Source organism: Corynebacterium sp. KPL4015, from assembly GCF_040225725.1.
Classification (GTDB): domain Bacteria; phylum Actinomycetota; class Actinomycetes; order Mycobacteriales; family Mycobacteriaceae; genus Corynebacterium; species Corynebacterium rhinophilum.
Map to the genome: position 1 here is coordinate 1 of NZ_JBEHGF010000010.1, position 55,992 is coordinate 55,992.

Here is a 55,992-nt window from a genome sequence, read left to right on the forward strand (position 1 = left end):
GACATGGTGGTAGATTACCTTTCTTCCCAGCTCGACTGGGCTGGATATCAGGTGTCCACCACATGGGGGTCAGGTCCGAGAGCGGCAAGCTTCTCAATGTTCCCCGCGACCAAATCGGGCGAGGTCATGCGCATCTTTTCCACGGTAAGCTGGCCTTTCAATAGGAGACAAAATATGCCCTCTACCTTAGTTTTTGGCGATCTAAAAAAAGTCTTAGACGCGCTCAATGAGCGACTTCAATTCACTTTTCTTAGAGTCAAGCTGACCGCGAAGCGTAAACTTCTTCTTGAATTGCGCTTCCGATCTTATCCGTCGAGTCAAGGATGCGATATCAGCCTTAAGGGCATCAATCTTGGCTAACCGCGCTGCTGATTGCTGTGGTGCCTCACCGGGAGCGATGGGAACCTCACTGAGCTGGGAAAGAACCTGCGTATAAAGAGCGTCAAGGCTGACGGCGACAGGCAACTGCCGTCGCGGAGTATCCGCTGCCGTCCACGCGGAACAAAAGTAAGAACGCGGCTTAGCAATGCCGGTCCCAGAAACCTTGAATGCGGCTTGCAACTGTGTCTGAGTGCTACCCCCTGACGAACGGACAATCTCGAAGAGGACGGGTTGTGAAACGACGGCATCAATAGCTGCGAGAACCTTGAAATCCAGCGCATCATCCTTGAGCTGAACAGTGAACACCTGAAATTCTGGAATGGTTTTACTCGCCTGAAGATTCGTGGATTTGGGAGCCAACTTGTAGCTCCACTCAATGCGCTCAACCTGCTCTACAAACAATGTTTGTATCGCGGTCGATACCTTTGCCTGCTGGTAGATCTTCTCTTTCGGGACTCGCAGCGACACGCGTGCCGCCGCGGGCCATTCATACAGGGCATCCAGCATTGCTAGTACTCGCCCGTTTCCACTACTGCGACGAATGCGATGAGCTCAAAGTCGTCAATTCCGGAGATCGTCTGCTCCAAGGCCGTAGTGGGCCCAGCGCTAAACAGGCTGTCAATATCTTTTTCCTCATCAAGTTCAATCATCGATCGGATGGCTTCGGTAAGCAATCCGGAATACTTCTCCATGACTAATCCGTCACGTGTGGCTGCGTTGAAGGTCCCCACCGCACTGGAAATGGGCTCGCTGTAATCTCGGCACGCCACGCGCATGAGATCGAGAAGGTGCTTAGCTTCAGTGTGATCCGCAACCACGGATCCGGCCTCATCCACGTAAACCAAGTAATAGGGATGTAAGCGGTTACCGTAATTGATTTTTTCATCGGCTTCTATGTTGCGCAGCACAAAAATGACACCTGGAACCAACCCCAGTTCTTCGTCTGCAGGAACGACAGCGTGGAGTCCCTTGAGCATGCGCGGTAAATCATCATGCCCCTTGAGGTAACTCAGAAGATCCATGCGAAAGTCGTTAAGCCCCAAGTCCGTAATGGAGACTCCGGTGCGCACGTCCTCTAGCTCAATTACTTCATTTTGAAGGCGCTTGAGTTGCTCACGCCGAAACTGGGCATCCGGGTTCTCGCGTCGCAGGACGTTGTCGTCTGCGGTACCTGCAATGTCCGCGATAACCATACGGTTCTCAACACGTTCTTTTAGGTTGATGTACTCGTCAAGCGTCAGGTTCGGCCAAAAGTTCACTAACTGAATGGTTGCGTTCTTAGAACCAATTCGATCAATGCGGCCGAAACGCTGGATAATGCGCACTGGATTCCAGTGGATGTCATAGTTGACCAAGTAGTCACAATCTTGAAGGTTCTGGCCTTCGCTGATGACGTCTGTACCGATAAGTACATCGAGCTCGCGTTCGTCGCCAGGCATTGCCTCATCGCGCTTCTTCGACACCGGTGAAAACAGTGTCATGACCTCGTTAAAGTGCAGCCCCTTCGCGAAGGAACTTTCCACGCCATGATTCCCACCTGTAATGACCGCCGATTCCAATCCGGCGGCGGATAACTCTGGGCCGAGCTCGCGGTACAAGTAATTTGCAGTATCTGCAAAGGCGGAGAAGACCAAGGACTTCTTGTTACCAGGATTGAAGGGGGACTTGGCCTTCTCCAGTAACATCTTCTTGAGTTTTTGCAGCTTAAGATCGTGCTCAGGGGTAATCTTGCGAACCTCTTCCAGCAGTTCCTTAAGCGTCTCGCGGTCGTTCCAAAGGTCAATCTGCCAGCGCTCGATATCGAGATCCTCTAAGTCAATCGAGATTTTTTCGCCGAATTGGAGCGATTCCAGGCTAGCGGACTCAGAATCACTCAAGTCTAAGTCGGTCTCATCGATCTTGTCCGTGGAGAATTCATCGAGCAAACCGTTGAGCGTCGACCCACTGTCGGACAACGTGCGTAGCAGCTCTTCCACCGAGTCGAGCAGCTTCGTCAGCGTTTTTGTGAAGGCATAGATGGAGCTCTCCAAGCGCTTAAGCAGGTTAACAGTCATGAGCTTTTGCAGGCCCTGCTCACGGCCTGCCTGGCCAATCTGGGAGTTACCCTCCGCAGACGTGAGGTTGTAAAGATCCTCGTATTTGGCCTTGCGACTCTCAAACACATAGTTCAGCGGTGTATAAACAGCCAGTTTAAGGACCTGAAGCTGTTCAAAGATCTCGTTGAAAGTTAATGCCCCAGGAAGGTCCGTCAAATCCTCCCGGATTGAGATCGGCAGCCTACGTTCCGGAAATGCACCAATGGCGGAGGTGTCATAATACTTCTGAATGTGTCGCCGGGAGCGAGCAATGGTCACCGAATCCAGCAACTCAAAGAAGTCGAAGTCTAGCATCGACAAAATGCGTTGCGTCGTACGCTCCTCAACGGGCAGCTTCGACCACTCATTGAAGACTCGCTGGGCATCGCGGAACACATCTTCCACGGAGCCACTGATTTTGAGGCTCTCCGAAAGGGCTTCGGAATCACCTTCGTAGGCTAGCTGCAGCTGATTACGCAAATCGTTGAAGCGATTGTTCACCGGCGTAGCCGACAACATTAGGACCTTCGTTTTAACGCCGTCTCTAATGACCCGATTGAGCAGCTTTTGGTAGCGAGATTCTTTTTCTTCCGTGTAATCCGCATTGCGGAAGTTGTGGGACTCATCGATGACAACAAGGTCGAAGTTGCCCCATTCCAGCAACGACAGATCGATACCACCAATGGTGGTTCCTTTATCACGGGAAAGGTCAGTATGAGCCAAGACGTCGTAGTTGAAACGGTCCTCTTTGAACTCGTTGGTGCGGTAGCGAGAGTTGTAGTTTGTCCAGTTCTCAGCCAGCTTCTTTGGGCACAGCACCAGCACTGATTTGTTACGCAGTTCGTAATACTTGATGACAGCTAGGGCCGTAAAGGTCTTGCCCAAGCCCACGCTGTCCGCGAGGATGCAGCCGTTGAATGTCTCCAGCTTGTTGATAATGCCTGTCGCCGCGTCACGCTGGAAGTTGTATAGGGATTTCCAAATCTTGGTTTCCTGGTAACCCGTCCTATCGTTCGGCAGGACATCCTCACTGATGTCCTCCAGGTAGTCAGCAAAGAGGTTGTACAAGGTGAAAAAGTAGATCCTAGCCGGGGAATTCTCGGCATAAACAGTGGCGATTTGCTCCAAGATCTCATCGGTGACGTCCTTGAGCAACTCCGGATTTTTCCAAGTCTGTTCGAAGACACTCAGAAATGCTTGCGTTGTGCTGGGTTCATCCTGCTTCATGACGATGTTTGACACAGCAGATCCTTGTTCATATCCCAAATCTGTGGTGGTGAATCCACTAATCGGAACGTAATTAAGTCGATCATCAATAGCCGCAAAACTTTGCATTTCGCTTTGCGTTGCCCGCGCTCGAAAAGTTACCTTCCTGCGGATCCATTCCGCGCATTCCCGAGCAATAGCCTTCTGCGTAAGTTTATTACGCAGCTTGATCTCAAACTCGGTGCCGGCGATCTTGGATTGCGAGCCTGGCTCTGGAATGAAGAATTGACGGCGCTGCTTTCCCTTACCGTGAGATGTCTGCTTCAAAAAAGAGTCCGAGGTGAATATGAACTCCAAAGCTTCAATGCCCTGCAGCTCTTCCTGAAGTGCCTCGAATGCGTAAATGGAAAACGTGGCCGCGGCAATCCTGAGCTTTGAACCGGCTGTAAGCTCCTTCTTGAGATCATCGCCCCACAGCCGAGTCGTATTGTCTATAAGTTCCATCTACGCCTCATTGCATAAACTATGTCGTTAACTTCTTGGTTCTTCCAGAATACAGTTCAAGATCACTACAGAATTTTCTCATGCAGGAACACTATTGCTGGTAGGTTATTTCCTTCGTCATTGTCCCACTACATCCTCGTCTTCTTTGAGATTTTGGTAAACACTACCGCCCTGCCTTCGACGAAACTCTCTCATCATGATCGCGGGTCTCGACTCTTCGGCCGCTGTCAGCGCCGCTGGCGAGCACAAGCTACTATCCGAGGAAGACACGCTCCACATCAACGATGGACTCAAGGAGTAAAAGACTCTTCACCGGCTAGTTTTCACCGCGCGCTTCCCTTTATGGGGCGCGCGGTGTCGTCGTTTTCGCTCCTTCAATTTCACACAACTGAAAAAATTTTTTCACCTTCCGGGAACCAGGGTTGCCTAAGTTCCGACTATTAGTGCAGTTGATATCAGCACCCATGCAACTGACCACTAAGCACGAAAGAGAACTATTTTATGAGTCGGACGACTCTGCGTTCCTTCATCCAACGCATACACTTCTACGGCGGCATGTTCGTCGGTCCCTTCATCCTGATCGCGGCATTGACCGGCTGCCTCTACGCCCTAGCGCCGACCCTGGAAAAATTTGCTTACCGCGACGTCATGACCGTCGAGGAAGTTAATAACCCGGTAAGCCTGGAGGACCAAATCAGCGCCGCCCAAAAGGAACACCCGGATATGCCGGTCTCCCAGGTATGGCCGGCGGAATCGGCGACGGACTCCACGCGCGTGCTGGTGGCGGATCCGGGCATCGACGAGAGCCTGCAGCGCACCGTGTTTATTAATCCGGCCGATGGCGAGGTCATCGGTGACTACCCCACCTACTCCGGCTTGGGCGAGATGCCGCTGCGCCGCTGGATCTCCTCGCTGCATGAAAGCTTCCACCTGGGCCAGCCGGGCGAGCTCTATTCCGAGCTAGCCGCCTCCTGGCTGTGGGTCCTGGCCTGCGGCGGGCTCTACATGTGGTGGATTCGCCGCCGGCCCAAGAAGGCGGCCGCGCCGCTGAAGAAGCAGCCACAGCGATCCAAGCGTTGGAAGGCCACCCGCCTGCACTCCACGATGGGCGCATGGATTTTCATCGGGCTCATTGGCCTGTCCGCTACCGGCATCACCTGGTCCCAGCTCGCCGGCGAGAACGTCAATTCCGTGGTGGAGAAGATGAACTGGAAGGCCACGCCGGTAGAAACCGCGCTCACCACCGATTCCTCCGCCGATGCCACACACGATGCCCACGCCGGGCACGAAGGCCACGGTGCCCACGGCGCTCACGGTGGGGATGCGGAAGCTCCGGGCGAGGCACCGGAGCCGGAGGTCATCGCCAAGCAGGCCGAGCGCGTCTATGCCACCGGCCGAGCGGAAGGACTAACGGGCCCGCTGCGCCTGTACGCCCCGGAGGACACCGACTCGGGGTGGAAGGTGAGCGAGCGCTGGGTCGAGTGGCGCTATACCTCCGATGAGGTATCCGTCGACGGTTCCACCGGCGAGGTCATCGACCGCCTGCCCTTCTCCGAGCTGCCGCTATTTAGCAAGCTCAACAGCTGGGGCATCTACCTGCACATGGGCATCATGTTTGGCCTGCCGCTGCAGATCGCCCTTTTTGCCCTTGGCCTCGCCATCGCCGCCATGGTGGTTCTGGGCTACTACATGTGGTGGAAGCGCCGGCCGCAATTTGCACCTGGCTCCAAGCGGCACTTCTCCTGGGCCACCACCGGCCTGGGCGCTCTCTTTGCCGCAACCGTCGGTGTATTTATGCCGCTTTTGGGCATTACCCTTGCCGCATTCCTCGTACTAGATATCATCTTGATGAATACCGGAAAGCGAAAGGCCACGCCGCCGCAGAAGGTGCAGGATGAAGACGCGGAGCTAGTAACGGTGGGCTAGCCTTCTTAGTGAAAGCCATCACAGAGGGTGGAGTTAATGGGTACATTGGTCATTTATGACTAATCCATTACTCCACCCTTCATCGTTGCCCTACCAACTCCCGCCGTTTGCGGAGATTAAAGTCGAGCACTACCGCCCCGCTTTCGACGAAGCGCTCGCGCGCCACGATGCCGAGCTCTCCGCCATTACTGAAAATCCCGCCGCGCCCACGTGGGAAAATACCGTGGAAGCCCTCGAGCGTTCCGGCCAAGACCTCGACCGCGTCATGGCGGTCTTTGGCAACCTTTCTGGCACGGACGTCACCGATGAGATGGAAGAGATCGCCGCCGATATCTATCCGCGCCTGTCCGCCCACTACGACGCGATGTACCAGGACGAAAAGCTCTACCAGCGCATCAAGGACGCACCCCACCCGCCGGCGATGACGAGGGCGCGCGCCTGCACGAGCACCTGCTGCGCACGTTCGCACGCCAGGGCGCGGATCTCGATGCCGCCGGCAAGGCCCGCCTATCCGATATCAACCAGCGCCTGTCCGCCCTATCGGAGGAATTCGGCCGCAATCTCATGGCCTCCACGCGCGAGCACGCCGTCGAGTTCACGGAGGAAGAGCTCGAGGGCCTGCCGCCGGAACGCATCGCCTCAGCCAAGGCGGATGCCAAGGCCCTAGGCCGCGAAGGCTACGTCATCCCGCTCGAGCTGCCCACCGTGCAATCGGAGCAGTCCCGCCTGGCTAGGGAGGGGGCGCGCAGAAAGCTCTATGCGGCATCGGCAAGCAGAGGCTCCGAAAACAACATTCCAGGGCTTATCGAGGCCGTCCAGCTGCGCGCCGAACGCGCCGAGCTGCTGGGCTATTCCTCCCACGCCGATTACGTCATCGCGGAAGAAACCGCTGGCAGCGCCGACGCCGCGCGCGACATGCTCGCAGATCTCGCCCCCGCGGCCGCGGCCAATGCCGCCGGCGAGCACAAGCTGCTAGCCGAGGAAGCCACGCTCAACGAGCAAGACTTCCACGCCGCGGACTGGCCCTACTGGGAATCCAAGGTCCGCGCCCGCGACTTCTCGCTCGACGAGGAGGAGTTGCGCCAGTACTTCCCCCTGGACAAGGTCCTCACCCAGGGCGTATTCGCCGCCGCCGAGCGCCTGTACGGCATTTCCGTTGTCCCGCGCGAGGACCTGGAGGGCTATGCCGAGGGCGTGCGCGTCTGGGAGGTGTTCGACAAGGATGTCGAGCACGCGGGAGATGACGAACACGGGGGCAAGGGAATTGGCCTGCTGCTCACAGACTATTTCGGCCGCCCCACCAAGCGCGGTGGCGCGTGGATGAGCCAGTTCGTGGGCCAATCAGGCCTGCTGGAGCGCAAGCCGGTCATCGTCAATGTGCTGGGCATTACCAAGCCCGCCGATGGTTCCCAGCCCCTGCTGAGCCTGGACGAGGTACACACCCTCTTCCACGAATTCGGCCACGCCTTGCACGGGCTGCTTTCCGATGTCCACTACCCCACCTTCGCCGGCACCAACGTCCCGCGCGACTGGGTGGAATTCCCCTCGCAGATCAATGAGAACTGGGCGCTGGATAAGTCGCTGGTCAAGCAGTATGCGCGCCACGTCGACACCGGCGAACCGATCCCCGATGAGCTGCTCGATGCCGTAACCGCCGCCTCTGAATTCGGCCAGGGCTTTGCCACCTCGGAGTACTTGGCGGCTTCCATTATCGATTTGGCGTGGCATTCGCTCAGCGCCAAGGACGCCGCTGCGCTGGAGGCCACCCCGGAGGCCGTGGACGCCTTCGAGGAGGAGGCCCTGCGCGCGGTGGGGCTGGATAACCCGCACATCGCCCCGCGTTACCGATCGACGTACTTCAACCACATCTTCGCTGGCGGCTACTCCGCGGGCTACTACTCCTACCTGTGGGCCGAGGCTCTCGATGCCGATGGCTTCGAGTGGTTCAAGGAGCAAAGCGATCTACGCGCCGCAGGACAAAAGTTCCGGGACCTCATCCTCTCCCGCGGCGCCTCCCGCGATTTCGGCGCGGCCTACCGCGACTTCCGCGGGCGCGATAAGGACGTCGCTCCGCTGCTCAAGCGCCGCGGCCTATCCGGCGCCTAACTGATACTAGCCAGCCAGGCGGCGTGCACGCGCGCCTCATCGTTTTCTTCCGGGTGGAAGCTCAAGGCGGTGACGGCGCCGTGGCGCACGCCCACGACCGCTTCCTCCGCGCCATCGCGCGGCACAGTCGCGATGACCTCCACGCCTTCGCCGACGCGTGTGACCAGCGGGGCGCGGATGAAGCTCGCCTCGATGGGCAGAGTTTCTTCCCCGACCACGACCGGCACGGTGCGCTCGGCGGAAAAGCGCTGGTTGCCAAAGGCATTGCGCCGCACGGTGATATCGAGCAGCCCCAGTGTCTGCTGGCCTGGCGAGGGGTTATCCAGCTCGCGGGCGCAATAAATCAACCCGGCGCAGGTAGCGAGCACGGGAAGGCCTGCGGCCGCGGCCTCGCGCAGCGGGTCGGCCACGCCGAAGGTGCGGGCGAGCTTGTCGATGACACTCGACTCCCCGCCCGGAATCACCAGCCCATCCAGGCCTTCAAGGTCGCGCGGCACGCGCACCCGGCGCGTCCCCGCCCCCAAGCCGTCAAGGACGCGCAGGTGCTCTTCCACGCCTCCCTGCAGCGCGAGCACCCCGATCGTAGCGCTTGCTTCTTCTGGGTGTGCCACGCGATTACCAGCCGCGCTCGGCCAGGCGGTGCGGTGCCGGCACATCGCCGACATTGATGCCGACCATGGCCTCGCCCAGGCCGCGGGAAAGCTTGGCGAGCTCGGCGGGGGCATCATAAAGCGTGGCGGCCTTCACGATGGCCTCCGCGCGCGCCGCCGGGTTACCGGATTTGAAGATGCCGGAGCCCACGAAGACGCCTTCGGCGCCCATCTGGCGGACGAGGGCGGCATCGGCAGGCGTGGCCACGCCGCCGGCAACGAAGAGGACGACCGGCAGCTTACCGGTCTCCGCAACCTCCGCTACCAGGTCATACGGCGCCTGGAGTTCCTTGGCGGCAACGTAGAGCTCATCGCGGTCGAGGTGCTGCAGTCGGGCGATTTCCGCGCGAATCGTGCGCAGGTGCTTGACGGCCTCGGAGACATCGCCGGTGCCGGCCTCGCCCTTGGAGCGAATCATGGCCGCACCCTCGGTGATGCGGCGCAGGGCCTCGCCCAGGTTGGTCGCACCGCACACGAATGGCACGTCGAAGTCCCACTTATTGATGTGGTTGACGTAATCGGCGGGGCTGAGCACCTCGGACTCATCGATGAAGTCCACGCCGAGCTCGCCCAGAATCTGCGCCTCGACGAAGTGGCCGATGCGCGCCTTCGCCATCACGGGGATGGATACGGCGTCGACGATGCCCTCGATAAGCTCCGGATCGGACATGCGGGCCACGCCGCCCTGGGCGCGGATATCGGCAGGCACGCGCTCAAGTGCCATGACGGCGCTCGCGCCCGCATCCTCGGCGATGCGCGCCTGTTCCGGGGTCACGACGTCCATGATGACGCCGCCCTTGAGCATGTCAGCTATTCCACGTTTCACGCGCGTGGTCGCAATGTTTTCGGTCATGCGCTCTATACTGCCCTGCCGAAGTGGTACAAGTAAAGAACCATTTCCCGCGTGTTGGGTTGTACCACTTATACTGTGTTTATGCCCCTGCGCCTCGACCCCGCCGATACGCGCGCCCTGCCGGTGCAAATCGCCGCCGCCGTGCGCGCCGATGTCACCTCCGGCGCCCTGCTGCCCGGCGAGCCCGTCCCCTCCACCCGCGCGCTGGCCACCCAGCTCGGCGTCTCCCGGGGCAGCGTCGTTACCGCGTATGAGCAGCTCACCGCCGAGGGCTACCTCAGCGCTGAGGTTGGTTCCGGCACCGTCATCAATCCCCGCCTGCCTCACAGCCCGCCGCCGCGCCCCGAGCCCGCGCCGCAGCCCGCTGCCGCGCCTGACCTTTTGGAACTGACGCCCGGCCTGCCCGATACCGCCGGCATCATCACCCCCGAATGGCGCGCAGCCTGGCGCGATGCCGCCGCCCAGCCGCTTTCCGATGCCCCTCCACTCCCCCACCACATCGCCAACCACCTGCGCTACATGCGCGGGCTGCGGGTAGATCCGCGCCGCATCGTCGTTACCGCCGGCGCCCGCGATGGCCTCGCTTTAGTGCTGCGTACGCTCGGTACCGCGCTGCGCGTCGGCGTCGAATCGCCCGGTTATCCCAGCCTGCGGCGCATCCCGCAGGCGCTTGGCCATGAGCTGGTGAACGTACCCACCGATGCCGATGGCGTTACCGTTCCCGATACCGACCTCGACGCGCTGATTGTCACCCCAAGCCACCAGTACCCGTATGGCGCCTCGCTGCCGGCCGAACGCCGCGCCGAACTCGTCGCCTGGGCCCGCCAGCATGGCGCTTTACTCATCGAGGATGACTTCGATTCCGAGCTGCGCTACGTGGGTCAGCCGCTGCCCGCGCTCGCTGCGCTCGCCCCAGAGCGCACCGTGTTGCTCGGTACGTTTTCCACCGTGATTTCGCCGTCCATCGCCTGCGGCTATGTGGTGATCCCGGATGGGCTGCGCGGGGGCATCGACAAGCAGCGCGATATCTTTGGCCAGCCGGTCGGCACCATCCCGCAGGCCGCGCTCGCCCATTACCTGGCCAGCGGGGCGCTGCGGCGCCACACCGGACGCATGCGCCGGACCTACAAGCGCCGCCGCGACCTCGTGGCCGATGCCCTGGGCTCTCTCCCCGGCGCGCGCCTGCTGCCCATCAATGGCGGTCTACATGCGGTTTTGCTGTGCAACCCGGCCATCGTCCCGCGGGCCGCCGCCCGCGGCATCAAGCTGACCCCGCTGCGCGAATACTGGGGCGGCGTGGACGCCGAAGACGGCGTGGTTTTAGGCTTTGGCCACCTAAGCGATGACGATCTGCGCCGCAGCCTGAGCGCGGTCGCCGCCGCGCAACGCGAATGTTAGCCTGAATTTAAATGCCCTCGCACAGAAAGACGTAAGAATGATGCTTGGCCCGCTCGAACTTCTGCTCATGCTCATCCCGCTAGCTATCTTCATCGGACTTATAGCCGGTGCCATTTATTTAATCGTGCAAGTCTCGCGCAATACCAAAGACATCCAGCAGAATTCGCAGGCCATCGCGCAACTTCGAGAGGCACAGAAAAACGGCCCCTCCGCTGGGCAGGGGCCGCATTCTTAAATGCCTAGTCCGCAGGCTTTTCCGTATTCACCGCGTGCGAGAAGTTCTCACTGAATTCCTTGAAGCCCTTATTAAAGGTGCCCAGGTTTTCCATGAACCCGCCCATGATGTCTATGGGCAGCGGGAAGACGATGGTGGAGTTTTGGTCCGCGCCGAGTTCCAGGACCGTTTGTAGGTAGCGCAGCTGCAGCGCCGCCGGGGCCTTGCCCAACTCCTCTGCAGCCTCGCGCAGCTCGCGGGAAGACTGCAGCTCACCGTGGGCCGAAATGACCTTGGCGCGGCGCTCGCGCTCCGCCTCCGCCTCGCGCGCCAGGGCGCGCTGCATCATCTCTGGGATTTCCACGTCCTTAATCTCCACGATGCGGGTCAACACTCCCCACCGTTCGGTTTGGCCGTTGATGATCGCCGCTAGGTCCTCGTTAAGCTCCTCGCGGTGGGCCAGCAGGTCATCGAGGCTCGCCCGACCCAAAAGCGAACGCAGGGTGGTCTGCGCAATCTGCGAGGTGGCCACGGCGTAGTTTTCTACCTCGAGGACCGCCTTGCTCGAATCGGTGACCTCGAACATGACCACCGCATTCACGCGCACGGACACGTTGTCCTTGGTGATGATTTCTTGCGGCGGAATCGTCAGCGTGACCACGCGCAAATCCACGCGCTCCAGCTTATCGATGCCCGGCAGCAAGAAATGCAGCCCCGGCTCCAGCATCGGTCGCAGGTGGCCAAAGCGGAAGGTCACGCCCCGCTCATACTGCTTAATCACCTTGAGCGAGTAGGACAAAAACACCCCGATGAGAGCGAGGATGATGCCGATGACGATCGGCCAGAATACGGGAGCGGACACTTAGATTTCCCCTTCCAGTTCTTGACGCACCGAGCGGTAGCGCGTGGATTTTCCGTACTTCGAACCATAGCGATCGACCTGCGCCGCCAACTCCGCCTCGCGGTTATCCATCTCCGGCACCACCAGCTGCGGCGCGTTCGAGGGCGTATTCCACAGGTGGCGGGCCAGCGGGTACACGCCGAAACCGGTGATGATAAGCACCGTAGCCAGCGTCAACGCCACTTCCGCGGGCGAATGGTAGCTAATCAGCGAGGCCAAGGGCAGCAAGTAGCCCATCGCCGCCACCGCCAGCGCGATGCCGCGGTGGAAGCGCCCCGAATCCGAGTGCGGCCACGGATCCAACTGGCGCGTGACCTCCCGGCCATGGTGCGAGACCGTGCACTGCTGCTTGACCGGGCAGGTATTGCACACGGTCGGGTTCGCGCGGTAGCGCATGACGCGGTTTTCCGGGTCGAAGCTGGAGGGCCAGAGCCAGTGATCTTCGGGGCATCGCCAAGCATCGTGGTCTTCCATGTACCGGAACGTGCCGGATTGGTTGGACATGGTGCGGTTGGCGGTTTGTTGCGCCAGCAGGTCGAATACCCAGGCCACTGCGAGCAGGAAGAGCCCGTAGCACGCGGATAGTACGGTAAATGCACCCGGCATTAGTCGTCCTTCTTATCCGAGCGGTAGGTACCGCCCCACTTCGTGCGCGATTCAAATTCCTGGCGCGGCGCGGTGGCGGAATCGCCGCGCTCAGCATCGGGATCTTCCTCCTCTACGAAGGCACCGCGCTCATCAACGTACCCGTAGCGCCGGCCCGTGGAGCTGCGCTTGTCGACTCGCCCCTTGCCTCCAGAAACCAGTCCCACCGAGGATCCCACGGGAACCTCGCCCGCGTGGTCGTCCTCGTCTGGGGTAATGATGCTAAACAGCGGGTTAGTCGGGTGCTCATCCACCGTGGGGATGTCCTTGTTGTAGAGCACCCCGCGCAGCGCCATCCAAAGGAAGGGCAGGATGCCGATGAGGAACATGACATCGCCAGGCAGGCGCAGCCACTCCATAACGAAGTTTCCAGGTTGGGTGATATAGCCCAACGAACGCGCCTCCACGTACCCGGAGCCGACGGACTCGTAAAGCTGCATGATGCCCAGTGGCAGCAGCGAAATTACCACCATCCACAACAGGCCCAGGTTTTGCAGCCAGAAAGCCCAGCCCATGGCCTTATCGGACCATTTGTCCTTGGGGATGAGATAGCGCAGTGCAAAGACCGACAGGCCTACAGCCAGGAAGCCATACACACCCATCATTGCGCCGTGGGCGTGGTTGGCCGTCAGCGCCGTACCGATTTCGTAGTAGGACACGATAGGCAGGTTGACTAGGAAGCCAAAGATGCCTGCGCCCAAGAAGTTCCAGAAACCAACGGCAACGAGGAACATCACGGCCCAACGGTGCGGGAAGGGTCGCTCCCCAGAAGCGCGCTGGCGGGAACCCAGCTGCATGAACGTCCACGCCTCCACCGTCAACAGCGTCAGCGGGACCACCTCGGCGGCCGAGAAGAACGCGCCCAGGGCCATGTGCTCGACCGGGGTGCCGGAGAAGTACAGGTGGTGCATCGTACCCAGCACGCCACCGGTGGAATAAAGGATGACGTCCAAGAAGATGATGCCCAGGGCGATCTTTTCACGGACCACGCCGAGCAGGACGAAGACGTAGGCCACCATGACGGTGGTAAATAGCTCCAGGAAGTCCTCCACCCACAGGTGGACCACCCAGAAGCGCCAGAATTCAGCGACGGAAATGTGGGTTTCCGAGCCAGCCAGGTTGCCCACCGCGTAAAACGCCGGGATGGCGAGGCCCGCAAAGAAGAACAACCACGGCATATTAGACTTGTGCTCATTTTTTAACCGCCCGCGCAGTTGGCGGTAGATGATGCCGATCCACACGAACATGCCAATGGTGAGCAGGACTTGGAAGAAGCGCGGCAGGTCCAGGTATTCCCATTGCTGGGAAAATAGCGTGCCCTCTTCGATGTAGCCCATGGTAGAAAGCCATTCAAAGGCCATCGACCCGAAGACCACTACGGCGATGGCTCCCAGGAGGAACCAGACGAGCCAGTGCTGCTTCTTCGGCTCTTTCTTGCCCACGAAGGAGGCGAGGAAGATACCCGCCGCCAACAGGCCGCCGGCGGTCCACAGCAGTGATAGCTGCAGGTGCCAGGTGCGCGAGACGTTATACGGCAAGATCTCTTGCAGCGGAATGCCGAAGAAACCGGTGAGCTCGGTGCGATAGTGCTGGCTGGCCGCACCCAGCAGCGCCTGGATTAAGAACAGCAACGCAATGACCAGGACGAACCAGGCCACCACCTTCTGCGACTTGGTCAGCCCGACCTCGCCCGGCTGCTTGAAGTCCAGGTTCGGTGCTTCTTCCGAATGCCAACCAATGGACTTGGACCACCGGCCGTAAATCGCAAAGATCAGGCCGGTACCGCCGATGAGCGCGATGAGCGAGAGCACCGACCACACCACGAGGTCCGCGGTCGGGCCGTTGTCCACGCGCGATTCCGCGGGCCAGTTATTGGTATAGGAATAGTCGTGGCCCGGACGCTCTGCCGCCGAAGCCCACGCGGTCCAACCGAAGAAACCTACGAGGTTATTGATGTCTTGCTCATCGGTAATAAAGTCCGACGGCAAGCCACTGTTGTGGGAATCGGGGCCAAAGTACTGAGCGTAGTAGTCCTTATTGGCCTCGAATGCCGAAATCTGGTTATCGGTCCACTCCAGCACGCCCGTTTCTTCGTCATAGCGGTTGGTGCGGAATTCTTCTACCACGGCCTCTTCGGGAGTGGCGGAAGAATCAACGAAATCGGGCATACCATTCGCGTCGTTTTCCTCGCGGGCGTGATCGAGAGCGCGGCGCAGGTACTCCGCCGTATAGTCCGGGCCCAGGTAGGCGCCGTGGCCCAGCACGGAGCCGTATTGCTGCAGGCCGCGGGCCTGGTACAGCGCCTGGCCGTTAGTGATCTCTTCCTTGGTTAAGACCGTTTCGCCCGTGGATTCGGAGACAATCTTTTCCGGCAACGGCATGGATGCGTCATAGGTGCGGTACGCCAAAAATCCCATGACCAAAAAGCCAAAGATCATGACGAGGGCAATGCCTTGCACCCACACGTTGCTCACCTTGAGGACCGGTTTCTTCCGGTCCTCAACCCCAGTCGTGGTGGCCATAAAGTGTCCTTTTCACAGTTGTAGAGAGTTCGACATACATCATTATGAACGGACAAAGCGGTGTTAAATAGTCGAACGGAAGGCCCCTACCCCCATTCGCCCACATCGGCCAGCCCGCACGCGAGCATTATTGGGAAAATCGGTGCACCATATAGCCGGGTTCCGCCCCCAGAATCCCCACCCAGCTTGTTTACCCCCGGTTTTTCCGTAACAATTAATGCATGACATTCGCAGAGCACACCAAGCGCAATTGGCTCATCACATTATTCGCCGCGATTTTCCTCGCCGCCATCGTCTGCATGATTTTCTTAAACGATCCACACCGCACAATGGTGGTCGCCATGGTCTTTATCGCCTCAGCAATCCTGCTCTTCGGCGCAATCCTCGGCATCTGGTACCTATTTCGCCGCAAGGACGAAAAAGACCCGCAGTAGATAGGCTAGGACGCATGGAATTTAGCTTGCTTGGCCACGCCTGCGTCGCAGTTGCGGCGCCGGGCGGGCGTATCCTCATCGATCCCGGAACCATGACGCCCGCCTTTCCCGACGCCGATGCGGTGCTCATTACCCATGCGCATGCAGATCACCTAGACCCGGACCGGCTTCCCGATGCCCCACTCTGGGCGCCCGCCGAAGCCTGCGAACAGCTGGGGCGCGGTACCGCGGTTGCACCGGGCGAGACCATCACCGTCGCCGGTCTCGACATCGAAGTACTCGGCGGCCAACACGCGCCGATCCACCCGAATATCCCGCGCCCGGCCAACGTGGGCTACTACTTGGGTGGCCTGCTCCACCCGGGCGATCAGTACATCGATCACCCGGCCAACGTGTTGCTCCTGCCCATCGCTGGGCCCTGGGTAAAGGCCGCGGAGGCCGCCGATTATGCCCAGCGCGTCGGCGCCGCGGTCACGATCCCCATCCATGACGCCGTGCTTTCCGATGTCGGCCGCACCGCCTTCGACACCATGCTCACCAAAGCCGGAGTACAGGGCTATAAGCGGCTAAATCCAGGCGAGAAATTTACCGCTTAGTCTATTTTTATTCTCTGACTACCCTGCGGTTTCGCAGCGGGGTGCTGTACGTTACATACCGCTTGGTCTAGTCTTGCGTGGCATGACGACGAAATACGATAACTCCAACGCAGACTGGTCCTTCGCCACCCGCTCCGTTCATGCAGGCCAAAACCTCGACGGCGCGCACAACTCCCGCAATGTGCCGATTTACCAAACCACCTCGTACGTCTTTGATGACGCCGAGCACGCGGCCAACCGCTTTAACCTCTCCGATGCAGGCCCCATCTACACCCGCCTGACCAACCCAACGCAGGATGCGCTGGAAGAGCGCTTGGCCTCCCTTGAAGGCGGCGTGGCCGCCGTGGCCTTTGCCTCGGGCCAGGCCGCAGAGACCGCGGCCATTTTCAACCTCGCCTCGGCAGGCGATCACATCGTTTCCTCCCCGCGCCTCTACGGCGGCACCTCCACCCTCTTTACCGTCACGCTCAAGCGCCTTGGCATCGACGTCACCCTCGTGGAAAACCCGGACGACCCCCAGTCCTGGCAGGACGCCGTACAGCCTAATACCAAGGCCTTTTACGGCGAGACCTTTGGCAACCCGGTAGCCGATGTCCTCGATATCCCCGCCATCGCCGAGGTCGCGCACACTAACCAGGTCCCGCTCATCGTGGATAACACCATCGCCACCGCAGCGCTGGCCCGCCCGCTCGACTTGGGCGCGGACATCGTCGTGGTTTCGACCACGAAGTTCTACACCGGCAACGGTTCTGCGGTGGGCGGCGCGATTATTGACGGCGGCTCCTTCGACTGGACCGTCGAGCGCGACGGCGAGCCGGTATTCCCCCACTTCGTCACCCCCGACGAGGCCTACCACGGCCTGAAGTACGCCGACCTCGGCGCCCCCGCCTTCGCGCTCAAGGCCCGCGCCGGCCTGCTGCGCGATACCGGCGCCGCCATTTCTCCGTTCAATGCATGGCTGACGCTTAATGGCATTGAGACGGTAGGGCTGCGCATCGACAAGCACAATGCCAACGCCCAAGCCGTGGCCGAGTACCTGGAAGGCCACGCCAAGGTGACGAAGGTCAACTACGCCGGCCTGGATTCCTCGCCGTATAAGAAGATCAAGGAGAAGCTGGGTTACTCCTATACCGGCTCCGTGCTGTCCTTCGATATCGACGGCGGGCGCGAGGAAGCATGGGCGTTTATCGATGCCCTGAAACTCCACTCCAACCTCGCCAATATCGGCGATACCCGCTCGCTCGCCGTTCACCCGGCGACCACCACGCACTCGCAGTCCGATGATGCTGCCCTTGCCGCGGCGGGCATTGCGCAGTCGACCATCCGATTGTCTGTGGGCATTGAAGATATCGACGACATCATTGCTGACCTCGAATTGGGATTTAACGCACTGGCATGAGCTGTATAAGTATCGGCGATTTTCGCACCGAAGCAGGCGCCACGCTTTCCGATGCCCACATCGCCTACCACCGCTTCGGCCATTTCCTCGGCGATCCGCACGGCGGAAATAACGTCATCTTGGTGGAACACGCGCTGACCGGCAACGCCGATGTGGCCGAGTGGTGGTGCGATCTCATTGGCCCAGGCAAGGCGCTGGATACGACGAAGTGGTGCGTTATCGCCATGAACGCACTCGGTGGCTGCAATGGATCCACCGGCCCCTCCTCCCCGCATCCAGATGGCCGCAGTTGGGGATCGCGTTTTCCGGCGCTATCCATTCGCGATTTGGTGGCCGCGGAGAAAAAGGCGCTGGAAGAACTCGGAATAACGCGCGTACATGCGATTATCGGCGGTTCTATGGGTGGTGCACGCGCCTTGGAATGGACGCTGATGTACCCGGAGGCGGTCGATGCTGCGTGCGTTATCGCCGTCTCCGCGCGCGCCTCCGCGTGGCAGATTGGTATCCAGTCGGCGCAGATTTCCGCGATTGAACGCGATCCCTTCTGGCACGGCGGCGACTATTATTCCTCCTCCCAGCGCCCTCGCGAGGGACTCGCGGCGGCGCGGCGCATCGCGCACCTGACGTATCGCGGCGAGCAGGAAATTGATGAGCGCTTTGGTGTTCAGGCCCAAACCGACGAAGAACCCCTCGGGCCCTATCGCCGGCACGACCAGCGCTTCGCCGTGAACTCCTACCTGGATTATCAGGGCTCGAAGCTGGCGGATCATTTTGATGCCGGCTCCTATGTCACACTTACCGAGGCCCTCAACCGCCACGACATCGGCCGTGGCCGCGGCGGCCTGAACCGCGCGCTGGGTTCTTCGCAGGTACCGACCATGGTCGTGGGCGTCGATACGGACATCCTTTATCCCTATCACCAGCAGGAACACCTCTCTCGGAACCTAGGCAACCTGCTGGCCATGGCGAAGGTAGTCTCTCCCGTCGGCCACGATGCGTTCCTCACGGAGTCGCGCCAGATGGACCGCATCCTGCGCAACTTCCTCACCCTGTCCCAACCGCACCCGCTGGACGCGGACAGCACAATCGACTACGCCATCTAGCCAACCCCGCCTACACGCCGGCGCGTGCGCAATTCCGCATCGCCTACGCCAGCGGTTTACGGTCACTGGTGGCTCGACGCACGAACGGGACGCGGCGCGAGGCAGATAGTGGCGGGGTCCGGAACGGGGGCACGGTAAGTGGCTAGCCCGGACTCCTTGCAGAAGGCATACAGAAGGATCGCCGGAGCGGCGCAGGTTTAACTGCGCTGGCTTCGGCAATGTTCTTTATCGGGCCCAGGGCGGGCGCCACACGATGCCTTCGTGCGGGTGGCGCTCTAGGCGCCCACGACGGGGCGGGGCATTTGGGTCATCGTCGTTGACGGCGTTGTGATACTTGCAGGCGATGGTCAAGTTCTCGGAGTTGGTCTCGCCGCCGAGCAGCCACGGTTGCAGGTGGTGAACCTGGCATTCATCGGCAGGGATATGACAATCAGGCCACGGGCACACCGGATTTTCGGCCATCGCCATCTGCCGCTGCTTCCAGGTGGCCAGCCGGCGCGTGTGGTACAGGTTCACGGGGCCGGTGACGGGGTGGATGAGGGTGATGAGGCCGGCATCGGCAAGCGCGCGCTCCGCTAGCTGCGCACCGGTGATGGTGGCACCGTTAGTCAGCTGCAGGGTGACGTCGTCCTCGCCGTGGGTAACCTTCACCATGTCATCTAGCGTGAGGACCACGTTAGTAGTGATGGTGGAGGCGGCCGCGCCCTCTGCAAATACCCGGCGCGCATCGTCCACGGTGGAGACGTGGTTATTAATCTCAGCCACCAGGCCCGATTCCGCGGTGATGGTCAGCGTCCACAGGTCATCGGTGCGGCGGGTAAGACGCACGCCCTCCGCGCGCTTCTGTGTGCGCTCCTCCTTGACGCGGCGGCGGGCGCGCTTTTCTATCTCGCTGGTAGAAACGTTGAGCCGGCACAGCTCCTCGCGCAGGGCCCACGCCGCGCGCTGGGTCTTCAGCTTCTGCGCGTGCACCTCGATGATTTTCAGCGCATCGAGCGGGAGCGCGGTCGTTCGGGCGGCGCGCTGCTTGGCGCTAAACGATGTCTTGCCAAAATACGTATCTGCCAAGCGCGCGAATTCCGCTGCCTCTTTATCGCTAAAACCGCGGTCTACCAATTCGGCTTCGGATAGCCCAGCGCACTCCCCGATGAGCGCCATCGGGGAGTTTATCGCTGCGAGGTAATCCGAAATCATGGCCCCGAGCCTAAACCGCGGGTAGCTGAGGGCGCGAGGCCAAGTGCGCGGCGGCTGTGGATAGCCGCGCGACACGCCGCAGATTGGTGATACTGAAACAATCACCTGTGGATAACTAGCTGCCCAGCGCGTCCACGGAGTAGGCGAGAAAGGCCATCAGCGCACCGATGACCCCGGTAAAGGTGGCATCGAAGCGGCGCGAGCGCACCGCCAGCACGCCGACGCGGCGCGAATCGCACGTCAGGCGCACCACCGTCAGCCACAGCAGCGCGAGCCCGAGCAAGAAGGTAGCTCGGCGCCAATACTCGAAGATGGCATAGCCGCCGGACAAGGCCACCCCGGCGATGAAGAGCCCGATGGCCACCCACTGCACGGAAGCGGGCAGCGGGGACGGTTTCAGGTGCGCGTCGTGGGGATTGTCTAAATTCACGCCAGCTTTTCCGCGCGCTCAACGATGTTGCGCACCAAGAAGGCCCGCGTGAGCGGTCCGACGCCGCCTGGGTTGGGCGAGACGAACCCAGCCTTATCCCAGCAATCGGGGGCGATATCGCCGGTGAGCTTGCCGTCGACGCGGGATACGCCGACATCGAGAAGCGCGGCGCCTTCCTTAATCATGTCCGCGGTAAGCATGTGCGGTTGGCCGGCGGCGGCGATGACGATATCGGCATTGCGGGTTTCGGCGGCAAGATCCTTCGTGCCGGTGTGGCAGAGGGTAACGGTGGAGTTCTCACTGCGGCGGGTCAACATCAGGCCAATGGGGCGGCCGACGGTCACGCCGCGGCCGATGACGACGGTCTTGGTGCCGCCCAGCTCCACGCCGAAGCGGCGCAGCAGGTGCAGGCAGCCATTCGGGGTGCACGGCAGCGGGGCTTCCTCATTGAGAACGAGCTTGCCCAGGTTGACCGGGTGGAGACCATCGGCGTCCTTTTCCGGATCGATGCGCTCGAGGATGGCGTTTTCATCCAAGTGCTTGGGCAGCGGGAGCTGGACGATGTAGCCGGTGCAGGCGTCATCGGCATTGAGCTCATCGATGACCGCCTCGAGTTCCTCCTGCGAAATATCCGCCGGCAGGTCCTTGCGAATGGAGTTGATGCCCAGCTTTTCGCAATCGCGGTGCTTCATCTTTACATAGGACTGGGAGCCTGGGTCCTCACCCACCAGAACGGTGGCCAGGCCAGGGGTTATCCCCTTGTCCTTCAGGGCGGCCACGCGCTCAGCGAGGTCCGCAAAAATCTCGTCACGGTACAAGGTGCCATCTAGTTTGGTAGCGCTCATAGCCCCCATCCTAGACTGAAGGCATGAGCCAGCTGCACATCGTCTTTGATAATCCCGTCATCCCGACCAATACCGGCAATGCCATTCGCACCGCGGCGGTGACAGGCGCGAGCCTGCACCTGATTGAGCCGCTGGGGTTTAATTTTGACGATAAGCACTTAAAGCGCGCCGGGCTGGATTATCACGACCTGGCAGATGTGCAGATCCACAAGGATTTCGACGCGTGCATGGAGGCACTGCCCGGCGCGCGCGTTTTCGCCTTTACCACGCATACGGATAAGTGGTTTACGGAGGTTGAGTACCAGGACGGCGACGTGCTGCTCTTTGGCACGGAGCCGACCGGCCTGCCAGATGAGCATGTCAACCATCCGCGCATCACCGATCAGGTGCGCATTCCGATGATCCCGGCCAGGCGCTCGATGAACCTCTCCAACTCCGCGTCTACCGCGGTCTTTGAGGCGTGGCGCCAGCTTGGTTTTAAGGGAGCGGTGTAAGTTCTGGCAGGTCGCGGGAGCGCAGGCAGTTAAGCAGCGCGTGGGCATCGGCAAGCGCGAGGTTGCGCGCCGCCATGGACACGGGCCCCTGCACGAGGTCGAGCTCCACCGTGGCTAGGCCGAGCAGCTGGGATATCGGGCCGCGGCGCAGGGTGAGTTCCTGGATGTGGCGCAGCTCGATGGCTTGGACGCGGCGGTTGAAGCGGCCGGCGCGCACGATGACATAGTCGCCGGTCAGCGCGACGGTTTGCTGCCGGTAATCGATGGGCGAGACCCATTTGGCGCGCGCGGGCGAGGCATAGGTCGGGGCGGCGTCGGCGGGCAGGAATTGCCGGGCTTGGCTGCGCTTGCCGACGGGCACGATGCGCGTCGATCCCGATCCCTCGCCGCTGGCCATGCCGCCGTAGCCGGCGACCGACACGCGCGTTTCGTACCAGTCGAAGGGCCGCCACAGGAAGGGCTGGGTGACTTGGACGGCGTGGATGCGCTCGAGGCGGATGTTTTGGCGGCGGCGATCGGCAAGGCCGTAGGTGATATTGAGCACGCCATCCTCAAGGCTGGCGGTATAGCGCCACGAGGAGTCAATCACGTTCCAGGCGCGCGGGACGGTGGCCAAAAGGATAGGCAGCGTGATGGTCAGGGACATCGGTGTGACCACGAGGAATACAAGGGCCGCAATGAGGACGATCGTGGACACGTGCAAAGCGGCCGCGGCCAGGGAACGCGCGATGGGGATTTCGGGGATAAGGACGTTGTCCTCTTCTTCGGCTGGCTGCTCCTCAGTCGGCCGCTCCCGCGGCTCGCCGTGGACGCGGGAGAGGATTTCGGCGCGCAGGGCCTCGGCATCGCGCTTTTTCAGGAAGGCGATTTCGATGGCGGACGACTGCCCGCCGGCCGTTTCCACGCGCACGGCTGCGAGCCGGAAAAGGCGGGCGATAACGGGCTCGACGACGTCGACCGCCTGCGTGCGGTCATAGCGCGCGGTGCGCTGCTGCTTCGAAATAACCCCGCGGCGCAAGGTGAGTTCCTCCTCGCCCAGCCGGTAGCCCATCTGGCGCCACCACACGCCGGATACGAGCCAAACCACCGCGCATACTGCAATGAATCCGGCTAGGGCGAGGCCGATATCGCGCAGGTCCGCGGCGCTGTGTTCGCCGGTAACGAAGGCAAAGATTCCGCGCAGCGCCTCCATATTGACGTTTAAGGCAAAAGCCGCGATGACGGCCAGGATGACCGACCACAGCCGCAGTAGCGGGGTCAAGCGGTGGACGCGGTGGTACCTCATAGCCCGCTCATCCGTTCGCGGGCGTGGTGGGTGAGGCGGGTGCGGAGGGCATCGGCAAGCGGGGCTTCCAAACCCTTCACCGTGGCGTCCGTGGTTGCGGAGGCGGTGTGCAACTGCAGCTCCTTGAGCCCGAAGGCGCGCTCGAGGGGGCCGGCAGTCACGTCCACGAACTGGATGCGGCCGTAGGGCACAACGGTGAAAGAATGCCACAGCTTGCCGCGCGTAATGAGCAGCTCATCGTCGGTTTCGCACCAGCCCATGCGGCGCACTTGGGCCGGAATGAGCCAGAGCAGCCAGAAAAAGAGGACGGTGAAGAGCCCCGCCGCCCAGTAGAACCACGGGGTCCACCAGTACCCTGCCGCTGCGGCCGCCGCGGCGGAAATAACCGTCCAGCCCAGGTGGCGGATGTAGCGCACCTTCACCAAACGCGGCGAGACGGGGTTCATTTCTTCGCTCATAGCTATTGACAGTAGCAATCGGGCTCGCACCCTTGCGCAACTTATCGTTAATCGATATTATCGAATTACGACAACATCGAAAGTCGATAAGGAATCGACGGAAAGGATTGTCATGACCACCCCGCAACCCACCTCCCAAACTGAGCGCCGCGAAATTACCGCGGCGGCCACCCTCTGCTTGTTCACCATTATCATCCTCGGCCCCACCTACCTGCGCGACCTTGCCACCGGACGCTTTTCCACCGCACTGAGTGCGGCCATCCCGGAAGGCCTAAGCAAGCACAACCTCGACGGCGGGCCATTCTGGATGCTCACTGCGGGGCTCGTCGTCAAGATTGCAGGAATCTTGATTATCGCGTTCTTTGCCTACCGTTTGGTCAAACCGATGCTTCGTGGGCAGGTTTTCAATACGAAAAACATCCGCTTTCTTAACGGCATGACCATCGGAATCCTTGTCTGGTTTATCGGACGCTTCCCACTCGAAGGTATGGGCAATAACTGGGCTTCCTCGCAGCTCGACATTGACTGGTGGGCCAACCAGAGCGGAACCCCATTAGGCGAGCTTGCGCTGCCCTACCTTTTTGTCTGCACTCTCCAGCTCTTCTCAGTTGCCATCAAGCGCGGCAGCAAGCTCGAAGAGGAGGTTGAAGGCCTTGTCTGAGGAGCAAGAACCCCAGGTGATCTGCCACCTCGACCGGATAATGGAAGAGCGCGGTATTACCGGAGCGGCGCTCGCCAAAGAGGTAGGTATCACCCCAGTTAACCTGTCCGTTCTGAAGAATAATCGCGCCAAGGCCGTACGCTTTAACACCCTTGCAGCACTGTGTGCGGCACTGGACTGCCAGCCGGGCGATATCTTCGAAGTGGAATAGAAAACCTTGTCATTATGTTGGGTTTATGCAGTACTTTGACCTACGTCCACGGAAATCTATAGGAAGAATTCCTAATGGCTAACTAACTCGCCGCCGGCGTCTAGTACCGGCCGGCGATGTTTTTCTCGGCCTGGCCACCGCTTTTGGGCTTCGATGCGGAGAAAACTAGCGGAAATCCCGGGAGCCGCGCGAGAGGAAATCACCAAAGTCCAGCGGCTCGAGCTTATCCGCGACCACGCTTACCGCGCCGGTGGCGTTTTGCACGATGCCGCGGATGATAAGCGCGCGGGCGGTACGGGCGAGCACCTTCTGGCGGGACCACAGCCCGGGCGAGACCATCACGTTCATCAGTCCGGTTTCATCCTCCACTCCCAAAAAGGTCAGGCCGGAGGCGGTGCGCGGGCGCTGGCGGTGCGTAATGATGCCGGCGATGCGCACGCGGGTGCCATCGGGGACGTGGGGAAGGCGGGAGGAAGGCAGGACATCGCCAAGCGCGGCCCTGACTAACTCCATAGGCTGCTTATCGTGGGTGACGCCGGTGGCGGCGACATCGGTAGCCATCAGCTCGAACACCGACATGCCGGGCAGGTGCGGTGAGGCGAGCGCGGAGGTGCCGGGCAGCATGCCCTCGCGCTCGGTGGCGGCGACGCCAGCCTGCCAAAGCGCTTGGCGGCGCTCCAACCCCAAGCACTCCAGCGCCCCCGCCGTGGCCAGCGCCTCCACCTGCTCCACGCTAAGATCCGCCCGGCGCGACAGATCGGAGACGCTGCTAAAAGGCGCTGTGGCCTCCAAGCGCTCGGCGGCCTCATCCCCCAGCCCCTTGATGAGGTTGAGGCCCAACCGGATCTCGCCGGTGGGCAGCGCCCTGGCCTGCGCGCCGGAATCATTGATGCTCACCGGCAGCACGCGCACGCCGTGGCGCCGGGCATCCTGAATGAGCGACTGCGGCGAATAAAAGCCCATGGGCTGCGCGCGCAGCAAGCCCACGCAGAACTCCGCCGGGTAGTGGTGCTTGAACCACGCGGAAAAATACACCAGCGAGGCGAAGGACTGCGAGTGCGATTCCGGGAAACCGTAGGCGGCAAAGGCGGCGATCTTGGCCCAGAGCTTCTCCGCGACTTCACCGTCGATGCCGTTGGTGGCGCGCAGGCCCTCGAAAAAGCGGCTGCGCAGCGCGGCCATCTTGGCCGGTGAGCGCTTCGAACCCATGGCGCGGCGCAGGTCATCGGCCTCGGCGCCGGTAAAACCGGCGGCATCCACCGCAATCTGCATCAATTGCTCTTGAAAAAGCGGGATGCCCAGGGTTTTACCCAGCGATTTCTCCAGCACCGGGTGGTCATAGGTCACGGGCTCGAGGCTATCGCGCCGGCGCAGGTAGGGGTGCACGGAACCGCCCTGGATGGGGCCGGGGCGAATGAGCGCGACCTCCACCACAAGGTCGAAGAAACAGCGCGGTTTGAGCCGCGGCAGCGTGGCCAGCTGCGCGCGGGACTCCACTTGGAAGACGCCGACGGCATCAGCGCGGCAGAGCATGTCATAGACAGCGGGCTCGGCTAGGTCGAGTTCCCACAGGCGCACCTCGCGGCCGGTGGTGGTGCGCACGGCATCGATCATGTGGTGCAGCGCCTCCAGCATGCCGAGGCCCAGCAGGTCGAATTTCACCAGCCCGGCGGCGGCGCAATCGTCCTTATCCCATTGCAGCACGGAGCGGCCTTCCATGCGGGCCCATTCCATCGGCACCACGTCCGCGATTGGCCGGTCACATAAGACCATGCCGCCAGAGTGGATGCCGAGGTGGCGCGGCTGGTCGAGGAATTGCTCGGCGAGTAAGGAGACATCGGCAGGCGGCTCGGCTATGCCCTTCGACCACGCATCGGCCGAGCCCTGTGGGTAGCCCAGCGCGCGGGCGGCGTCGCGGGTAGCACCCTTGCGGCGGTAGGTAATGACGTTAGCCACCTGTGCGGCGCGGTCGCGGCCGTGGGTGCGATAGACGTATTGGATGACCTCCTCGCGCCGGCCGGATTCGATGTCGATGTCGATATCGGGCGGGCCATCGCGATCCGGCGACAGGAAGCGCTCGAAGAGCAGCTGCGCCGAAATGGGCTCGGCGTTGGTAATGCCCAGCGCGAAACAGACGGCGGAATTAGCTGCCGAGCCGCGCCCCTGACAGAGGATATTTTCCTGGCGGCAGAAATCCACCAGGTCGCAGACGATGAGGAAATAGCCCGGAAAGCCCAGCTGCTTGATGATGCCCAGCTCGTGCCGCATCTGCTTTTTCGCCTTGGCCTGTATTTCGGGCGGGCGCGAGGCATAGCGCTTTTTACCGCGCCGCCAGACCTCGTGTTCGAGCCAGCTCATCTCGGTATGCCCCTCTGGCACGACAAAGTCCGGCAGGTTGGGCGCGAGGGCACCCCAGGTAAAGGAGCACTCGCGGGCAAGGCGGACGGTTTCGGCGATAAGCTCGGGCCGGCCTGGAAGCAACTGGGCCATCTGTTCGCCGGAGCGCATCCAGCCTGCGCCCATCGGGTGGGCATCCGGTGCGGCTTCCTCTAAGGATTGGCGGTGCGCCAGGGCGCGTTTGGCAGCGGCGAGCCGTACCTGGTCGCGCGTCGCTGCCGCAGGTCGAGCGGTTGCGATGGCGCGGAGATTATTGTACTTATCCAGGAAACGGTGGTGATCCGCATCTTCGGGAGACATTGTGCACGCATATTCGAGAACTATGCTGTCTATTTTTATTCTTTCGAGAACGTGATCGATTTTTTGTATAGCCTCCCACCCCAGCAGGAAAAAGCACTCCCCTTCTAGCTCGCGCGCCACGGCGCCTAGGGGCGGGTAGGCAACGCCACCCTTCTCACCGGCATCCATCCGCGCGCGGGCGATAAGGCGCGAGAGACGGCGGTAACCTTCCGGGGTGCGCGCCAGCACGGTCACCGGGGCCTCCGCGAGGGAAAGCTCCGCGCCGTATATGGCCGAAAGTCCGGCCTTAGCTGCGGCTTCCGCGAATTTCATCAGGCCGTAGAAGCCATCCCGATCCACAACCGCCAGCCCCTCGAGGCCAAGCTCTAGGGCGCGGGCAACCAGCTCTTCCGGCTCGGCGGCACCGTCGAGAAAACTATAGGAGCTTACCGCGTGCAGCTCCGCAAAGGGCACGGCGGAGCGCCCGCGCTGGACAGGCTCATCGCCGCCGCCGAGGTGATGCACGGCGACGGGCACGGCGGTGTCCTTGCCGGATAGTATCCTTTCTAAACGCGACCACAGCAGCGCCTTTCCACCATTAAATTTCACCCTTCACAGGGTAATGTCGAATTAATGTTCTATACAACCCGTCACAATGAGACGCGTTCAATAGACAAAGCGGTTCGCTTATTGCTAGATTGCTAAACGGTCAATTTATTTAAACTCCTACATGTAAGGGGACCTCATGCAGATTCGTCGCGCAGCGGCCGCTACCGCCGCCGTTACCGTCGCCGCCACCAGCCTTGTGGCCTGCTCCTCCGACGCAGATGATGACAAGACCATCACCGTTGGCACCACCGATGATGCAAAGCAGGCCTGGGTTGCCTTTGAGCAAGAAGCCAAGGACGCCGGCTACGACATCGACATCAAGTCTTTCTCGGATTACAACACCCCGAACCAGGCCCTAAACCAGGGCGAGCTGGACACCAATAACTTCCAGCACCTGAAGTTCCTGGCCGAGTACAACCACGGCAATGGCACCAACCTGGTCCCCATCGTCGCCACCGAAATCGTGCCGCTGGCGCTGTTCTGGAAGGGCCACGACTCCCTCGATGGCATTGAGGGCGAAGAAGTTGCCATCCCGAATGACTCCACCAACCAGGGCCGCGCCATCAACGTGCTGGTCCAGGCTGGCCTTATCACCTTGAAGAAGGACGGGCTTATCACCCCAACGCCGCTGGACATCGATGAGAAGAAGTCCAAGGTCAAGGTCGTGCCGGTCGATGCAGCCCAGACCCCATCCGCGCACGGCGAGGGCACCCCGGCGATTATCAATAACTCCTTCCTGGAGCGCGCCGGCATCGACCCGGCCACCGCCGTCTTCCAGGATGACCCGAACTCCGAAGAGGCTGAGCCTTATATCAACGTCTTTGCCGTTCGCGAGGAAGACGCCGATAACGAGGACATCAAGAAGCTCGCCGAGCTGTGGCACTCCGATGCGGTACAAAAGGGCGTCGACGAGGACTCCGCAGGTACCTCCGTCGAGGTCGAGCGCACCCCAGAAGAACTCCAGGAAATCCTGGACAAGCTCGAAGCAGATTTGGACTAATCACCCTTGCCTTCTACCCCGCCGGTTTTCACCCCGGCGGGGTTTGGCACTTCCTCACTAAGGACGCAACCCGTGGCAGATTCCACCCAGAACGGCACTCGCATTGAGTTCCGCAATATCACCAAGGTCTTCCAACAGAAAAAGGCCGAGGTCAAAGCTCTTGACGATGTCTCCTTGACCGTCGATTCCGGCGAGATCATCGGCATCATCGGCTACTCCGGCGCCGGTAAATCCACCTTGGTCCGCATGATCAACGGCCTGGATACGCCCACCTCCGGCGAGCTGCTGCTCGATGGCCAGAATATCGTCGGCATGTCCGAAAAGAAGCTGCGCGGCATCCGCCGCAATATCGGCATGATCTTCCAGCAGTTTAACCTCATGAACTCCCGCACTGCGGCGGGCAATATTGAGTACCCGCTGCAGTTGCAGGGCATCGGCAAGCGCGAGCGCCAACAGCGCGTGCAGGAGCTGCTGGATTTCGTTGGCCTGGGAGATAAGGGGAAAAGCTACCCGGAACAGCTCTCGGGCGGCCAAAAGCAGCGCGTGGGCATCGCGCGCGCCCTGGCCACGAATCCTTCGCTGCTGCTTGCCGATGAAGCCACGTCCGCCCTCGACCCCACCACCACGCAAGAGGTCCTCGACCTGCTACGCCGGGTGAATAAGGAGCTCGGCATCACCATCGTGGTCATCACCCACGAAATGGAGGTCGTGCGCTCCATCGCGGATAAGGTTGCGGTGATGGAAAATGGCCACGTCGTGGAACAAGGCAGCGTCTACCAGGTCTTTTCCAATCCCCAGACCGCCGTGGCCGCCAAGTTCGTCGCTACCTCGCTGCGCAATGAGCCCGACGTGGTGGAAACCGATGACCTGCTCGTTCATGAAGGCCGCCTGTTTACCATCAACCTGACCGAGGAATCCGGCTTCTTCGGCGCCGCCGCCAAGCTGAAGGATGCGGGCGTATCCATCGCCGTCGTCCACGGCGGTATTACCACCTTGCAACAGCACTCCTTTGGCAAGCTCACCGTGCGCTTGAGCGGTGACGATGCCGCCATCGAAGAGTTCTACCGCGCCCTATCTGCCACCACTCAAATTGAGGAGATTGAACGATGAACGTCAACTATCTCGCCGCCGCCGACTGGGACCGCTTGGGCGGATCGCTTGTCGATGCCATCGTCGACACCCTCATCATGGTCTCGACCACCCTCGTCGTCGCCGGCATTTTGGGCCTGGGGCTCGGCATCTTGCTCTACACCGCCCGCCCGGGCGGCATCCTGCAAAATAAGGCCGTCTACCTGGTGGTCAACCTGCTGGTGAACTTCGTTCGCCCCATCCCGTTTATTATTTTGCTGGCGTTTGCGCAGCCACTCACCGTCGCCGTGATGGGCGGATCCATCGGCCGCGAACCGGCCACCTTCGTGATGGTCATCGCCGCCACGTTCTCCGTAGCGCGCGTGGTGGAACAAAACCTCGTGGCCATCGACCCAGGCGTTATCGAGGCCGCCCGCGCCATGGGTGCTTCACCGTGGAAGATCATTACCTCCGTGATTATCCCGGAGGCCCTCGGCCCGCTGATTCTGGGCTATACCTTCCTGTTTATCGCCATCGTGGATATGTCCGCCATGGCCGGCTACGTCGGCGGCGGCGGACTGGGTGACTTCGCCATCGTCTACGGCTACCGCGCCTTCGAGTGGGAAGTCACCGTCGTGGCCACGCTTATCATCATCGTGCTGGTGCAGGCAGCGCAGTTCTTTGGCAACTGGCTATCCTCCAAGGTTATGCGCCGCTAATAAGCTCCACATCCGTGGCCACAAGCGCCTTGCCGGTCTTGGGTGCGTCGCCGCAGGAAGAAACCACTCCTTCCACGGCGCGCTGCTCGAGCGTCACGCTCCACCGCCGGCCATCGGCATGCGTGACCACGGGGCCCTGCTTTTCGTCTTCTGCGTAGAGCTGGCCGTAGTAGAGGTCCTCAGAGGCATCGATAAGCTCGCGCGCTACCGCCAACTCCGCCACTTGGCCGCGCGGGCCGAAAATGCCGCGCCCGCGATTGACCGGGTAGAAATATTTCCCTTCCGCCGCCGCCGCAATCATCTGCGCGGCGGCTTCCTTATTCATCCGGCCAAAGGAATAGGCCCACGGCATGAGCATGACCGAGGGCGCGAAGCGGTGCCCCTTCGTGTGCGAGGTCTCCCACACCATATCCGGGTAATCCTCCACCAGCTCCGCGGCGAGCGGGCGCCCCTTCACGGCGCAGCACTTATCGCGCTTAGCATGGGTGCACACCAAAACCAGGGGCGTATCGAGGGTTCCTCCCCCATTGCGGCCCGGCGCGGAGAGATCCAGATCCAGAATCTTTTCCGGGCCGGTCAAAAGGACCAATTCCATCACGCCCTGCTCAGCCCACACCAGGTAACACCGGTGCATGGTGCCGATTTGGCGGCCATCGCGGCCGGGGCGGCGAATCAATTGCAGCCCGGCCTGGCCCTTGAGTTTTTTCTTCAGTTGGGCCGTGAGTTCTGGGCCAAAAGTATCGCCATCAAGCACGTCGCGCGACCAGCCGCCGGGCCACTCAAAGAGGACAAACACGGACTCTTTTTTCGCTGTGCCGGGCAGCGGTTCCACCTGGTAATCTGAACAGAAATCGGTCATGTACCCTAGCCTAACCCGTCTGCAACTCAGCTCACATATTTGGCAACAATTCGGTCAAGATCTGCCCCCAACGCTAGGCAGTAATTAATGGAAATTATACTCTAGTGGTCATGTATAAAGCCCGCCTCTCACTCCTGCTTGCCGCCGCAGCCCTCCTCACCGGCTGCAGCACCGAATCAGCGGATGACACCACCATGGCGGCCTCTGTGGGAAACTCGCACATCAACCCGCTGGGTGAGGCGGATATGAGCATGAAAACGCTGCGCCCAGAAGCCCCTTCGGAGCTCGTGGTGACCAAGGTACGCGTGGGCCAGCACGATGGTTTCGAGCGCGCCGTCTTCGAGCTCGAGGGCGAGGGTTCCCCAGGCTGGTTCGTGGATTACGCCGATAACCCCAAGCAGCAAGGCTCCGGCCAACCCATTAACTATGCCGGTGATACCGCGCTCAATGTCAATATCGATGGCGTGGTCTATCCGTTTGAGGCCGGCATTGACGAGCCGCGCATCGGCATCGTCGATGCCCCCGCCGGCGGCGTTATTACCCAAGTGGTCAACGGCCGCACCTATGAGGGCCGCAGCCAGTTTGTCATCGGTATGAACCAGCGCAAGCCTTATTCCGTGCAGGTGCTAGAAAATCCCACGCGCCTCGTGGTAGATATTCGCTCCTAATACGTCGCTTCCACGCGCCAGCGCCCCTCTGACCACACCAAGAGCCAGGCGCGCTGGCGTTGCTCCCGTTCAGCCTGGCCCACAATTTGTAGCCGCGCCGCGTGCTGCGGCTGTTCGGTCCACCACTGCGTATCCACCGGCCACGGCCCAGCCCAGCCGATAACGCGGTAGCGGTGCGCGCCCCACCCGAGTGCCACGGGCACAGAGGATAGGAGGGCCTCGGCGGTGACGATGACGTCCCGCGCGGCGGCATCGATAAGCCGAATGCGCGCGGCCGGGTGGTTCGGCCCGCCGCCTAGGCGGGCGGGAAGCGGCGCGGGGATCCTGCCTGGCCAGCTGCCCTGCGGCGTGGCATCGCGCTGCTCCCCATAGGGCACGTGCTCGATGCGCTCGGCCACCCCACGGCCACCGGCGGCCCGCGGCTGCAAGACGCGGTCTATGCCCAGCTGCGATTGCACGCGCGAAATCACCCGCTTGACCTGTTCCTGTGAGGCATCCCCGCCCCAGAGGCCATCGGCCTGCGGCCTAGCCACCTCCACCGGCTCAAGCACCAGCCGCACGATCGCGGCACCGTCCTTGCCGCTCGACCGCGCCGCCGTAAGCCACCCATCCAGCTGCCAGCGCACCCGGTCCGCGGTCGCCTGCTCCGTGAGCGCCTCATGAGTGCGCCATACCCGAGCCACGGTTTCGCCAGTAGCCAACTCCGCCACCACGCGCAGGCGCACGCACACCACTTCCGCCTCCGCCAACCGCACGTGCAGCTGCGCGGCCAGTTGCCGGGCCACGAACGCCGCCGCATCCACGCGTTCGATGGATTGCTCGCTGCTAACGGACAGGTCAGGCCGCGCCATTTCCGGGGATACTCGCCGGTCCGCCCGCGCGTGTGCTACCTCGTGCGCGCGTTTTCCCTGCTGCCCAAACCGGGTAACCACCTGCTTAAACGGCAGCTCCGCCACATCACCTAGCCGGCGCACACCCAATTTCTGCAGCTGGACCACAAATTCCGCAGAAAACCCCAGCGCGGCCTCCGCGGCTAAAACGCTCACGGGCTGGGCGGCCAAGAAATCCCGCGACTCGCCCTCCGGCAACACCGCGCCTACCCCGTGGTGCCGGGCCGCGATGATGGCCGTGGCAATCTCGTCTGCCACGCCGAGGGTGGAATCAAAACCGGCGTGCGCGGTGGCATCGGCAAGCATCTCCAGTGCTTCTGGCCCGTGATAGCGCAGCGCCGCGCCCGCATCCACGATGGCCAGGCCGGGCCGCAGCACCTCCACGGACGAGGCCACGGCATCAAGGCCCGCCGCAATCTCCGCAAAGGCCGCTCCATCCCTATCCGGGTTCGCCTCCACCACCTTTACCTCAGGACAAATCGCTTGGGCCTGGCGCAGGCGCATCCCGCGCCGAATGCCCGCCCGGCGCGCCGCACTATCGCAGACCAACACCGCGTGATTGCGCGCGATCAACACCGGCCCTGCCTGCCCAACCGCCTGGATGGGCCAATCCGGAAACCACACCGCAGCCGCCCTCATACGGCCGCCAACCTGCGGGGCTCGCCCATGGTAAGGCTCCCGCGTGCGGTGCCCTTTTTCGAGTCCACCGCAAGATCAATATCCACGCCGCGGATGCGCCCGCTGCCCTTGCCGATGCCCCGATACGTACTCACCTCCGCCCCAATGCGCACCGCGGTGCCCGGCAGCCGCGCACCCACGGTCAGCACCGCGGCCTGCCCGCCGCGGATCTTCGCCCACACCGGCCGCGCCTTGGCCAGGCTCAGCTCGCCGGGCGGGCCGTGGTGGATGATAAGGTCCATGCCCTCTGCCAGCACGCTGGTTACCGCCCATGCCTCCAGGCCCGGATCGGGGACGGTGACCACGTTGTTGAGCTGCCCCATTTCGGCAACTTGTGCGAGAGAAAGATCCGGCCACCCCACTAGCCCCACATGACCCCCGTGGGCCGTAAGATGGCAGATAAGCTCCACCACGAGCGCGGGACACTCCGCGCACGAGACCACCTTCCGCCGGGCGAGCCCACCTGCGGGAAGTAGCCGCGCCAGCTGGGGAACGGTATCTACCAGCTCGTCTTCGTCTTCCTGCTCCATCGCCTGCATGCGGGCGCGCAGCACCGCAACGCGGTCGGACCTATCCAGCCCTGCCACCGCTTTTTCTAGGCGAACGTTCGTTTGACTCACCCACACAGTATGAACCCTCAACCGGACACATGCAACTGTATGTTCGAATGGTAGTCTTAAGCGCATGAACCTGAACGAGGCCTACGGTGCTATGCGCGAGAATCCAACCCCCATCCCCACCCCGCCGTGGGTGCGCCTCGGATCCTCCATCCTGATCGGCGCCACCGTCGCGCTACTGACCACCCGCACCCATTTCTTCGCCACCCTATCTGGGGCCGCGGTCTGCCTCGTGGCGGCATTCGTCTTGGTCTTTGCCCACCCCTACCGCCGCGAGATGCGCTCCTATGCTGACCGGCACGATGCCGATCTCATCCCCACCATCGCGCAGCTAGTACCGCTGATGATTCTATGGCTTCTCATCATGCTCGCGCCCATCCTGGGCCTGCCCGCGTGGGGCTCGGCGCTGGTGTGGGTTGCGGTCTCATGCATCAGTTTTATCGCCTTCCCCCACGTGGATGGCACGCGCCGGCTGGCCTTTGTCTAATCCATGCGACACTGCGGGGACTTCTCCACAGGATTTCCCCGGGTTTTCGCGCTGCGGATCCGGGTTATCCACAGTTTGTGCCCTTGCGGTTGCCCTAACGATTGAGCGCGGGCTAACACCGCCCTAGCGTAGGCGGCATGAACGCACTCGAGACCTACCTCACCGCCCTCGCGCCCGGTATGGACATCATCGCCGCGTGCCGCGGGCTCTCTGGGGCTGAGCTTATGGAGCGCGGCGCGCCCGATACCATCGCCGCCGACCTGCTCCTTCTGTGCGAAAGCTACTACGGCCACACCGCCTTTAGCCGGATGCAGCGCCGCGCCATTGCCGATGCCCGCACCAACGCCCACCCCATTTCCCTCCTGGCCGGCATCGAGCGCGTAGTTAATCGCGCGCCCAGCAAGAAACAGGCGTGGGAGCTGCGTGCGGAATGCTGTGCGATGTCTGCGGAGATGAGCGTTATCATCAAACACGCTCGGCGCCGGGTGCGCGAGATGAAAAAGTCCACGGTCAGCCCCGGCGTGCGCACGTACCGGCGGCCCAATGACTACTGGACGCTTGCCATTACGGGGACCTCTCGCTTCATCGCGGATCTGCAGGGCGCGATTACGGCCACTGATAAAAAGCCGCTGCAGGCGGTGGAAGATATCTTCTTCGGCGCCGGCAGCGCCGCGCGCTCCACGGTGGTAACCAACGCCGTCGTGCCGCTGGAGAAATTCATTCGCATCCGCGATGGCCACGGCGATGACGTGCAGCTCGATCTCACCAACGGTGCGACCATGTCCGGTACCGAGTACTTGCGCCGCGTGCTTAACGATGCCGGCTATTCCGCCCCCGGCCCCAGCCCCAACGGCAATGGCGACGGCGACGCCAACGGCAGCGGCAGCGGGGACGGCGAAACGGGTTATGTCACCCTCGTGCATCCGGTAGAAGGGCCGGTCAACCTCTACCGCACGGCGCGCGTGGCCACCGATAAACAAAGAATGATGGCGGCCGCGGAAAATCCACGCTGCGCCTGGCCCGGGTGCAACCAACCGACAGATCTATCCCAGGTCCACCACCTGACGGCCTGGAGTCGCGGCGGGGAGACCAATATGAAAAACCTCGTCGTGTGCTGTGCTTACCATAACGGCATCAACGACGACGACCCCAATGCCCCGCCCCGGCGCGGGCGGCTAGAAAGAGTGGGCGGTCGCATCGTCTGGCGGCCACCCGTAACACCCCGCAACTAGCCGCAGGTATGCGAAAAGGCGCTCAAGTACTGAGCGCCTTCTACGCATGCCGTTTTGTGGGTTTTACTCCCACTCGATGGTTCCCGGTGGCTTGGAGGTGCAATCCAAGACCACGCGGTTGACGTCCTTGACCTCGTTGGTGATACGGGTGGAGATCTTCTCTAGCACGTCATACGGCAAGCGGGTCCAGTCCGCGGTCATGGCGTCCTCGGAAGATACTGGGCGCAGCACGATGGGGTGGCCGTAGGTGCGGCCATCGCCTTGGACGCCGACGGAGCGGACATCGGCAAGCAGCACGACCGGGCACTGCCAAATCTGCTCATCCAAGCCGGCATTGGTCAGCTCGGTGCGGGCAATAAGATCCGCCTGGCGCAGAGTCTCGAGGCGCTCCTCGGTAACCTCGCCGATGATGCGGATGCCTAGGCCCGGGCCCGGGAAGGGTTGACGGCCGACGATCTCTTCCGGCAGGCCCAACTCGCGACCCACCGCGCGCACCTCGTCCTTAAAGAGCAAGCGCAGCGGCTCGACGAGCTCGAACTCGACGTCATCCGGGAGGCCGCCAACGTTGTGATGCGACTTAATATTGGCGGTGCCATCGCCGCCGCCGGATTCAACGACATCCGGGTACAAGGTGCCCTGGACGAGGTAATCGACGGTGGAGCCGGCGGGGGCATCGTCAAGCACACCGGCCACGGCGCGCTCAAAGGAGCGAATGAACTCCGCGCCGATAGCCTTGCGCTTTTCCTCGGGGTCGCTCACGCCAGCGAGCTTCTGCAGGAAGGCCGAACGCTCGTCGGCGGTAACCAGCTTGGCGCCGGTCGAGGCCACGAAGTCCGTTTCAACCTGCTCGCGCTCACCCGCGCGCAGCAGGCCATGATCGACGAATACACAGGTCAGGCGATCGCCAATGGCGCGCTGCACCAAAGCTGCAGCGACCGCAGAGTCCACGCCACCAGACAGGCCGCAAATAGCGCGGCCTTCCTCGCCTACTTGGGTGCGGATATCCGCGATGAGCTGCTCGGCGATATTATCGGCGGTCCAGTTTTGCTCCAGACCGGCGATCTCCGTGAGGAAGCGGGTGAGCACTTCTTGGCCGTGGGGCGAGTGCAACACCTCTGGGTGGTACTGCACGCCGGCCATCTGCTTGGCCGGGCACTCCATCGCGGCGACGGGGGCGCCGGCGGAGGTAGCGGTTACGTCGAAACCCTCGGGGGCGGCGGAGACGGCATCGCCGTGGGACATCCACACCTTGTGCGTGGGCTCGAGGCCCTCGTGCAGGATGCCACCCTTGACGTCGATATCGGTGCGGCCGTATTCACGCTCACCGGTAGACGATACGGTACCGCCGAGGATGTGGTTCATGGCCTGGAATCCGTAGCAAATGCCGAAGACCGGAACGCCAAGCTCCAGCAGCTCAGGCTTGAGCGCTGGGGCACCATCGGCATAGACGGACGACGGGCCGCCGGACAAAATAAGCGCGGCGGGGTCTTTAGCTTTGATTTCCTCGATAGAGGCGGAGTTGGAAACAACCTCGGAGTAGATTTTGGCCTCGCGCACGCGGCGGGCAATGAGCTGCGCGTACTGAGCGCCAAAGTCCACGACGAGGACTGGGCGCGGGGTAGTATTTGGCTTAGTCACGCCCCATAGTCTAGCCCATAGGCCCCGCGGCCTAGGAAGCGCTTGCCCATGTAGCGCATTGCGGCGGCTTTCGCGCCGTGGTGGCGCGGGGCGCGCAAGCGAATCGGGGTGCGCAAGGGCCCCTCTTGCGCAGCAGCGCGGCTGCGCGAGATGAAGCGATTCGGGGCGTGCGGCGCGGGCTTGCACGGTGCGAGGCGCGCCGCACGCTACTTAGTAGCGAACCGCGAGCTCGACCTTCTGGAAGGACTTCAGGTCGGTGTACCCGCACTTTGCGAGGGCACGCCGCAGCGCACCCACAAGGTTGGTGCGGCCGAATGGTTCGCTGGATGGGCCGTGCAGCACGGTTTCCAGGCTCGGCGCAGCTGCGGGCTCAGCGTCGCCTGCGGTAAGGAAATCCACATCGAGGTCGGTATCGACCCCGGCGAACTGCGCGTATCCGCGCGGGAACCGCGGGTGGCCTGCTGTAGCCGGCCAATACCATCCCCTACCGCCTGCCTCACGGGCCTGGGCAAGAAGGGGGCCGAGCGCAACACTATCGGCGCCGCAGGCGAAGGCCTTGGCGATGGTCCCGGAGTTATCGAATTCCGCATCCGCAATGATGTGCACGTAGCGGCCCTCAGTCTCGTCGAGGTAGTCGCGGCGGGCCGCGGCGGCATCGGCAATGGCGGTGGCCATGGCGGTATCGATGCCGACGGTTTCCGCGTTGGTCGTTACGCCCGCGCCCACGATGACGCCGGCCGCCCCGGTGCGCATTAGGTGCAGCGCCGTGGTGTAGTCCGCCACGCCACCGGCGATGACGGGTACTTCGAGCGAGCCGATAAATTCCTTCAGGTTCAGCGGCTCGCCGCCGGTGGCGACGTGCTCTGCTGACAGCAAAGTGCCCTGAATGAACAGTAGCTCGGCTCCGGCGGCAATGGCCTTCGGCGCCATCTCGCGGGCGTTTTGGGGCGAAACGCGCACGGCGACGGTCACACCGGACTCGCGCACTTGGGCAATGCGGGAGGCAAGGAGGGCATCGTCAAGCGGGGCGGCGTGCAACTCCTGAATGGTGGAGTTATCGCCCGGCTGGGAATAGATGCGCGCCAACGCACCCTCGAGGTCCTCGTGGCGGCCCCACAGGCCTTCGGCATTGATGACGCCGAGCCCGCCCTGCTTGCCCATCTCGATGATGAACTCGGGCGTGGCGAGCGCATCGGTGGGGTGCGAAACGAAGGGGGTATCGAAGGTATAGGCATCGATATTCCAGGTGGTATCCACGTCCTTGGACGAGCGCGTGCGGCGCTGGGGAACGATGGAGACCTGGTCTAAATCAAAGGTGCGGCGGGCCTCGCGGCCGATGCCGATTTCGGCGTATTCACGCATGTTTGTCCTAGCGGTAGTTCGGGGCTTCGGCGATTTGCTGCAGGTGGTGCGGGTGGGATTCCTTCAGGCCCGCGGCAGTAATCTGGACAAATCGCTTGGTCTTGAGCTCATCTAAGGTGGCCGAGCCGGTATAGCCCATGGCCGCGCGCAGGCCGCCGATGATTTGGTGCACGATGGCATCGATCTCACCGCGGAAGGGCACGCGACCCTCCACGCCTTCTGGCACCAGCTTGTCCTCGCTGCGTACGTCGGCCTGGAAGTAGCGGTCCTTGGAGTAGGAACGCTTTTCGCCGGAAAGCCCGCGACCCTGCATGGCGCCCATGGAACCCATGCCGCGGTAGCGCTTGTACTGCTTGCCCTGGTACACCACGATGTCACCGGGCGCCTCAGTGGTGCCGGCGAACATGGAGCCCAGCATGACGGTATCGGCACCGGCGGCCAGCGCCTTGGCGATGTCACCGGAGTACTGCATGCCGCCATCGCCGATGACCGGCACGCCCGCGGGGGCGGCGACGGCTGCGGCCTCCATCAGCGCGGTGATCTGCGGCGCGCCGACGCCGGCGACGACGCGGGTGGTGCAGATGGAGCCCGGGCCGATGCCGACCTTGATGGCGTCCGCGCCGGCGTCGATCATCGCCTGGGCGGCCTCGCGGGTGGCGAGGTTGCCGCCAATGACATCGACCTTGTCGCCAAAGTCCTTCTTCACGCGGGAGACCATTTCGAGCACGCGGTTATTGTGTGCGTGGGCGGAGTCGACGACGAGGGCGTCAACGCCGGCATCGACAAGCGCGGCGGCGCGCTGATAGGACTCCTCGCCGGTACCAATGCCCGCGGCAACCAACAGACGGCCGGAAGCATCCTTGGAGGCGTTGGGGTACTGCTCGGATTTGACGAAGTCCTTGACGGTGATAAGGCCAATGAGCTTGTTATTTGCATCAACAATCGGCAGCTTTTCTACCTTATTGGCCGACAGCAGCTCTAGGGCCTCGTCCTTGGACACGCCCTCGCGCGCGACGACGAGCGGCATCGCGGTCATGACATCGCTGACTTTGCGGTCAAAGTCCGGCTCAAAACGCATATCGCGGTTGGTGCAAATGCCCAGCAAGGTGCCGTCCTCATCCACGACCGGCAGGCCGGAAATGCGGAAGCGGGCGCACAGGGCGTCGACCTCGCCAATAGTCATCTCGGGGCGGGCGGTGACCGGGTCCGTGACCATGCCGGACTCGGAGCGTTTGACGATTTCTACCTGCTCGGCCTGCGCTTCCGCAGAAAGGTTGCGGTGCAGCACGCCGATGCCGCCCTGGCGCGCCATGGCGATGGCCATGCGGGCCTCGGTCACGGTATCCATCGCTGCGGATGCCAGCGGGACGCCCAGGCGAATATTGCGGGTAAATTGCGCGCCGGTATCGACCTCGGAGGGCACGATATTGGACTCGGCGGGCAAAAGAAGCACGTCATCAAAGGTCAAGCCGCGCAGGGCTACCTTGTTCGGGTCATCTCCACCAGTGTGAATAGGGTAATCGCTCATCGAGGTATCTCCTTAAACAGGTTCAGCGGCTACCCCAACTGTAGTGCGTGCCCGGCCAAGGACACCATTCAGGCTAGGGGTTAATTGCCTTAAGCGGGCAAGTTCAATAGGCTCGCAGGCGTGAACTTCTTCGCCAATATGCCCCGCGATCCTTTTGCAGACGATCCGAATGACCCTGCGTCCTTCCTGGAGGAGGACGAGCAGGTCATGCCGCTTTCCGATGAAGACCGCCTCGCCCTCATCCACGATCTCGCTCGGGTAGAGATATTCGCAAGTGTGCTCGGCCCACGCGGGATCGATGGCATCTTCTTCTTGTGTGAAGACTGCCAGGAAAACCACTTCTACGAGTGGGACATTATGGCCGCCAATATGCGCGCCACGCTGGCGGGCGAGCTCGCCCCAGTGCACGAACCGGGGGCAGAGCCCGACCCGCGCCGCTACGTGCCGTGGGACTACGCGCTGGGCTACGTCGACGGCCTAGAAAACCGCTAGGGCGTGTAAGTCACCGCCCTCGTTATTACTCGGCGCCCGCCCCCAACTGAATGGTTGTGGTGGGTGCTTCTTCGGGCTCGCGCGTCTCCGGCTGCGGATTCGCCGGCGCCTGCTCCGTTACCACCACGGTTGAGGTCTCGTACTGCGTTTCCGTTACGGTTTTTGGTGCTGGCTCGGGGTTATCCTGCGGCTTTTGGCCCGGCGCGGTCTCAGTAGCAGTTTCCGTCACGGTTTTCGTCTTCGGACGGGCAGGACGCTTCTTTTCGGCTTCCTCTTTGGCAGCGATGGCATTTTCTTCTTTGCCCTCAGCCTCTTCAAGCTTGGAGCGGGCTTCCTTCATAAGCTCGCGCGCGCCTTCGAAATCTCCCTCTGCCGCGCGGGATTCCATCTCATCTAAGGTGCCGGCCAGCTCCACGTTGCGGGTCTCATCCGGCCTATCAAACACGCCAGAATTAACCATGACCCCGCCCGCACCGGCGAGGATGACGGTGGCGGCGGCCGCGCCGATAAGTCCGTGCATCACGGGGCGATTGCGCCGACGAGACCGCGCCTTATCGAGACTAATGACTTCTGGTTCTTCCTCTGCCCCGTCCACGCGCGGGGCTGGCGGCATCTGCTTATCGATGTCCCCCTTCAGCCCTAGCAACAACCCAGCGAGCTCATCGCTGCCGTTGGAGGGGTCTTTGCCCTGCGACAGCTCGGTGAGGAATGCATCATCATCTACCAAGGGCTGGAGCTGCTCCGTCAGGTCATCGTTATTCTTTTTGGAGTGTTTGGAGGCCATGATGGTTTCTGTCCCTCCTTCCTTTCTGAAGGTTTACGCGTGTCTCTAGAGCGGGGTTGTGGCTTTAGCCCTCAGTGGCTAGTTGTTGCCCAAGGGCCTTTCGCAATTGTGCGAGAGCTCGGTGTTGTGCGACGCGAACCGCACCCGGGGTAGACCCCACGATATCGGCGGTTTCTTCTGCCGAAAGACCAACGAACACGCGCAAAATAACGATGTTTTTTGCCTTGTCACTTAAGGTATCGAGCAACGCGCGCATTCTGTTACTACCGTCATTTTCCAGCGCCCATTCCTCGGGAGTCGCCTCGTTCGCGGTGCTTTCTGGAAGCTCTTCGGTGGGTGTAGAGCGGTCGCGACCCATGGCGCGGTGGGCATCGGTGACCTTATTAAAAGCGATGCCGTAGACATAGGCCATAAACGGCCGGCCTTTATCTTCATAGGAATCGATAGAGGTAGCGACGGCGAGGCAGATTTCTTGGGTCACGTCTTCCGCAGTGGGCTGGCGCCCGCCACCGATGCGCGCGCGGCAATAACGCAGCACCTGCGGATGAATAATTTGCAGGATAGATTGCAGTGCGCGGCGGCTACCACCAGCGGCCAGCGGAACGAGATCCGCTAGCTCTTTATCCTTATCGCTCACGAGTGTACCCTCTGCAGACTATTAAATCGATATTCAACCATATTTCCTCTGGGGCAGGGAGCGCAAAGGGACAACTGCGTTGCACACCTCCGCCTCGGCACTGCCCTTGCTTGGCGATGCCCCAGCAAGGAAAAACACCACCAAGAAACCCGCGCCCAGCGGTTGTACCTGCTTTGAAGGCGGGTTTATGGCCCCTGCACAATAGAAAGAGGAAAATTCATAATTCGTTAACCTTAGTCATTATTGCAGGTAAATGGGCGCTAACGAGTCCCATAAATAGATACAATACCTAGAAGTTAAATACTAGTAACCCTTTGTTTACCAAGACGCGACACACTACAAATCGTTGCGGTTCGCGGATGACTCTCCACCGGCCGCCAGCGTAAGAATTCTCGTCCTGTTATAAGGAGATTAAGAAACGTGTCTCAGTCCAAGTCTCTTCTCGGACCTACTGCAGATGTATGGGATTGGCAGTTGCAAGGTGCGTGCCGCGGTGAAAACTCGGACGTTTTTTACCATCCAGACGGAGAGCGTGGCCGAGCCCGCGCCCAGCGCGAAAACCGCGCCAAGGCCATCTGCAATTCCTGCCCGGTTATCGAGCTGTGCCGCGAGCACGCCCTGCGTTCAGCCGAACCGTATGGCGTCTGGGGCGGCATGAGCGAGTCTGAGCGCGTGGTGGCGCTGCGCAAGCGTCGCCGCACAACGGTCAACGTTTAACCCAAAATTAAAGTTAGCGCGCAAAGTCCACACACCGCGTTCGCGGCGGGCGGGAGTCCGGGGTTCCGAATTAGCCCTGCGTAGCAAGCGCCTGCTGCAAATAACGCCCCGTGAGGGACGCCTTCGAGCCCGCTAAGCCCTGGGGTGTGCCGCTAAAGACGAGGCAGCCTCCGGCTGAGGAGGAACCCTAAGCTTGGCACCTTTTGTGAACTAGCCTCTCCCCTGCCGCCGCTGGCGGCTAAAAAGGTCTACCGTGGCATCGCACGGGTTATGTTCCCGCGTGCTTTACGTATAAGCCAGAAGCCCGCCGCAAGCCTCCCCAATAAGACGGGGAAGGTGCGGCGGGCTCTGAGCTAAATACAGCGCAGGAATTAGTGGTGGTGATGGCCGTGGCCGTGATCGGCCTCAGCGTTGTCTTCTTCCTGCGGCTTTTCCACAACGGATGCCTCGGTGGTAAGAACCATGCGGGCAACGGAGGTGGCATTGACCACTGCGGAGTGGGTGACCTTCACGGGATCGATGATCCCGTTATCGATAAGGTTGCCGTACTCCAGGGAGTTGGCGTTAAAGCCTTCACCGTTGGCCATCTCAGATACGCGGGAGACAATGACGGAGCCATCGAGGCCTGCGTTTTCTGCGATCCAGAATGCCGGGCGGGTCAGGGCGCGGGCGACGGCGAGAACGCCGACCTTAGCCTCGCCCTCGAAGTCCTGGGCAAAGGACTCGAGTTCCTTGGAGATCTGCACCAGCACGGAGCCGCCGCCGGCGATGACGCCTTCTTCCACGGCCGCGCGGGCGGCGTTGATGGCGTCCTCGACGCGCAGCTTGCGCTCGTTGACCTCGGTCTCGGTTGCGGCACCGACGCGGATAACGGCGACGCCGCCGGAGAGCTTGGCCAAGCGCTCCTCGAGCTTTTCCTTATCCCAGGTGGAATCGGTGCGGGCGATTTCGCCGCGGATCTGTTCACGGCGATCGTCGAGGGCTGCGGCGCTGCCGCCGCCATCGACAAGCACGGTGTCTTCCTTGGTGATGGTCACGCGGCGTGCGGAACCCAGCACCTCGAGGCCGACCTCGTTCAGGTTGACGCCCACCTCAGGGTCCACCACGGTGGCGCCGGTAACCACGGCCAGGTCATCCATGAAGCCCTTACGGCGCTCGCCAAAGTACGGTGCCTTTACGGCAGCAACCTTCAGGACCTTGCGGATGGAGTTGACCACGAGCGCCTGCAGCGGCTCGCCCTCGACGTCTTCCGCGATGATGAGGGTCGGGCGGTTGGTTTCTGCAATCTTTTCCAGCAGCGGCAAGAAGTCCGGCAGGGAAGAAATCTTGTTGCGGACGAGCAAAATGGCGGCATCGTCAAGCACGGCGTGGTTGGTCTCTTCCTCCGTAGCGAAGTACGGGGAAAGGTAGCCCTTGTCAAAGGAAATACCTTCGGTGACATCCACGGTGGAGTCCATGGTCTGGGACTCCTCGACGGTGACGACGCCGTCCTTGCCCACCTTTTCCATGGCGCCGGCCACCATCTCGCCGACCTCCGGATCGCGGGAGGACACGGTAGCTACCTGCGCGATTTCGGAGGCGGAGTTAACCGGGGTGGCGCGTGCCTTAAGCTCCTCGACGGCCTTTTCCGCCGCTGCGGAGATGCCGCGGTTGAGCTCAATCGGGTTAGCGCCGGCTGCAACGTTGCGCAGGCCCTCAAAGATGAGCGCCTGGGCCAGCAAGGTCGCGGTGGTGGTGCCGTCGCCGGCGATGTCGTTGGTCTTGACCGCTACGGACTTAACCAGCTGGGCGCCGAGGTTCTCGAAGGGCTCCTCGACATCGATATCGCGGGCGATGGTCACGCCGTCATTGGTAACGGTCGGGCCACCGAAGGCCTTGGACAAGACGACGTTGCGGCCGCGCGGGCCGAGGGTGACCTTGACGGCATCAGCCAGCGTATCGACGCCGCGCTGAATTCCCTCGCGGGCTTCTTGGTCGAATGCAATAAGCTTTGCCATAAGTAGTTCCTACTTCTCGATGATGGCGAGGATGTCGCGCTGGCTCAGCAGCAAGTACTCTTCGCCGTCGTACTTCAGCTCGGTGCCGCCGTAGCGGGAGAAGACAACGGTGTCGCCTTCCTTAACGTCCATGGGGATGCGGTCATCGTCATCTTCCCAGCGGCCCGGGCCGACGGCGATAACGGTTGCTTCCTGCGGCTTTTCCTTTGCGGAGTCCGGGATAACCAGGCCGGATGCGGTGGTGGATTCTGCTTCTACGATCTGTACGAGGACGCGGTCCTCAAGCGGCTTAATAGTTGCCATGATGTTTCCTCCGTATTGTTCGTTTGCGCACCTTAATGGCGCGCGCGTGCCGGTTGTGGATGTCCAGCACAGCCGTCGTCGCGGGTGAACAACTGTGGGTCAAACAACCTGATTAGCACTCTACCCTCGTGACTGCTAACCCTCAACAACGACGCGACCCCCGTTGCTGGGCCGCGCTACGGCGCCAAGTGCGTCAGGGACACCACGCGTACCCCGCTCGGATGCCGAAAGCTCAGGTTTCCTCCCGTCACGATCATCAAGACGGGCGGGACCTCCCATTCAAAGCGTTCTGCGAAGGCCTGCAAATTGCTTACCGCCTTCTCAATGATCTCTTGGCTTTGCCCCAATTTAATTTCTACGAAAACGGTCCTGCCCGCCAGCTCAAATACCGCATCCACTTCCAACCCAGAGGCATCACGGGCGTGAAAAATACGCTTCCCGCTTAGCACTGCCAGGTCATGGACAACTTGGGATTCAAAAAGCTGCCCGACAAAGGCAAGGTTGCGCAGCAACTTGTCTGGGGACGCGTCCACGGCAGCAGCCGCCAACGCCGGATCCGCCAGATGCCTCTTCGGTGCCGTTCGCAGGCTAGCCCGGGAGCGAAGATGGGAGGACCATGCCAATTGTTCTTCCACGATGAAGATGCGCTGCAACGCAGCAAGGTACTCGCTGACCGTAGCCCTTTGCGCGCCAATATCGGTAGCAATAGAAGAAATGGACTGTTCTGTGGCTACCCCACGGGCAAGCGAACGAATAAGTGTCGTTACTTTTACCGGATCCCTTCGCACACCATCGGCGGCATTGATATCCACGTGGGCCACAGTATCGATATAACTGCGCAGATTCTCCTGCGCCGCCTCAACGGAAAAATTCCGGTTTGCGGGCCAGCCTCCGTGCGCCATGCGCTCGATAATCCCTGCAACATCTACAACCGTCTCCCCATTCGACTGGGGGGATTCCTGAGCTACCAATTCGGCTAATGATACTGCGCCATTAGAATGCCCCGACTCATAAAAACTGAAGGTCTTCATCCGCAGCCTGGCTATGCGCCCCGCACCCGAGTGTCTGGATTGTTCCTCCATTGGCGCAGTCGACCCAGTAAGAATGAACTGCCCAGGCGCTTGCCGACGGTCAATCTCATGCCGCACCAAGTTCCACAACTGCGGTTTTTCTTGCCACTCATCAAAAACTCGCGGCGTATCCCCCTCCAACGCCAAATCCGGAACGGTGCTGAGCTGCATGTCGAGATTTAAATCCGTATCCACTTGGACGAGACTGCCCGCAATTTGCCGTGCGGTCGCGGATTTCCCACAGCCCTTTGGGCCTTCTATCAACACTCCACCGGATCGCTGCAGGACTCCATGAAGCCGCGAATCCTCTACTCGCGGGAGATAAACATAGCCTTCTTGACCAGTCATTTTAAACCCATCCATCAGTTTGAGCGCGTTTTACCCATCAGAATATCAGAGTTTTGCCCATCAGTTTGAGCGCGTTTTACCCATCAGAATATCGGCGATTCATCCATCAGTTTGTGCGGATCTGGGCGGTTGAGCGCAGAAATCCCGCGAGAATGAGCTTGACGGCGCACAGCGCGAGAAACATGGCGCCAAAAATTAGGCCGAACGGCGCCCACCACACCCCGGCGAGGCCCTCCCACAGCGCGCCCATCCCGGAATGAGAATCGGGATGCAGCAGCTGGTTGAGCAGCATCACTACCGTTGCGCTCAAGGCAATGACTATCGCCGCAGCGGTAACGGTCAGGCAAAAGGCCTCTCCCACCTGCACCCGTGCCCACGCCGCCGGTGAGGCGCCGGCCAACCGCAGGCCGCGTACATCGCTAGCGATGCGCGAGCGCATAATGAGTGAGGTCAACACCGCACCAACGATGCTCGGGGCAACGACTGGGCCGAGAAATGCCGCGAAGACTCGCCCCGATGACAAGGTATCGAGGCTTTCCGTACCTTTGAGCATCATCACCCCAGAGCCCACTGCAACGATCAGGCCACCGAGCAATACCCACGGCACGATATGAGGCACTGAGAAGCGGCGGCGCACCCGCACATTGGCCCCGGCGATGCCGCACAGGCGCGTCCATTGGTCCAGGGCGGGCATAAGCCACGGCGTCATGAGTGCCACCAGGATGACCAGCCCCATGGAAGCGGCGAGGCTATCGCCAGGATCTTCTATCTGCAGGCAGCCGTACACGGCACCGCCTACCAAGCCTGCGGCCACGAGGCAGCGCAGCACCACCCACACCGGGCGCGATTCCACCCGCGGGCGAAAGACCCGGCGCAGCGGTATGAGGGCACCGCAAACCGCCGATGCCACACACACGGACACGGCGATGCGGATGACCAGCGGGGTAATGGCCAATTCCGGCATGGGAATCCCGTCGCTGCGAAAGGCCGCGGCCATGGGCTCGACAAACAGGCGCGCCGGGAAGGTCCCGATGAGCGCCGCGATAGCGCTTACGGCACTGACCTGCCCCACGATGAAGCTATTGATCATCCACCCGGGCATGCCAATCATGCGCCACGAGCGGTAGACGGGTTCGCGTTCCTCAATGATCAGCCGCATCTGCGACAGCGTAATCAACACGACGGCGCAGACCGCCATGCCCAGCACGGTACCACCGAGAGGCCCCGTGGGATCATCGTCCGCGTCCGAGGTGGCTACCAGCATCGATACCGCCAGTGCACACGCGGCCGATGAGACCACCATGGTCAGCGCAACGGCAAGCCAGGATAGCCAATTGCTTTGTAAATCCTTAAGCCACACCAGCATGGTTGGCCTCCTGGAGCTCGATAATGCGGTCGGCGGCCTCCGCGGCAAGGTGCGAGTGGGTCACCATGACCACCGCGGCCCCACCCCGTGCGGCGGTGCGGAGATGGGTAAGGACGAGCTCGGCGGTGGCATCGTCAAGCGCGCCCGTGGGCTCATCAGCAAAGATATACGGCGCACCGGCCAGCAAGGCGCGGGCCACGGCAACGCGCTGCTGCTGGCCGCCGGAAAGCTGCGCGGGCAGTCGGCGCTCAAGCCCGTCAAGCCCCAGAGACGCAAAGGTCTTCTGCACCTCGTCGCGGGTGCAGCGCCGGCCAGAAAAGTGCGCGGTCAACGTGGCATTTTTGCGGGCGTTGAGCGATTCCAGCAGGTTATAGTCCTGGAATACGAAGGCGCGCTCCGTGCGGCCCGGCGCATTGACCGTGCCGGAGCTGGGCTTATCCAGCCCGGAGAGCAGGTTCAACAGCGTGGTCTTGCCGCTACCGGATGGCCCCATAATCGCGACAAATTCCCCCGGCTCGATGCTTAAGTTCACCTCGGCGAGTGCGGGATGGGTGCCGTAGCGCTTGCTCAGATTCTGTGCTTTTAACATGCCTCCCATTCCACCGGCCGCATCCCGCACGCGCGATGGGGATAGCTGCCCAGAAAATGGTGGAGCTAACTCTACTGCCACTACCCCGGCGCGGCGGCTAGGCTGAACGGATATGCGAACTGTCAAGGCCAATGGGTGGAGCCTCGTCCTCGGTGTGCTCGCGCTTCCGGGACTGGTGGTCTCCGTACTCATGCTGCCGTGGATTCCGCTGGTAGCCCGCGCTGCGGAGTTTATCGGCCGCTGTGGTGCGAGGTGGATGGGCGTTGATATTCCCCCGCGGCGGGCCAACCGTTGGTTTGATTGGCAGCAGTTTTATCACCTCCTACTGCAGCTTCTTATTTGCGTGGCCTGCTTTGCCAACTGGGTCTTTGTCGGTTTTGTCGCGGGCGTACTGGTTATCGCGCCGTTTATTCCGCAGGCCGAGTTCAACGTCGGCGAGTGGACCACCGATAATCGCCCATTGATTTTTGTCGTGTGCTGGCTCGCGGCCACCGTGCTCTTCGTCCTACTGGTGGTGCTCAACCGCCTGCTGGTCAAGGCCTCTATTTCCCTCACCCGCCTCGCGCTGAGCCCTTCTGCGCAGGAGTTGGCGGCCTCACGCGCCACGCTTATTGATGCCTTTTCGGGCGAGCGCCGCCGCATCGAGCGCGAGCTCCACGACGGTCCCCAGCAGTACCTGACCGCGCTCAAGCTCAACCTGGCAGCGGCCAAGCTGCAGGCCCCGCCCGAGGCTCAGCAGGCGCTTGCCGATGCCGAACACAACGCCACCCATGCCCTATCCGCCCTGCGTGCTACCGTGCGCGGCATTGCACCACAGGTGCTTTTCGATGACGGCCTCATCCCCGCCCTCGATGAGCTCTTGGCCCACAGCGGCCTCGACGCGGAATTGCACGTTGAAGGCGCAGAACGCTCCATTGGGGAAACGACGGCGCTACTGGCCTACCACGCGGTAGCAGAAGCACTAACCAACGCTTCCACCCACGGCGCAGCCACCGCCGCCACCGTGTCCATATCTTTTGGCGACGATCTCCGCGTGAGCGTCCGCGATAATGGCGTCGGTGGCCTCTCCGCAGGAGGAGGCCCTAGCGCGTCCGGCCCCGCGCATTCCCGTGCCGACGTTGGTACCAGCGCCGACACAGGTGACGAAGCGACTAGCGCAAAGACCACCGGGGCGACTGCGGGCACTGGGTTGGCAGGGCTGCACGAGCGGGCAGCGGCACTAGGCGGCAGCGTCGACTTCTTTCCCGCTCACACAGAGGGACAAGGAGCAACCTTAACCATGTCACTACCGCTAAAGGAGGCCCGATGAAACTCTTATTGGCAGAGGACTCTGCCCTTTTGCGCGCCGGGCTAGAACAGCTTTTAACGGCACTGGGCCATAGTGTGACCGCCGTCAACGATGCGGAGGAATTGCGTGCCTGCGCGGGCGCCGATGACTTCGATCTGATCATTAGCGATGTCCGCATGCCGCCCACCATGAGCGATGATGGGCTGCGCGCCGTGCACGATGTGCGGGCGGCAGACCCGTCGCAGCCGGTGGTCGTGCTCAGCCAGTACGTGGCGGCGAGCTACTTGGACCGGCTTTTAGAGCACGGCGGATTCGGCTACCTGCTCAAAGAGCGCGTATCCGATGTGGACGAATTCGTGCACACCCTCGAGGAAGTGGCGGGCGGCGGTACCGTCGTCGACCCAGAGGTGGTCACCGCCCTGCTATCCGCGCGGCGCACGGGGCTGAGCCAATTAACCGCCCGTGAACGCGAGGTTTTAGGGCTCATGGCACAAGGTTTGAGCAATCAAGAAATTGAAGACGCGCTGGTATTAACCGCAGGGGCGGTAAGCAAACATGTGTCCAATGTTTTTCTAAAACTCGGGTTTCGTCCCGAAGACGCCAATCGCCGAGTCAAGGCCGTGCTGATGTGGCTGCGCCACACCGAGCGTTAAAAAGGGTGCTTATGCGCTCTTCGTGGAGTTGATGACCGCAGCGCGCCAGAGCGTGTACTCGTCCGAGAAATCCTCGCGGTAGTTTTTCACCGCGCGGATGCCGTGCTCAACGGATGCGATGACCTCGTCGATGTAGTCTTCCTCGCCCTCTGCATCCACGAAGATAACTGGGCCGCTGATAGCGCGGATGGGATCCTGCAAAAAGGCGGAGTTTCCCGTGTCGGCAGCATTGCGGGCCAGGGAAGCAACCGGGTTGGGCTCGGCGCCTTCCTGTTTAGCTTCTGGGTTATACAGCGCGGCGTAGGTCGTGCCGTCATCTTGAAAGACGACGGAGACGCGATCCTCGGTGGTGCCGCCCAAGAACTGGTTGGCGTGTTCTAACTCAAACTCGATTTTTCTGCGAGTGAGATCGGGGTTGACGAGGAAACCAACGGTCATGAGAGAAAGATCCTTTAAAGCGGAGAAGGCGTGAACGCGTTAAACGTTACCGCCGCTTCCCCCCCACCCCGCAGTGCGAGGAAGAAGAACTTTAGGTTAACTGTGGCTCTTCCACATCCATTTGCGTATCGGTGCCAATACCCAGGCTCGACGGCGCAGCCCCCTCATGAATGAGCTGGGCGCCAAGGGCTGCAATCATCACGCCGTTATCGGTGCACAGGTTAAACCGCGGCACGCGCAGCTCCACACCGGCGGCATTGCAACGCTCGGCGGCTAGCTCCCGCAGCCGGGAATTGGCCACGACGCCGCCACCGAGCAACAGCACCTTCGCCCCGGTATCCTCGCAGGCGCGAATGGCCTTGGCGGTGAGTACGTCGGCCACCGCCTCTTGGAACGAGGCGCATACATCCTCCACGGAGATGGTCTCGCCGGCCTTTTCGGCGCGCTCCACATAGCGCGCAACGGAGGTTTTGAGCCCCGAGAAAGAGAAATCATGCCGGTGCTCGCCGCGCAGATCTTCGGCACGCGACATGCCACGGGGAAAATCGATGGTGGGTTTTCCGCGGGCGGCCAACTTATCAATGACCGGCCCGCCCGGATACCCCAGCCCTAGGAGGCGGGAGACTTTGTCGTAGGCTTCACCGGCGGCATCGTCAAGCGTGGAGCCCAATTCGCGCATGGGCTTTCCTACGGCCTCGACCTCGAGCAACTGCGTGTGCCCACCGGAGACCAGCAGGGCGATCGAGTGCGGCAGGCTCTCGCCCTCGAGGTTGGCCACGGCGACGTGCCCGCCAAGGTGGTTGACGCCATAAAAAGGCACGCCCCACGCGGCGGCATAAGCCTTGGCTGCAGAAGCACCCACGAGCAGGGCTCCGGCCAGGCCCGGGCCCACGGTGGCGGCAATGGCATCGGGCTTATCGATGCCCGCCTCCTCCAGCGCCGCCCGCATCACCTGCGGCATGGCCTCCAGGTGCGCACGGGAAGCGATTTCTGGCACGACGCCGCCAAAGCGCGCGTGCTGCTGCATTGACGAAGCAACGGCATTGGCGATGATCTCCATGTGGCCGTCTTGGTCCAGCTCGACAATGCCCACCCCGGTCTCATCGCAGGAGGACTCGATGCCCATGACCTTCATTACTGCTCCTTTGCTTCGCGCTGTCTTGCTTGTGGCGACTGGCCGGGGCGCACCATGACGTGCGCATCCGCGCCAGAAGGCTGATAATAATTGCGGCGAATCCCCTCGATGTTAAAGCCATAGCGCCGGTATAGCTCGATGGCGGGATCGTTTCCCACACGCACCTCTAAGAAGATGGGCGCGCTTTTTAAGTCCGCGATATAGCAAATATTGTCCATCATCATGCGCGCGATGCCGCGGCGCTGGGCCTTTGGATCGACGCCGATGGTGTGGATTTCAAACTCGGGGTCCGCGGCTGGGCCCATCATGCCGATGCCTGCATAGCCCAATAAGACCGGCTCCTGGCCGTCCTCCGGCGCTGCGGGATCGAGGGCGCCTTCCACCCCGAGGTAGAAGTTGAAGGGCTGAGCCATTTCTTGCTTAAATACCGCTTCCGTCCACGGGGTTTCACCGGGAAAAAGCACCTTTTCCAGCTCGGCGCAGCGCGGGGCATCGGCAGGGGTGAGCTCGCGCAGGTTCACAGGCGCACCTCTGGAATGGCCGCGGAAAGCTGCTGCTTTTTGGGAGGAACCGCATCGGGCCGGCGCAGGTACAACGGTACGAATGGCTCCGGATCCGCGTCGAGCCGCGCGACGGCCACCAGGCCCTCTGCGGTGGGCGCGGCTTCGCTGCGTGGCAGCGCAGCGAGTTCCTCCGGCAACCCCTCAGCAAGCTTCTCCGGGATGACCACCTGCGCGATGTCCTGCAGGTCAAGCTCCCCCGGCTTCGAAACGTCCGGACCCACAATGCGTTGTCCCGCGCGGTAGGTGGCCCAATAAATTTCCTTGCGGCGGGCATCGGTAGCAACCAGCGCTGCGTCTGCCGCGTCCCTTTCATCGGCTGCATCGGCCCCCGCTAGCGCGGCGTGCGCGATGGCATCATGGGTGCAGACGCCGTGGAGGGGGATGGAGAGGGCATCGGCAAGCGCCTGCGCCGTGGCCATGCCAACGCGCAAGCCGGTAAAGGGGCCAGGGCCCATGCCCGCAACGATGGCGTCGAGGGTGCCGAGCTCCAGCCCAGCCTCGCTCATCACCTCGAGGATGGTGGGCATGAGCCGTTCATTGTGCGCGCGCGTATCGGCCAGCACGCGCTGTGTTATCTGCCCAGACTCGGTGTCGACTACCCCGGTGACCAGGGCGGTCGTCGCCGTATCAATGGCCAGGACGTGCATTAGCCGACCAGCTTCCACACGCCGTCTTCGCTCTGGAAGGCCAGCGGCTGGGAGCCCTGAACCAGCGGAACCCCGCCGTCGAGCCCGTGACCCTGCTGCTCCATGGCCTTAACCTGGGCGTTGATCATCTCGCAGACCTCAACCTCGGAGGAATCCAATTCCTCTACATAGGGATCAACGTTGTGGCCCAGGGCCATGACGTAGCTCTTGCCCTCAGGGACGACGCCGTCCTCGAAGGTGATGTCATCAGGGTTCGGGGCTGCTTCCTTAACCTTGTCTTCCGCCATGCCGGAGCAGATGAAGCCGATGGCGCTGTAGTCGGCGCCGTAGACATCAGAAGGAATGAGCGACATTACCTCGAGGTTCCGCGGGGCGTGCTGCAAGGTATTGGTGAGGTTTCCCTCCAGGGAATCCTCATCACGCAGGGTAGCCCCGGCAACGAGCACCATCATCACAATGATAAATAGCGCGATAATGGTCGTGGTCAGGTTGCGAGCAAATTTAGTCATGGGGTGAGTAACGCTCCTCGGGTCAAGGGGGTCCTATATGTACATATGGTGAAGTGATTGTCAGTTCTATTACCGAGGCTACTCGGCGGCTAACAAGCACTCACCCACTGGGTAGTGCCTGCCAGTGTAGGCGGCATACCCAGTGGGTGAATAATTAGCGCGGGGCATACGGGGCTAAAGCAATAACAATAACAGCACCTGAGCGGCGATAATCTTGCCAATGATGGTGGTGGGATACACCGTTGCCCAGCCGCGCCCAGCGAGCTCCGTGCCGGTTTGGCCCCGGATATAGGCAAATACTGCCGGGTTCGTGGTCATGCCGGCCGCACAGCCCATGGCCTCGTCCCACTTCAAACGCAGCACTAGCATGCCGATGACGCCGATAAGGATGGCCGATACCAAGGTAATGATAAAGCCAACGCCGATGATGGTCAGCGAGGACGGATCCGTCAGGGCATCGCGGAACGATGCGCCTGCCGATGTCCCCACGCCCGCCAGGAAGAGCGTCAGCCCCAGGTTCGAAAGTGTTTCCCTGGTATGGAAGGGCATCTGCCAATTGATGGGGCCGGTGCGGTTCAGGTAACCGAGGATGAGGCCAACCACGACGGGACCGCCACCAAAGCCCAGCTGCAGGGTCGATCCGCCCGGCATAGGAATGGGGATAAGGCCCAACAACATTCCCAAGGTCAAACCGATGGACATGGACAATAGGTCAGCGTTACCGAGCGCCGATTCGGAATCGCCCAAGTACTTGCGCACCTCGCGCACGTGGTGCGAGCTACACACCACGCGCACGCGGTCGGAGTAATTCAGCACCATATCCGGGTGCGGGACCTCATCGCTATCGCCCTTGCGCACGCGGGCGATAATAAAGCCGTGCTCGAGCGCATCGATATCGCGGATGCGCTTTCCCGCCACCTTCGGGTTCGACACGGTCACACGCTTATATTGCAAGCCCGCCTCTGGGGTGAGCTCGACGGGATATTCCTCACCGAGCACCTCGATGGCACCGGCGACGTCTTTTTCGGAGCCATTAATAAGGAATGCTTCGCCCTTGCGCAGGGGCATATCCGGCTGTGCTAGGCGGTGATTTTCCATATCGGAGATCTCGCGGGTGGCCACCACACTATGTCCGGTTACTTGGTACAGGTGCCCGGCCGTATCCGGGAAGTCTTTGGTTAGCCGCACGCCTTTGGCTACCAGTGGAGCGGGAATCATCCCCTCTTTCTTGGCATCTTCCTCGTGGTCCACCTTGAGAATTTTCGAACCGATGGCGGCGACCAGAATCGCACCGATGACCGCACCCGGGTAAGCCAACGAATAGCCGACGACCGGGGTGGAATTGCCCAGCATATCCACCACCGCTGCCATACCTGGCGTGGACGACAGCGAACCAGCAAACATACCGGCGGCCACATCGGTTTCGAGGCCGAAGACGCGGATGAGCCCAAAACCTACGCCCACGAGCAGCACCAACATGCCGATCATAAAGACGGTCAGCTTCCAGCCGCGGGTAGCAAATTCGCGAACGAACGACGGTCCGAAGTTCAGGCCAATGGCATAAACAAAAATGGCCAAGCCGAATTGATACACCAGCGGAGGAATCTGGATATCCGGATTGGCGGTAGAAAGCCCGAGCGCCACGAACATCGCGGCCGCGGCGCCAAGAGAGATGCCAAAGAATTTGATTTTGCCGATGGCCAAACCAATGGCCATGATGGCAAAAAGGGCGAGCAGAGGACTAGAGGCTAGGAGATCTAACACCCTTCAAGGATCCCGCACCTTAAATACCTAAAGCAACTTGACGCCCTAAGATGTCCATCACTTATACCTTGAAATTAATGAGGCCTAGCTAATCATTGTGTCGCCACGACCAGCTAATGCGGCGCACGTCCTCATCTGCGCTGGCAAACTCCGCCGGTTCGCGGTCGATG

At 61.6% G+C, this 55,992-nt stretch carries 53 protein-coding genes and 1 pseudogene (1 of these 54 only partly in view); 21 read left to right on the forward strand and 33 right to left on the reverse strand.

Annotated elements, in window-relative coordinates:
- Nucleotides 1-213 precede the first annotated feature (213 nt).
- On the reverse strand, nucleotides 214-888 hold the full coding sequence (locus ABRP64_RS05250) for a DUF4391 domain-containing protein (RefSeq protein WP_349865706.1): 675 nt from the start codon (nucleotides 886-888) through the stop codon (nucleotides 214-216).
- 2 nt (nucleotides 889-890) lie between these two features.
- Nucleotides 891-4,166 (reverse strand): SNF2-related protein, encoded by a 3,276-nt coding sequence (locus ABRP64_RS05255; protein WP_349865708.1) that lies wholly within the window; start codon nucleotides 4,164-4,166, stop codon nucleotides 891-893.
- 501 nt (nucleotides 4,167-4,667) lie between these two features.
- Here ABRP64_RS05255 and ABRP64_RS05260 point away from each other — a divergent pair.
- Together ABRP64_RS05260 and ABRP64_RS05265 are read left to right on the forward strand one after the other, a co-directional pair.
- The gene (locus tag ABRP64_RS05260; RefSeq protein WP_349865710.1) at nucleotides 4,668-6,092 is read left to right on the forward strand and encodes a PepSY-associated TM helix domain-containing protein; all 1,425 of its coding nucleotides are present in this window, start codon (nucleotides 4,668-4,670) and stop codon (nucleotides 6,090-6,092) included.
- A 55-nt stretch (nucleotides 6,093-6,147) separates the two neighbouring features.
- Nucleotides 6,148-8,198 (forward strand): annotated as a pseudogene (locus tag ABRP64_RS05265) (M3 family metallopeptidase).
- Here the strand turns inward: ABRP64_RS05265 and pdxT are convergent.
- Both pdxT and pdxS read right to left on the reverse strand, forming a co-directional pair.
- Complete coding sequence (gene pdxT / locus ABRP64_RS05270; protein ID WP_349865712.1) at nucleotides 8,195-8,809, reverse strand: pyridoxal 5'-phosphate synthase glutaminase subunit PdxT; 615 nt, start codon at nucleotides 8,807-8,809, stop codon at nucleotides 8,195-8,197. The pseudogene ABRP64_RS05265 and the gene pdxT overlap by 4 nt on opposite strands.
- A 4-nt stretch (nucleotides 8,810-8,813) precedes the next feature.
- Complete coding sequence (gene pdxS / locus ABRP64_RS05275; protein ID WP_349865713.1) at nucleotides 8,814-9,701, reverse strand: pyridoxal 5'-phosphate synthase lyase subunit PdxS; 888 nt, start codon at nucleotides 9,699-9,701, stop codon at nucleotides 8,814-8,816.
- A gap of 81 nt (nucleotides 9,702-9,782) precedes the next feature.
- Here pdxS and pdxR point away from each other — a divergent pair, with 81 nt between their 5' ends.
- Together pdxR and ABRP64_RS05285 are read left to right on the forward strand one after the other, a co-directional pair.
- Nucleotides 9,783-11,099, forward strand: a complete 1,317-nt coding sequence (gene pdxR, locus ABRP64_RS05280) for a MocR-like pyridoxine biosynthesis transcription factor PdxR (RefSeq protein ID WP_284770129.1) — start codon at nucleotides 9,783-9,785, stop codon at nucleotides 11,097-11,099.
- A gap of 37 nt (nucleotides 11,100-11,136) precedes the next feature.
- On the forward strand, nucleotides 11,137-11,334 hold the full coding sequence (locus ABRP64_RS05285; protein WP_284770130.1) for a hypothetical protein: 198 nt from the start codon (nucleotides 11,137-11,139) through the stop codon (nucleotides 11,332-11,334).
- Between the two features lie 4 nt (nucleotides 11,335-11,338).
- On the opposite strand, the gene ABRP64_RS05290 is transcribed toward ABRP64_RS05285, so the two are convergent.
- From ABRP64_RS05290 to ABRP64_RS05300, 3 genes are read right to left on the reverse strand one after another with little or no spacing between them, the layout of a single operon-like run.
- Nucleotides 11,339-12,175, reverse strand: a complete 837-nt coding sequence (locus ABRP64_RS05290) for an SPFH domain-containing protein (RefSeq protein ID WP_023025338.1) — start codon at nucleotides 12,173-12,175, stop codon at nucleotides 11,339-11,341.
- The gene (locus ABRP64_RS05295) at nucleotides 12,176-12,820 is read right to left on the reverse strand and encodes a hypothetical protein (protein ID WP_284770131.1); all 645 of its coding nucleotides are present in this window, start codon (nucleotides 12,818-12,820) and stop codon (nucleotides 12,176-12,178) included. It lies immediately after the preceding gene.
- Nucleotides 12,820-15,381, reverse strand: a complete 2,562-nt coding sequence (locus tag ABRP64_RS05300) for a nitric-oxide reductase large subunit (RefSeq protein WP_284770132.1) — start codon at nucleotides 15,379-15,381, stop codon at nucleotides 12,820-12,822. The genes ABRP64_RS05295 and ABRP64_RS05300 overlap by 1 nt, the downstream gene beginning before the upstream one ends.
- 221 nt (nucleotides 15,382-15,602) lie before the next feature.
- Between ABRP64_RS05300 and ABRP64_RS05305 the strand changes: the two genes are divergently transcribed.
- The 4 genes from ABRP64_RS05305 to metX all read left to right on the forward strand — a co-directional run bounded on the left by ABRP64_RS05305 (nucleotide 15,603) and on the right by metX (nucleotide 18,913).
- Nucleotides 15,603-15,815, forward strand: a complete 213-nt coding sequence (locus tag ABRP64_RS05305) for a hypothetical protein (protein WP_284770133.1) — start codon at nucleotides 15,603-15,605, stop codon at nucleotides 15,813-15,815.
- 14 nt (nucleotides 15,816-15,829) lie between these two features.
- Entirely contained in the window at nucleotides 15,830-16,411 is a 582-nt protein-coding gene (locus ABRP64_RS05310; RefSeq protein WP_284781884.1) for an MBL fold metallo-hydrolase, read from the forward strand.
- Between the two features lie 82 nt (nucleotides 16,412-16,493).
- A complete protein-coding gene (locus ABRP64_RS05315) occupies nucleotides 16,494-17,810 on the forward strand; it encodes an O-acetylhomoserine/O-acetylserine sulfhydrylase (protein ID WP_284853400.1) in 1,317 nt (438 codons plus the stop codon).
- Nucleotides 17,807-18,913 carry a homoserine O-acetyltransferase MetX gene (gene metX, locus ABRP64_RS05320; protein ID WP_284770136.1) on the forward strand — a complete coding sequence of 369 codons (1,107 nt, stop codon included), beginning with the start codon at nucleotides 17,807-17,809 and terminating at the stop codon, nucleotides 18,911-18,913. Before ABRP64_RS05315 ends, metX begins: the two co-directional genes overlap by 4 nt.
- Before the next feature lie 225 nt (nucleotides 18,914-19,138).
- Here metX and ABRP64_RS05325 read toward each other — a convergent pair whose 3' ends face one another.
- From ABRP64_RS05325 to ABRP64_RS05335, 3 genes are all read right to left on the reverse strand, one after another.
- Nucleotides 19,139-20,107 (reverse strand): HNH endonuclease signature motif containing protein, encoded by a 969-nt coding sequence (locus ABRP64_RS05325; RefSeq protein WP_284770137.1) that lies wholly within the window; start codon nucleotides 20,105-20,107, stop codon nucleotides 19,139-19,141.
- Between the two features lie 115 nt (nucleotides 20,108-20,222).
- Entirely contained in the window at nucleotides 20,223-20,537 is a 315-nt protein-coding gene (locus ABRP64_RS05330; protein WP_284781887.1) for a DUF3017 domain-containing protein, read from the reverse strand.
- Nucleotides 20,534-21,382: a bifunctional methylenetetrahydrofolate dehydrogenase/methenyltetrahydrofolate cyclohydrolase gene (locus tag ABRP64_RS05335; protein ID WP_284781889.1), complete on the reverse strand. Its 849-nt coding sequence runs from the start codon at nucleotides 21,380-21,382 to the stop codon at nucleotides 20,534-20,536. The genes ABRP64_RS05330 and ABRP64_RS05335 overlap by 4 nt, the downstream gene beginning before the upstream one ends.
- A gap of 23 nt (nucleotides 21,383-21,405) precedes the next feature.
- Between ABRP64_RS05335 and ABRP64_RS05340 the strand changes: the two genes are divergently transcribed.
- A complete protein-coding gene (locus ABRP64_RS05340) occupies nucleotides 21,406-21,876 on the forward strand; it encodes a tRNA (cytidine(34)-2'-O)-methyltransferase (protein ID WP_284781890.1) in 471 nt (156 codons plus the stop codon).
- On the opposite strand, the gene ABRP64_RS05345 is transcribed toward ABRP64_RS05340, so the two are convergent.
- Together ABRP64_RS05345 and ABRP64_RS05350 are read right to left on the reverse strand one after the other, a co-directional pair.
- A complete protein-coding gene (locus tag ABRP64_RS05345; protein WP_349865715.1) occupies nucleotides 21,860-23,161 on the reverse strand; it encodes a PH domain-containing protein in 1,302 nt (433 codons plus the stop codon). The two genes, ABRP64_RS05340 and ABRP64_RS05345, sit on opposite strands and share 17 nt — an antisense overlap.
- A complete protein-coding gene (locus tag ABRP64_RS05350; RefSeq protein ID WP_284796218.1) occupies nucleotides 23,158-23,619 on the reverse strand; it encodes a PH domain-containing protein in 462 nt (153 codons plus the stop codon). The genes ABRP64_RS05345 and ABRP64_RS05350 overlap by 4 nt, the downstream gene beginning before the upstream one ends.
- A 112-nt stretch (nucleotides 23,620-23,731) precedes the next feature.
- On the opposite strand from ABRP64_RS05350, the gene ABRP64_RS05355 reads away from it, so the two are divergent.
- Nucleotides 23,732-24,280: a hypothetical protein gene (locus tag ABRP64_RS05355; protein WP_349865718.1), complete on the forward strand. Its 549-nt coding sequence runs from the start codon at nucleotides 23,732-23,734 to the stop codon at nucleotides 24,278-24,280.
- Complete coding sequence (locus tag ABRP64_RS05360; RefSeq protein ID WP_005277240.1) at nucleotides 24,264-24,491, forward strand: helix-turn-helix domain-containing protein; 228 nt, start codon at nucleotides 24,264-24,266, stop codon at nucleotides 24,489-24,491. The genes ABRP64_RS05355 and ABRP64_RS05360 overlap by 17 nt, the downstream gene beginning before the upstream one ends.
- Nucleotides 24,492-24,656: 165 nt before the next feature.
- On the opposite strand, the gene ABRP64_RS05365 is transcribed toward ABRP64_RS05360, so the two are convergent.
- Nucleotides 24,657-27,776 (reverse strand): error-prone DNA polymerase, encoded by a 3,120-nt coding sequence (locus tag ABRP64_RS05365; protein ID WP_349865720.1) that lies wholly within the window; start codon nucleotides 27,774-27,776, stop codon nucleotides 24,657-24,659.
- Between the two features lie 136 nt (nucleotides 27,777-27,912).
- On the opposite strand from ABRP64_RS05365, the gene ABRP64_RS05370 reads away from it, so the two are divergent.
- The 3 genes from ABRP64_RS05370 (at nucleotide 27,913) to ABRP64_RS05380 (ending at nucleotide 30,563) form a co-directional block, all read left to right on the forward strand.
- Nucleotides 27,913-28,776 (forward strand): MetQ/NlpA family ABC transporter substrate-binding protein, encoded by an 864-nt coding sequence (locus ABRP64_RS05370; RefSeq protein WP_023016795.1) that lies wholly within the window; start codon nucleotides 27,913-27,915, stop codon nucleotides 28,774-28,776.
- Between the two features lie 72 nt (nucleotides 28,777-28,848).
- On the forward strand, nucleotides 28,849-29,886 hold the full coding sequence (locus ABRP64_RS05375; RefSeq protein ID WP_349865722.1) for a methionine ABC transporter ATP-binding protein: 1,038 nt from the start codon (nucleotides 28,849-28,851) through the stop codon (nucleotides 29,884-29,886).
- Nucleotides 29,883-30,563: a methionine ABC transporter permease gene (locus ABRP64_RS05380; protein WP_005277229.1), complete on the forward strand. Its 681-nt coding sequence runs from the start codon at nucleotides 29,883-29,885 to the stop codon at nucleotides 30,561-30,563. The genes ABRP64_RS05375 and ABRP64_RS05380 overlap by 4 nt, the downstream gene beginning before the upstream one ends.
- Here the strand turns inward: ABRP64_RS05380 and ABRP64_RS05385 are convergent.
- A complete protein-coding gene (locus ABRP64_RS05385; RefSeq protein ID WP_284770145.1) occupies nucleotides 30,550-31,422 on the reverse strand; it encodes a ferredoxin family protein in 873 nt (290 codons plus the stop codon). The genes ABRP64_RS05380 and ABRP64_RS05385 overlap by 14 nt on opposite strands.
- A gap of 110 nt (nucleotides 31,423-31,532) precedes the next feature.
- Here ABRP64_RS05385 and ABRP64_RS05390 point away from each other — a divergent pair, with 110 nt between their 5' ends.
- Nucleotides 31,533-32,090, forward strand: a complete 558-nt coding sequence (locus ABRP64_RS05390; protein ID WP_284770146.1) for an AMIN-like domain-containing (lipo)protein — start codon at nucleotides 31,533-31,535, stop codon at nucleotides 32,088-32,090.
- Here ABRP64_RS05390 and ABRP64_RS05395 read toward each other — a convergent pair.
- Both ABRP64_RS05395 and imuA' read right to left on the reverse strand, forming a co-directional pair.
- The gene (locus ABRP64_RS05395) at nucleotides 32,087-33,619 is read right to left on the reverse strand and encodes a DNA polymerase Y family protein (protein WP_349865724.1); all 1,533 of its coding nucleotides are present in this window, start codon (nucleotides 33,617-33,619) and stop codon (nucleotides 32,087-32,089) included. The two genes, ABRP64_RS05390 and ABRP64_RS05395, sit on opposite strands and share 4 nt — an antisense overlap.
- Nucleotides 33,616-34,278, reverse strand: coding sequence for a DnaE2-dependent mutagenesis accessory factor ImuA' (imuA', locus tag ABRP64_RS05400; protein ID WP_349838163.1), 663 nt, complete (start codon nucleotides 34,276-34,278; stop codon nucleotides 33,616-33,618). The genes ABRP64_RS05395 and imuA' overlap by 4 nt, the downstream gene beginning before the upstream one ends.
- A 64-nt stretch (nucleotides 34,279-34,342) precedes the next feature.
- Between imuA' and ABRP64_RS05405 the strand changes: the two genes are divergently transcribed.
- Together ABRP64_RS05405 and ABRP64_RS05410 are read left to right on the forward strand one after the other, a co-directional pair.
- Nucleotides 34,343-34,762 carry a hypothetical protein gene (locus ABRP64_RS05405; protein ID WP_005281427.1) on the forward strand — a complete coding sequence of 140 codons (420 nt, stop codon included), beginning with the start codon at nucleotides 34,343-34,345 and terminating at the stop codon, nucleotides 34,760-34,762.
- 137 nt (nucleotides 34,763-34,899) lie between these two features.
- Nucleotides 34,900-35,994 carry an HNH endonuclease signature motif containing protein gene (locus ABRP64_RS05410; protein WP_349865726.1) on the forward strand — a complete coding sequence of 365 codons (1,095 nt, stop codon included), beginning with the start codon at nucleotides 34,900-34,902 and terminating at the stop codon, nucleotides 35,992-35,994.
- Nucleotides 35,995-36,057: 63 nt separating this feature from the next.
- Here ABRP64_RS05410 and guaA read toward each other — a convergent pair whose 3' ends face one another.
- The 3 genes from guaA to guaB form a co-directional block, all read right to left on the reverse strand.
- Nucleotides 36,058-37,632: a glutamine-hydrolyzing GMP synthase gene (gene guaA, locus ABRP64_RS05415; protein WP_296086873.1), complete on the reverse strand. Its 1,575-nt coding sequence runs from the start codon at nucleotides 37,630-37,632 to the stop codon at nucleotides 36,058-36,060.
- A 210-nt stretch (nucleotides 37,633-37,842) separates the two neighbouring features.
- On the reverse strand, nucleotides 37,843-38,994 hold the full coding sequence (locus tag ABRP64_RS05420) for a GuaB3 family IMP dehydrogenase-related protein (protein ID WP_349865727.1): 1,152 nt from the start codon (nucleotides 38,992-38,994) through the stop codon (nucleotides 37,843-37,845).
- A gap of 7 nt (nucleotides 38,995-39,001) precedes the next feature.
- Nucleotides 39,002-40,522, reverse strand: coding sequence for an IMP dehydrogenase (gene guaB / locus ABRP64_RS05425; RefSeq protein ID WP_284770152.1), 1,521 nt, complete (start codon nucleotides 40,520-40,522; stop codon nucleotides 39,002-39,004).
- A gap of 120 nt (nucleotides 40,523-40,642) precedes the next feature.
- On the opposite strand from guaB, the gene ABRP64_RS05430 reads away from it, so the two are divergent.
- Nucleotides 40,643-41,014 carry a DUF5319 domain-containing protein gene (locus tag ABRP64_RS05430; protein WP_349865729.1) on the forward strand — a complete coding sequence of 124 codons (372 nt, stop codon included), beginning with the start codon at nucleotides 40,643-40,645 and terminating at the stop codon, nucleotides 41,012-41,014.
- Between the two features lie 25 nt (nucleotides 41,015-41,039).
- Here ABRP64_RS05430 and ABRP64_RS05435 read toward each other — a convergent pair whose 3' ends face one another.
- Nucleotides 41,040-41,798 (reverse strand): PTS lactose/cellobiose transporter subunit IIA, encoded by a 759-nt coding sequence (locus ABRP64_RS05435; RefSeq protein ID WP_284770154.1) that lies wholly within the window; start codon nucleotides 41,796-41,798, stop codon nucleotides 41,040-41,042.
- A gap of 64 nt (nucleotides 41,799-41,862) precedes the next feature.
- The gene (locus ABRP64_RS05440; RefSeq protein WP_284770155.1) at nucleotides 41,863-42,435 is read right to left on the reverse strand and encodes a sigma-70 family RNA polymerase sigma factor; all 573 of its coding nucleotides are present in this window, start codon (nucleotides 42,433-42,435) and stop codon (nucleotides 41,863-41,865) included.
- A 420-nt stretch (nucleotides 42,436-42,855) separates the two neighbouring features.
- On the opposite strand from ABRP64_RS05440, the gene ABRP64_RS05445 reads away from it, so the two are divergent.
- Complete coding sequence (locus tag ABRP64_RS05445; RefSeq protein WP_284770156.1) at nucleotides 42,856-43,152, forward strand: WhiB family transcriptional regulator; 297 nt, start codon at nucleotides 42,856-42,858, stop codon at nucleotides 43,150-43,152.
- A gap of 371 nt (nucleotides 43,153-43,523) precedes the next feature.
- Here the strand turns inward: ABRP64_RS05445 and groL are convergent, their stop codons facing one another.
- The 5 genes from groL to ABRP64_RS05470 form a co-directional block, all read right to left on the reverse strand.
- Entirely contained in the window at nucleotides 43,524-45,149 is a 1,626-nt protein-coding gene (groL, locus tag ABRP64_RS05450) for a chaperonin GroEL (RefSeq protein WP_284809097.1), read from the reverse strand.
- Nucleotides 45,150-45,158: 9 nt separating this feature from the next.
- Nucleotides 45,159-45,452, reverse strand: a complete 294-nt coding sequence (groES, locus tag ABRP64_RS05455; protein WP_005277188.1) for a co-chaperone GroES — start codon at nucleotides 45,450-45,452, stop codon at nucleotides 45,159-45,161.
- Between the two features lie 176 nt (nucleotides 45,453-45,628).
- On the reverse strand, nucleotides 45,629-46,885 hold the full coding sequence (locus ABRP64_RS05460; RefSeq protein ID WP_349865731.1) for an ATP-binding protein: 1,257 nt from the start codon (nucleotides 46,883-46,885) through the stop codon (nucleotides 45,629-45,631).
- 91 nt (nucleotides 46,886-46,976) lie between these two features.
- Complete coding sequence (locus ABRP64_RS05465; protein ID WP_284770158.1) at nucleotides 46,977-48,236, reverse strand: FtsX-like permease family protein; 1,260 nt, start codon at nucleotides 48,234-48,236, stop codon at nucleotides 46,977-46,979.
- Complete coding sequence (locus ABRP64_RS05470) at nucleotides 48,220-48,825, reverse strand: ABC transporter ATP-binding protein (RefSeq protein WP_349865733.1); 606 nt, start codon at nucleotides 48,823-48,825, stop codon at nucleotides 48,220-48,222. The genes ABRP64_RS05465 and ABRP64_RS05470 overlap by 17 nt, the downstream gene beginning before the upstream one ends.
- A gap of 112 nt (nucleotides 48,826-48,937) precedes the next feature.
- On the opposite strand from ABRP64_RS05470, the gene ABRP64_RS05475 reads away from it, so the two are divergent.
- Nucleotides 48,938-50,134 carry a sensor histidine kinase gene (locus ABRP64_RS05475; RefSeq protein WP_349865735.1) on the forward strand — a complete coding sequence of 399 codons (1,197 nt, stop codon included), beginning with the start codon at nucleotides 48,938-48,940 and terminating at the stop codon, nucleotides 50,132-50,134.
- Nucleotides 50,131-50,766 (forward strand): response regulator, encoded by a 636-nt coding sequence (locus ABRP64_RS05480; protein WP_349865736.1) that lies wholly within the window; start codon nucleotides 50,131-50,133, stop codon nucleotides 50,764-50,766. Before ABRP64_RS05475 ends, ABRP64_RS05480 begins: the two co-directional genes overlap by 4 nt.
- A 9-nt stretch (nucleotides 50,767-50,775) precedes the next feature.
- Here ABRP64_RS05480 and ABRP64_RS05485 read toward each other — a convergent pair whose 3' ends face one another.
- The 7 genes from ABRP64_RS05485 to tsaE form a co-directional block, all read right to left on the reverse strand.
- Entirely contained in the window at nucleotides 50,776-51,204 is a 429-nt protein-coding gene (locus tag ABRP64_RS05485) for a hypothetical protein (protein ID WP_284770162.1), read from the reverse strand.
- 91 nt (nucleotides 51,205-51,295) lie between these two features.
- Nucleotides 51,296-52,339 carry a tRNA (adenosine(37)-N6)-threonylcarbamoyltransferase complex transferase subunit TsaD gene (gene tsaD / locus ABRP64_RS05490; protein WP_284770163.1) on the reverse strand — a complete coding sequence of 348 codons (1,044 nt, stop codon included), beginning with the start codon at nucleotides 52,337-52,339 and terminating at the stop codon, nucleotides 51,296-51,298.
- Nucleotides 52,339-52,860, reverse strand: coding sequence for a ribosomal protein S18-alanine N-acetyltransferase (rimI, locus tag ABRP64_RS05495; RefSeq protein ID WP_284770164.1), 522 nt, complete (start codon nucleotides 52,858-52,860; stop codon nucleotides 52,339-52,341). Before rimI ends, tsaD begins: the two co-directional genes overlap by 1 nt.
- Nucleotides 52,857-53,549 carry a tRNA (adenosine(37)-N6)-threonylcarbamoyltransferase complex dimerization subunit type 1 TsaB gene (gene tsaB / locus ABRP64_RS05500; RefSeq protein WP_284852065.1) on the reverse strand — a complete coding sequence of 231 codons (693 nt, stop codon included), beginning with the start codon at nucleotides 53,547-53,549 and terminating at the stop codon, nucleotides 52,857-52,859. The genes rimI and tsaB overlap by 4 nt, the downstream gene beginning before the upstream one ends.
- Nucleotides 53,549-54,058, reverse strand: a complete 510-nt coding sequence (locus ABRP64_RS05505) for a hypothetical protein (protein WP_284770166.1) — start codon at nucleotides 54,056-54,058, stop codon at nucleotides 53,549-53,551. Before ABRP64_RS05505 ends, tsaB begins: the two co-directional genes overlap by 1 nt.
- Before the next feature lie 174 nt (nucleotides 54,059-54,232).
- Entirely contained in the window at nucleotides 54,233-55,822 is a 1,590-nt protein-coding gene (locus ABRP64_RS05510) for an aspartate:alanine exchanger family transporter (RefSeq protein WP_349865738.1), read from the reverse strand.
- Between the two features lie 88 nt (nucleotides 55,823-55,910).
- Nucleotides 55,911-55,992 carry the 3' end of a tRNA (adenosine(37)-N6)-threonylcarbamoyltransferase complex ATPase subunit type 1 TsaE gene (tsaE, locus tag ABRP64_RS05515; RefSeq protein WP_349865740.1) on the reverse strand. The gene runs 419 nt beyond the window's last position, so 82 of the gene's 501 nt are visible here — the last part of the coding sequence; its start codon lies off the right edge, out of view — the gene reads right to left on this strand; it ends in the stop codon at nucleotides 55,911-55,913.

What these genes read in the sequence shown, in the direction of transcription:
- ABRP64_RS05395 (WP_349865724.1), bottom strand. Translation starts at nt 33,619, where the DNA reads ATGAGGGCGGCTGCGGTGTGGTTTCCGGATTGGCCCATCCAGGCGGTT.
- ABRP64_RS05335 (WP_284781889.1), bottom strand. Translation starts at nt 21,382, where the DNA reads ATGAGCGCTACCAAACTAGATGGCACCTTGTACCGTGACGAGATTTTT.
- ABRP64_RS05345 (WP_349865715.1), bottom strand. Translation starts at nt 23,161, where the DNA reads ATGAGGTACCACCGCGTCCACCGCTTGACCCCGCTACTGCGGCTGTGG.
- ABRP64_RS05470 (WP_349865733.1), bottom strand. Translation starts at nt 48,825, where the DNA reads ATGTTAAAAGCACAGAATCTGAGCAAGCGCTACGGCACCCATCCCGCA.
- ABRP64_RS05485 (WP_284770162.1), bottom strand. Translation starts at nt 51,204, where the DNA reads ATGACCGTTGGTTTCCTCGTCAACCCCGATCTCACTCGCAGAAAAATC.
- ABRP64_RS05350 (WP_284796218.1), bottom strand. Translation starts at nt 23,619, where the DNA reads ATGAGCGAAGAAATGAACCCCGTCTCGCCGCGTTTGGTGAAGGTGCGC.
- ABRP64_RS05355 (WP_349865718.1), top strand. Translation starts at nt 23,732, where the DNA reads ATGACCACCCCGCAACCCACCTCCCAAACTGAGCGCCGCGAAATTACC.
- guaB (WP_284770152.1), bottom strand. Translation starts at nt 40,522, where the DNA reads ATGAGCGATTACCCTATTCACACTGGTGGAGATGACCCGAACAAGGTA.
- ABRP64_RS05305 (WP_284770133.1), top strand. Translation starts at nt 15,603, where the DNA reads ATGACATTCGCAGAGCACACCAAGCGCAATTGGCTCATCACATTATTC.
- tsaD (WP_284770163.1), bottom strand. Translation starts at nt 52,339, where the DNA reads ATGAAGGTCATGGGCATCGAGTCCTCCTGCGATGAGACCGGGGTGGGC.
- ABRP64_RS05420 (WP_349865727.1), bottom strand. Translation starts at nt 38,994, where the DNA reads ATGCGTGAATACGCCGAAATCGGCATCGGCCGCGAGGCCCGCCGCACC.
- pdxR (WP_284770129.1), top strand. Translation starts at nt 9,783, where the DNA reads ATGCCCCTGCGCCTCGACCCCGCCGATACGCGCGCCCTGCCGGTGCAA.
- ABRP64_RS05285 (WP_284770130.1), top strand. Translation starts at nt 11,137, where the DNA reads ATGATGCTTGGCCCGCTCGAACTTCTGCTCATGCTCATCCCGCTAGCT.
- ABRP64_RS05480 (WP_349865736.1), top strand. Translation starts at nt 50,131, where the DNA reads ATGAAACTCTTATTGGCAGAGGACTCTGCCCTTTTGCGCGCCGGGCTA.
- ABRP64_RS05255 (WP_349865708.1), bottom strand. Translation starts at nt 4,166, where the DNA reads ATGGAACTTATAGACAATACGACTCGGCTGTGGGGCGATGATCTCAAG.
- ABRP64_RS05310 (WP_284781884.1), top strand. Translation starts at nt 15,830, where the DNA reads ATGGAATTTAGCTTGCTTGGCCACGCCTGCGTCGCAGTTGCGGCGCCG.
- ABRP64_RS05370 (WP_023016795.1), top strand. Translation starts at nt 27,913, where the DNA reads ATGCAGATTCGTCGCGCAGCGGCCGCTACCGCCGCCGTTACCGTCGCC.
- ABRP64_RS05405 (WP_005281427.1), top strand. Translation starts at nt 34,343, where the DNA reads ATGAACCTGAACGAGGCCTACGGTGCTATGCGCGAGAATCCAACCCCC.
- ABRP64_RS05385 (WP_284770145.1), bottom strand. Translation starts at nt 31,422, where the DNA reads ATGACCGATTTCTGTTCAGATTACCAGGTGGAACCGCTGCCCGGCACA.
- ABRP64_RS05460 (WP_349865731.1), bottom strand. Translation starts at nt 46,885, where the DNA reads ATGGATGGGTTTAAAATGACTGGTCAAGAAGGCTATGTTTATCTCCCG.
- ABRP64_RS05435 (WP_284770154.1), bottom strand. Translation starts at nt 41,798, where the DNA reads ATGGCCTCCAAACACTCCAAAAAGAATAACGATGACCTGACGGAGCAG.
- ABRP64_RS05465 (WP_284770158.1), bottom strand. Translation starts at nt 48,236, where the DNA reads ATGCTGGTGTGGCTTAAGGATTTACAAAGCAATTGGCTATCCTGGCTT.
- pdxS (WP_349865713.1), bottom strand. Translation starts at nt 9,701, where the DNA reads ATGACCGAAAACATTGCGACCACGCGCGTGAAACGTGGAATAGCTGAC.
- ABRP64_RS05475 (WP_349865735.1), top strand. Translation starts at nt 48,938, where the DNA reads ATGCGAACTGTCAAGGCCAATGGGTGGAGCCTCGTCCTCGGTGTGCTC.
- ABRP64_RS05325 (WP_284770137.1), bottom strand. Translation starts at nt 20,107, where the DNA reads ATGATTTCGGATTACCTCGCAGCGATAAACTCCCCGATGGCGCTCATC.
- ABRP64_RS05340 (WP_284781890.1), top strand. Translation starts at nt 21,406, where the DNA reads ATGAGCCAGCTGCACATCGTCTTTGATAATCCCGTCATCCCGACCAAT.
- tsaB (WP_284852065.1), bottom strand. Translation starts at nt 53,549, where the DNA reads ATGCACGTCCTGGCCATTGATACGGCGACGACCGCCCTGGTCACCGGG.
- ABRP64_RS05410 (WP_349865726.1), top strand. Translation starts at nt 34,900, where the DNA reads ATGAACGCACTCGAGACCTACCTCACCGCCCTCGCGCCCGGTATGGAC.
- ABRP64_RS05250 (WP_349865706.1), bottom strand. Translation starts at nt 888, where the DNA reads ATGCTGGATGCCCTGTATGAATGGCCCGCGGCGGCACGCGTGTCGCTG.
- ABRP64_RS05315 (WP_284853400.1), top strand. Translation starts at nt 16,494, where the DNA reads ATGACGACGAAATACGATAACTCCAACGCAGACTGGTCCTTCGCCACC.
- metX (WP_284770136.1), top strand. Translation starts at nt 17,807, where the DNA reads ATGAGCTGTATAAGTATCGGCGATTTTCGCACCGAAGCAGGCGCCACG.
- ABRP64_RS05390 (WP_284770146.1), top strand. Translation starts at nt 31,533, where the DNA reads ATGTATAAAGCCCGCCTCTCACTCCTGCTTGCCGCCGCAGCCCTCCTC.
- ABRP64_RS05380 (WP_005277229.1), top strand. Translation starts at nt 29,883, where the DNA reads ATGAACGTCAACTATCTCGCCGCCGCCGACTGGGACCGCTTGGGCGGA.
- ABRP64_RS05300 (WP_284770132.1), bottom strand. Translation starts at nt 15,381, where the DNA reads ATGGCCACCACGACTGGGGTTGAGGACCGGAAGAAACCGGTCCTCAAG.
- ABRP64_RS05505 (WP_284770166.1), bottom strand. Translation starts at nt 54,058, where the DNA reads ATGACTAAATTTGCTCGCAACCTGACCACGACCATTATCGCGCTATTT.
- groES (WP_005277188.1), bottom strand. Translation starts at nt 45,452, where the DNA reads ATGGCAACTATTAAGCCGCTTGAGGACCGCGTCCTCGTACAGATCGTA.
- groL (WP_284809097.1), bottom strand. Translation starts at nt 45,149, where the DNA reads ATGGCAAAGCTTATTGCATTCGACCAAGAAGCCCGCGAGGGAATTCAG.
- ABRP64_RS05260 (WP_349865710.1), top strand. Translation starts at nt 4,668, where the DNA reads ATGAGTCGGACGACTCTGCGTTCCTTCATCCAACGCATACACTTCTAC.
- ABRP64_RS05295 (WP_284770131.1), bottom strand. Translation starts at nt 12,820, where the DNA reads ATGCCGGGTGCATTTACCGTACTATCCGCGTGCTACGGGCTCTTCCTG.